The 57,671-nt window shown below is 43.2% G+C and carries 43 protein-coding genes and 7 pseudogenes; 29 read left to right on the top strand and 21 right to left on the bottom strand.

The window, feature by feature from the left end; translation table 11 throughout:
- The first annotated feature begins 59 nt into the window (after positions 1 to 59).
- The 12 genes and pseudogenes from JCM10512_RS15600 (at position 60) to JCM10512_RS15545 (ending at position 15,513) form a co-directional block, all read left to right on the top strand.
- On the top strand, positions 60 to 941 hold the full coding sequence (locus tag JCM10512_RS15600; protein WP_044164585.1) for a hypothetical protein: 882 nt from the start codon (positions 60 to 62) through the stop codon (positions 939 to 941).
- Between the two features lie 38 nt (positions 942 to 979).
- Entirely contained in the window at positions 980 to 2,041 is a 1,062-nt protein-coding gene (locus tag JCM10512_RS15595; protein WP_044164583.1) for a FimB/Mfa2 family fimbrial subunit, read from the top strand.
- A gap of 137 nt (positions 2,042 to 2,178) precedes the next feature.
- Positions 2,179 to 3,174, top strand: a complete 996-nt coding sequence (locus JCM10512_RS15590) for a hypothetical protein (RefSeq protein ID WP_052517249.1) — start codon at positions 2,179 to 2,181, stop codon at positions 3,172 to 3,174.
- Positions 3,175 to 3,201: 27 nt separating this feature from the next.
- Positions 3,202 to 4,797 carry a hypothetical protein gene (locus JCM10512_RS15585; protein WP_244437234.1) on the top strand — a complete coding sequence of 532 codons (1,596 nt, stop codon included), beginning with the start codon at positions 3,202 to 3,204 and terminating at the stop codon, positions 4,795 to 4,797.
- 349 nt (positions 4,798 to 5,146) lie between these two features.
- Complete coding sequence (gene susR / locus JCM10512_RS15580; protein WP_244437231.1) at positions 5,147 to 6,727, top strand: SusR family glycan utilization regulator; 1,581 nt, start codon at positions 5,147 to 5,149, stop codon at positions 6,725 to 6,727.
- 449 nt (positions 6,728 to 7,176) lie between these two features.
- Positions 7,177 to 8,250, top strand: a complete 1,074-nt coding sequence (locus tag JCM10512_RS15575; RefSeq protein WP_081741381.1) for a disaccharide 3-dehydrogenase — start codon at positions 7,177 to 7,179, stop codon at positions 8,248 to 8,250.
- A gap of 48 nt (positions 8,251 to 8,298) precedes the next feature.
- The gene (locus JCM10512_RS15570; RefSeq protein ID WP_044164577.1) at positions 8,299 to 9,768 is read left to right on the top strand and encodes a glycoside 3-dehydrogenase; all 1,470 of its coding nucleotides are present in this window, start codon (positions 8,299 to 8,301) and stop codon (positions 9,766 to 9,768) included.
- Between the two features lie 45 nt (positions 9,769 to 9,813).
- The gene (locus JCM10512_RS15565) at positions 9,814 to 10,686 is read left to right on the top strand and encodes a 3-keto-disaccharide hydrolase (protein WP_044164575.1); all 873 of its coding nucleotides are present in this window, start codon (positions 9,814 to 9,816) and stop codon (positions 10,684 to 10,686) included.
- A 133-nt stretch (positions 10,687 to 10,819) separates the two neighbouring features.
- Positions 10,820 to 11,728, top strand: a complete 909-nt coding sequence (locus JCM10512_RS15560; protein ID WP_044164638.1) for a sugar phosphate isomerase/epimerase family protein — start codon at positions 10,820 to 10,822, stop codon at positions 11,726 to 11,728.
- A gap of 189 nt (positions 11,729 to 11,917) precedes the next feature.
- Positions 11,918 to 12,616, top strand: a complete 699-nt coding sequence (locus JCM10512_RS15555) for an MIP family channel protein (protein WP_369346486.1) — start codon at positions 11,918 to 11,920, stop codon at positions 12,614 to 12,616.
- Positions 12,617 to 12,972: 356 nt separating this feature from the next.
- Positions 12,973 to 14,645, top strand: a pseudogene (locus tag JCM10512_RS15550) (nucleoside kinase).
- Positions 14,646 to 15,114: 469 nt separating this feature from the next.
- Positions 15,115 to 15,513: a hypothetical protein gene (locus JCM10512_RS15545; protein ID WP_044164636.1), complete on the top strand. Its 399-nt coding sequence runs from the start codon at positions 15,115 to 15,117 to the stop codon at positions 15,511 to 15,513.
- A gap of 110 nt (positions 15,514 to 15,623) precedes the next feature.
- Here the strand turns inward: JCM10512_RS15545 and JCM10512_RS15540 are convergent, their stop codons facing one another.
- From JCM10512_RS15540 to JCM10512_RS15530, 3 genes and pseudogenes are all read right to left on the bottom strand, one after another.
- Complete coding sequence (locus JCM10512_RS15540; protein ID WP_044164634.1) at positions 15,624 to 16,775, bottom strand: dienelactone hydrolase family protein; 1,152 nt, start codon at positions 16,773 to 16,775, stop codon at positions 15,624 to 15,626.
- 66 nt (positions 16,776 to 16,841) lie between these two features.
- Positions 16,842 to 18,160, bottom strand: a pseudogene (locus JCM10512_RS15535) (acetylxylan esterase).
- A 203-nt stretch (positions 18,161 to 18,363) separates the two neighbouring features.
- Positions 18,364 to 19,737 (bottom strand): aminopeptidase P family protein, encoded by a 1,374-nt coding sequence (locus JCM10512_RS15530; protein ID WP_044164570.1) that lies wholly within the window; start codon positions 19,735 to 19,737, stop codon positions 18,364 to 18,366.
- Between the two features lie 145 nt (positions 19,738 to 19,882).
- On the opposite strand from JCM10512_RS15530, the gene rpoN reads away from it, so the two are divergent.
- From rpoN to JCM10512_RS15490, 7 genes and pseudogenes are all read left to right on the top strand, one after another.
- The gene (gene rpoN / locus JCM10512_RS15525; protein ID WP_044164568.1) at positions 19,883 to 21,367 is read left to right on the top strand and encodes an RNA polymerase factor sigma-54; all 1,485 of its coding nucleotides are present in this window, start codon (positions 19,883 to 19,885) and stop codon (positions 21,365 to 21,367) included.
- Between the two features lie 53 nt (positions 21,368 to 21,420).
- Positions 21,421 to 22,092 carry a hypothetical protein gene (locus JCM10512_RS15520; protein ID WP_148298429.1) on the top strand — a complete coding sequence of 224 codons (672 nt, stop codon included), beginning with the start codon at positions 21,421 to 21,423 and terminating at the stop codon, positions 22,090 to 22,092.
- A gap of 32 nt (positions 22,093 to 22,124) precedes the next feature.
- A complete protein-coding gene (gene gcvH / locus JCM10512_RS15515) occupies positions 22,125 to 22,505 on the top strand; it encodes a glycine cleavage system protein GcvH (RefSeq protein WP_044164564.1) in 381 nt (126 codons plus the stop codon).
- Positions 22,506 to 22,573: 68 nt separating this feature from the next.
- On the top strand, positions 22,574 to 23,083 hold the full coding sequence (gene purE, locus JCM10512_RS15510; RefSeq protein ID WP_044164562.1) for a 5-(carboxyamino)imidazole ribonucleotide mutase: 510 nt from the start codon (positions 22,574 to 22,576) through the stop codon (positions 23,081 to 23,083).
- Between the two features lie 104 nt (positions 23,084 to 23,187).
- Positions 23,188 to 25,032: pseudogene (locus tag JCM10512_RS15505) on the top strand (4-hydroxy-3-methylbut-2-en-1-yl diphosphate synthase).
- 1,773 nt (positions 25,033 to 26,805) lie between these two features.
- Positions 26,806 to 27,423: a DNA-3-methyladenine glycosylase family protein gene (locus tag JCM10512_RS15495; protein WP_044164558.1), complete on the top strand. Its 618-nt coding sequence runs from the start codon at positions 26,806 to 26,808 to the stop codon at positions 27,421 to 27,423.
- 33 nt (positions 27,424 to 27,456) lie between these two features.
- Entirely contained in the window at positions 27,457 to 27,984 is a 528-nt protein-coding gene (locus tag JCM10512_RS15490) for a methylated-DNA--[protein]-cysteine S-methyltransferase (protein ID WP_044164556.1), read from the top strand.
- An 81-nt stretch (positions 27,985 to 28,065) separates the two neighbouring features.
- On the opposite strand, the gene arsA is transcribed toward JCM10512_RS15490, so the two are convergent.
- From arsA to JCM10512_RS15450, 8 genes are all read right to left on the bottom strand, one after another.
- Positions 28,066 to 29,784, bottom strand: coding sequence for an arsenical pump-driving ATPase (gene arsA / locus JCM10512_RS15485; protein WP_044164554.1), 1,719 nt, complete (start codon positions 29,782 to 29,784; stop codon positions 28,066 to 28,068).
- Positions 29,785 to 29,798: 14 nt separating this feature from the next.
- Positions 29,799 to 30,152 carry an arsenite efflux transporter metallochaperone ArsD gene (arsD, locus tag JCM10512_RS15480; RefSeq protein ID WP_044164552.1) on the bottom strand — a complete coding sequence of 118 codons (354 nt, stop codon included), beginning with the start codon at positions 30,150 to 30,152 and terminating at the stop codon, positions 29,799 to 29,801.
- A 4-nt stretch (positions 30,153 to 30,156) separates the two neighbouring features.
- Positions 30,157 to 30,390 carry a thioredoxin family protein gene (locus JCM10512_RS15475; RefSeq protein ID WP_044164550.1) on the bottom strand — a complete coding sequence of 78 codons (234 nt, stop codon included), beginning with the start codon at positions 30,388 to 30,390 and terminating at the stop codon, positions 30,157 to 30,159.
- A gap of 10 nt (positions 30,391 to 30,400) precedes the next feature.
- Positions 30,401 to 31,099 (bottom strand): aromatic aminobenezylarsenical efflux permease ArsG family transporter, encoded by a 699-nt coding sequence (locus tag JCM10512_RS15470; RefSeq protein WP_044164548.1) that lies wholly within the window; start codon positions 31,097 to 31,099, stop codon positions 30,401 to 30,403.
- Between the two features lie 4 nt (positions 31,100 to 31,103).
- Complete coding sequence (locus JCM10512_RS15465) at positions 31,104 to 31,535, bottom strand: nitrophenyl compound nitroreductase subunit ArsF family protein (protein ID WP_044164546.1); 432 nt, start codon at positions 31,533 to 31,535, stop codon at positions 31,104 to 31,106.
- A gap of 8 nt (positions 31,536 to 31,543) precedes the next feature.
- Complete coding sequence (arsB, locus tag JCM10512_RS15460) at positions 31,544 to 32,578, bottom strand: ACR3 family arsenite efflux transporter (protein WP_044164545.1); 1,035 nt, start codon at positions 32,576 to 32,578, stop codon at positions 31,544 to 31,546.
- A complete protein-coding gene (locus JCM10512_RS15455) occupies positions 32,571 to 33,077 on the bottom strand; it encodes an arsenate reductase ArsC (protein ID WP_081741379.1) in 507 nt (168 codons plus the stop codon). The genes arsB and JCM10512_RS15455 overlap by 8 nt, the downstream gene beginning before the upstream one ends.
- Before the next feature lie 82 nt (positions 33,078 to 33,159).
- On the bottom strand, positions 33,160 to 33,486 hold the full coding sequence (locus JCM10512_RS15450; RefSeq protein ID WP_044164543.1) for an ArsR/SmtB family transcription factor: 327 nt from the start codon (positions 33,484 to 33,486) through the stop codon (positions 33,160 to 33,162).
- 198 nt (positions 33,487 to 33,684) lie between these two features.
- Here JCM10512_RS15450 and JCM10512_RS15445 point away from each other — a divergent pair, with 198 nt between their 5' ends.
- From JCM10512_RS15445 to JCM10512_RS25145, 5 genes and pseudogenes are all read left to right on the top strand, one after another.
- Positions 33,685 to 34,194, top strand: a complete 510-nt coding sequence (locus JCM10512_RS15445; RefSeq protein WP_044164541.1) for a hypothetical protein — start codon at positions 33,685 to 33,687, stop codon at positions 34,192 to 34,194.
- A 109-nt stretch (positions 34,195 to 34,303) separates the two neighbouring features.
- The gene (locus JCM10512_RS15440) at positions 34,304 to 35,143 is read left to right on the top strand and encodes a CvfB family protein (RefSeq protein WP_044164537.1); all 840 of its coding nucleotides are present in this window, start codon (positions 34,304 to 34,306) and stop codon (positions 35,141 to 35,143) included.
- Positions 35,144 to 35,256: 113 nt separating this feature from the next.
- A complete protein-coding gene (locus JCM10512_RS15435) occupies positions 35,257 to 35,922 on the top strand; it encodes a proline and serine-rich protein 1 family protein (RefSeq protein ID WP_044164535.1) in 666 nt (221 codons plus the stop codon).
- A 24-nt stretch (positions 35,923 to 35,946) separates the two neighbouring features.
- Complete coding sequence (locus JCM10512_RS15430) at positions 35,947 to 36,633, top strand: proline and serine-rich protein 1 family protein (RefSeq protein WP_081741376.1); 687 nt, start codon at positions 35,947 to 35,949, stop codon at positions 36,631 to 36,633.
- 33 nt (positions 36,634 to 36,666) lie between these two features.
- Positions 36,667 to 37,885: pseudogene (locus JCM10512_RS25145) on the top strand (hypothetical protein).
- Positions 37,886 to 37,903: 18 nt separating this feature from the next.
- Here JCM10512_RS25145 and JCM10512_RS15420 read toward each other — a convergent pair.
- Positions 37,904 to 39,853 carry a biosynthetic peptidoglycan transglycosylase gene (locus JCM10512_RS15420; protein ID WP_044164628.1) on the bottom strand — a complete coding sequence of 650 codons (1,950 nt, stop codon included), beginning with the start codon at positions 39,851 to 39,853 and terminating at the stop codon, positions 37,904 to 37,906.
- A 258-nt stretch (positions 39,854 to 40,111) separates the two neighbouring features.
- Between JCM10512_RS15420 and JCM10512_RS15415 the strand changes: the two genes are divergently transcribed.
- Positions 40,112 to 40,624, top strand: a complete 513-nt coding sequence (locus tag JCM10512_RS15415) for a DUF3836 domain-containing protein (RefSeq protein ID WP_044164626.1) — start codon at positions 40,112 to 40,114, stop codon at positions 40,622 to 40,624.
- Between the two features lie 94 nt (positions 40,625 to 40,718).
- On the opposite strand, the gene msrB is transcribed toward JCM10512_RS15415, so the two are convergent.
- The 6 genes from msrB to JCM10512_RS15385 form a co-directional block, all read right to left on the bottom strand.
- Entirely contained in the window at positions 40,719 to 41,750 is a 1,032-nt protein-coding gene (gene msrB / locus JCM10512_RS15410) for a peptide-methionine (R)-S-oxide reductase MsrB (RefSeq protein ID WP_044164531.1), read from the bottom strand.
- 78 nt (positions 41,751 to 41,828) lie between these two features.
- Positions 41,829 to 43,166 (bottom strand): TolC family protein, encoded by a 1,338-nt coding sequence (locus tag JCM10512_RS15405; protein ID WP_044164623.1) that lies wholly within the window; start codon positions 43,164 to 43,166, stop codon positions 41,829 to 41,831.
- 9 nt (positions 43,167 to 43,175) lie between these two features.
- Positions 43,176 to 44,276 (bottom strand): efflux RND transporter periplasmic adaptor subunit, encoded by a 1,101-nt coding sequence (locus tag JCM10512_RS15400; protein ID WP_044164528.1) that lies wholly within the window; start codon positions 44,274 to 44,276, stop codon positions 43,176 to 43,178.
- A gap of 60 nt (positions 44,277 to 44,336) precedes the next feature.
- Positions 44,337 to 45,578 carry an ABC transporter permease gene (locus JCM10512_RS15395; protein ID WP_044164526.1) on the bottom strand — a complete coding sequence of 414 codons (1,242 nt, stop codon included), beginning with the start codon at positions 45,576 to 45,578 and terminating at the stop codon, positions 44,337 to 44,339.
- A gap of 4 nt (positions 45,579 to 45,582) precedes the next feature.
- Positions 45,583 to 46,842, bottom strand: coding sequence for an ABC transporter permease (locus JCM10512_RS15390; protein ID WP_044164524.1), 1,260 nt, complete (start codon positions 46,840 to 46,842; stop codon positions 45,583 to 45,585).
- A gap of 26 nt (positions 46,843 to 46,868) precedes the next feature.
- The gene (locus JCM10512_RS15385) at positions 46,869 to 47,585 is read right to left on the bottom strand and encodes an ABC transporter ATP-binding protein (RefSeq protein WP_044164522.1); all 717 of its coding nucleotides are present in this window, start codon (positions 47,583 to 47,585) and stop codon (positions 46,869 to 46,871) included.
- A gap of 178 nt (positions 47,586 to 47,763) precedes the next feature.
- Between JCM10512_RS15385 and JCM10512_RS15380 the strand changes: the two are divergent.
- Positions 47,764 to 48,743, top strand: a pseudogene (locus JCM10512_RS15380) (ROK family protein).
- A gap of 152 nt (positions 48,744 to 48,895) precedes the next feature.
- Here JCM10512_RS15380 and rplS read toward each other — a convergent pair.
- Positions 48,896 to 49,246 carry a 50S ribosomal protein L19 gene (rplS, locus tag JCM10512_RS15375; RefSeq protein WP_044164520.1) on the bottom strand — a complete coding sequence of 117 codons (351 nt, stop codon included), beginning with the start codon at positions 49,244 to 49,246 and terminating at the stop codon, positions 48,896 to 48,898.
- 297 nt (positions 49,247 to 49,543) lie between these two features.
- Between rplS and JCM10512_RS15370 the strand changes: the two genes are divergently transcribed.
- The 3 genes and pseudogenes from JCM10512_RS15370 (at position 49,544) to JCM10512_RS15360 (ending at position 54,235) form a co-directional block, all read left to right on the top strand.
- The gene (locus JCM10512_RS15370; RefSeq protein ID WP_044164621.1) at positions 49,544 to 50,350 is read left to right on the top strand and encodes a 5'-nucleotidase C-terminal domain-containing protein; all 807 of its coding nucleotides are present in this window, start codon (positions 49,544 to 49,546) and stop codon (positions 50,348 to 50,350) included.
- 76 nt (positions 50,351 to 50,426) lie between these two features.
- Entirely contained in the window at positions 50,427 to 51,239 is an 813-nt protein-coding gene (locus JCM10512_RS15365) for a bifunctional metallophosphatase/5'-nucleotidase (RefSeq protein ID WP_394354212.1), read from the top strand.
- Positions 51,236 to 54,235: pseudogene (locus tag JCM10512_RS15360) on the top strand (serine hydrolase domain-containing protein). Before JCM10512_RS15365 ends, JCM10512_RS15360 begins: the two are co-directional and overlap by 4 nt.
- A 129-nt stretch (positions 54,236 to 54,364) precedes the next feature.
- Here JCM10512_RS15360 and JCM10512_RS15355 read toward each other — a convergent pair.
- Positions 54,365 to 54,718: a transcriptional regulator, SarA/Rot family gene (locus JCM10512_RS15355; RefSeq protein ID WP_044164516.1), complete on the bottom strand. Its 354-nt coding sequence runs from the start codon at positions 54,716 to 54,718 to the stop codon at positions 54,365 to 54,367.
- 15 nt (positions 54,719 to 54,733) lie between these two features.
- A pseudogene (locus JCM10512_RS15350) lies at positions 54,734 to 57,179 on the bottom strand (FAD-dependent oxidoreductase).
- Positions 57,180 to 57,671 lie beyond the last annotated feature (492 nt).

Here is a 57,671-nt window from a genome sequence, read left to right as displayed (position 1 = left end):
CTGTTGTTTACAAGGTTGTTTACCTAGAAAAAAGATAATTACATTTAAATGATACCGGAATGAAAACGCCTCTATTAGTTATAGTATGTATTCTGACTTTTACATCTTGTATAAAGGACTCCTTGTCTGACTGTACATACCGGTATCAGATAAAACTTTTTGTTGAAGAAAAGAGATATTCAGGCGGATATCCAGATGGTGTCGAACCCATAAACGAAAACTTAGAATTTAAGGCTTATGTAGGGGACCTCTATTATACGTTGCAGTGTGTTGACGATGGAGCATTGGTTGCTTCTCAAGTTTTTGAGACAATCGACACGGATGAGAAAGAATTTACTTTGACCTTAGATAATATTCCTAATGGTAGATATGAGTTAACCGTATGGGGGAATGTAGATAATGTTGATTACTTAGCCAGATTGCCCTATACTTTGCACACCAATGAGGTAGAAGCATCTGATATTTATTTGGCTTCTAAAATAGTTGACTTGAATGAGGGGGAAATACAAGATATATCCATAGGGATGCGAAGATTGAAGGGTAAGCTTTATATTGAATTGGCTGATTTGCCACCTCATTTTGATAAAGTCACTAAAACGGTATCAAATATTCATTCGGTAGTTTCTGATGATGTTATCTACTCCGGTGAAACGAAGGTGAGCAAGTCTTTTCCTTTAGACGGGCAATATTCTACAGTTGCGATAGAAACTCTTCTGGCACCAACCGTTAGTGGTAAACGGTCCTTACTCTCGTTGTCATTTCATCATAAAGAAACGGGCCAGGAATTACAAATGGATTCTCCGCTGGAAGTTGTTGTGAAAAAGAATGAAATCACATATTTGAAAATTGGCTATAAATCTCCTGAAGGAAAGCTGGAGGTTTGGCTCTTTGTTGATGGCAAGTGGCAGTTAATTAATAAATTAGATATAAAGCGAATCTAAGAGTATAATGGTTTAATGTTTAACAAAAAGAGTGTATTATGAAAAGTAAGGTTATTTATTTGTTAGCCTGTTTGTTTGCATGGTCGTGTGCCGATGATGATCAAATTCAGGTAGTTGATGAGAGTGTAAAAGGTTTGAGCTTTGAACTCAATGCCGTGTCTGGAATGCAAATTGGTACAAGGGCCGGTTCCCCGATCTATAGCCAAGAAGCAAGTCAGAAGGTTACTCGAGTAAGTGTTTATGCATTTAAGAAAAGTGGAGATTCATTTTTATTCGCCAAATCGTTTACAGTTCCGGGTTGGACTTTAGGGACAACTACGCTAATTTATGCAGTAGCTGAGAATGACAAGTTGTCCCCCGGGGATTATAAGTTTTTGGCTATCGGGCGAGATGCTACGGATAATTTTGCATTAACAATACCTACAGCGGATACTACCACAATCGAAGAGATGTATGCGGCAATCACTAATTCCGGTGATGAATCTGAGATTTTCGCCGATGTGAAAGAAGCTATTGTCACAGATGCTGGTACGCGCGTGTCATTAAATATGACACGTAAAGTGGCTGGTTTACTGGGCTATTTTAAGAATGTCCCGCAAATATTGAATACGAAGACTGTTAAGTTTTTGCGTTTGTCGATAAGCGCTTCTGATAAGAGTGTTAATTTGGCTACCGGTGTAGGGGCTCAACCAAGTGCCGGATATAATATATTCAATATGGATTTGTCAGGACAAACTGTTTCAAATGGATATTATACGGGGAATGATTTGAGCGGTGCAGGGGTGATTAAGCTGACTAACTCTCAATTAATGGGATCGTATTTGATGCCGGTAAGTAGTGTTTCTATGACACTTGGACTTTATGATGACACTAACGCAGCACTCAAGGAATGGTCTGTTCGGAATTCGTCTGTCGCTTCTTTTGATGTACTTGCCAATCACTTTTATTCATTAGGTGTTAAGACTTCTACGACTTCTACCAATGGTGGAGGTGGAGAAGGGGCGACTCCGGATAATGCGATAGATCTTTCTGTGAATGATGAGATTACGATCTCTATAACGCCGGGTTGGGCTGTTATTCATAACTTGACAATTCAATAGGTCGACTAACGTGCAAGGTATTGTGGGCTACATAATACCTTGCTTACCTGTTCTAATAAGTTTAAATCAATAGTTGTTTGGAATGAGCTATGTATAACCGGAATCATACTATATCATCATTTGGGTGGAGCATAATTTTGTTATTTGCTTTCTTCACTTCATGTACAGACAATGAAGAAGATGGTGTAACGGCTGATCGGATCGCTGTAAAAGTCGAGATGGGTGCTGGTAATAGTATTATAAATCCCACAAGAGCATTGGGTGACCCGACTTATTCTGTCGATCGAGTTTGGATTTTGCCATTTAAGAAAATAGCTGAGAATCTAGATAACTCAGATGTTAATTTTGTACCGGAATATTCATCATCCTTACAAATTGATGTGAATTCTTTTCCGATAAAGTCAATGACAATGCTTCTTTCCTCTTCATCAACTTATAAGATTCTAGCTTTCGGGTTTAAACGAACGGATTACAGTTCTTCCGACCCGAATAATGTAAATTATAGTTTCTCTGTGGGTGCTGTAGCTACGCCGGTAACCTTGGCGAACTTCCACATGAAGATGGCGAAAACAACGGTTGTGCCTGAATTATTCACCTCGGTTTGTTACTGTTATAACAATGGTGTTTTGTACGGTACGGCTTTCAAACCCTCTTTGTTACAGGATATTAGCTTACGGGGTGAGTTGACGAGAATTGTAAGTGGGCTGACAGTTCAGGTGACGAATATACCCACCTACGTGACATTCGTGTCTTTAGTGGCGGAGCAATTAGCAAAAGCCATTCAACCTATTGGAGGGATTCCTACGGTATGGCAAACTTCCGGCGATGGTGACAATCGGGTTCTCAATAGCCAAATTCCCGCCAGCGGTACAGTTTCATTTAGCAATCTAATACTGCCGACAACGAGTAGCCGCTCGACGAAACTTTATTTAGATGTTAAGTATGGCACATTAACTGAGAGATACACCATAAAGGTACCGGACTTGGCCAATGTGTCCGTAGCAAATAGCATCACGTTTACGACTAATCAGGTTGTTAAGATAATCGGTAGCTATACCACGATCAATTTAGGCTTTGTGCTTACATCAACAATCAATCTGGATGATAATCAGTGGGATGGACTGCAAAATTGATAAGAAATTTGATAAAAAAGGGAAGATATGGCAATGACATTAAAGGCGATACGATTCGTATTTGGAGCTTGGATTATCTTTTTATTGGCAGGCTGTGAAAAAGATACAGACTTTGTGATCGATCCTACGGATACTCCTCCGGTGGATACGACCCCTGCGGGCGTACCGGAAGGGGCATTTGTGGTGAATTTCACCGCTTCGACTTTCGAGTTGGGAACCAGAGCTCCCGTTACAGGAACCGATACTAGAGTGAGGCATTTGCGATATGTAATCTACAAATCGACCGGTGAATATGTAAAGGAGAAAACGATTTTAATACCCTCACAGGGAGTTCCTACCTGGCCACTGACGGCCGTGCGAGACACTTTACCCAAGGGGAGTTATAAAGCTGTCTTTCTAGGGAATATAGAGAAAACATTATTTCCGTATGCCACAAGTGGCTCTTCTCAAAATTATGCGGATGTTTTAAGCACGTATACCTCTACGTATAGTGCTGCCCGCATCATTCTTCCACCGGTGGAGTTCGCGGACAATACAGAGTATTACTGGTCCAATGTTACGTTCTCGGACGCAACACCCAACCCCGCAGTCCTCATGCAGCGAATTATTGGTATGCTTCGGCTGCATCGAAATTTTGTGGATACCAACAATGCCTTGAATATATTGGTTCAGAATATCTTGACTCAAGTCGGCTATCGGAATATCATAAAAAATGCTCTTACTGGGTCATTGTCAGATAATTCGGATGGGATCTTGTACAAAACGATACGTCCAGTTCTTGTCAATCGATTGACTTTCCTACTGGCAGGTGTAGTTGATCCTTTGTTAAATCAGTTGGTACTTGATTTGGCAGAACCGATAACTACTGCTTTGTACAACCAATTGGGGCAGGCGCTTCTTACTCAAATAACTTTGGCGCTGGCAGCCAATGCAACAGGGAATGAAGGAGGGGTGGCATATTTGGGACGTATTTTAAACCCTTGGGCGTATGGCACGGAGTCTATTGTGACCATCGACAATTTTCCGAAGTCGATCGATTTTGACTTGAATGTCAAAGAGTCTTTTCCGGTAGGCCAACGATTTAGATATGGCTTAAAAACAGATACCGGGGGAACTGTAAATGACAGGTATGTTGCGATAAAAGGCTTTAATGCGAGTTATAACGTGAAGAAGATCGATATTCTTGCTAAAGGCTTGGTAGCGGGACTTGTGATCGATCAGGTTATAGGCAGTGATTATTTACTTCCGGGCGCTTTTATGGATATCACGGATCCCCTTACAGCAACCGGACCAAAATCTAATTTAAGATACAAGGCTGATTATTCTTTTCTAGACTTAGCGCTTAAATCTTATACTTTGCAGACAGATGGAGCTCATAGCTTAACATTATCTGTTCAAATAGGAAATGTGGCTAATATTGACAATATCTTATCAGGGACTATTGCTACCGTAAAAAAAATACCGGGTCTTGGACTCATTATAGGGGGGTTGACTGATGCACTTGTCAGTTTGATACTTGGTGACATTAAAAACCTGACAGTTTCTGTACCGGTGAATCTGCCTTTGCTGGGAGTTGAAAATATGAAAGTAAGCGGAAGTTGGAGTACGGTTGCTTCGTATTGATTAATTGATGTTGAACGTGGCGCTTTTTGCTACAGAGGATTGACCTTTTATTTGTTCAATAGAGCTCTACTCATACAAGAAGCGGATGAAAAACATTCGATCCGCTTCTTTGCTATCTGAAATATTTTTCATAAATTGCCGCCCGTTAATCAACTGGTCGGTCAAAACTGCTATGTTATAGTTCGTGTAAGATTACACAATGGTGAAGGATGTCAGTATATTGGTCGTTCGCTTGATAACATTCAGATGGAATTGAATGTTTTGGCATATAAATACCCTTTGCGAATTGAAAAATCTATGTCTAATATTATTGTGCTTTTTAAGCATACCTGTTTCGGGTAAGGAAGATTTGAAATCCTTATCTGAATATTTAGACCGTATCATAGATAATAAGCAGCAATTTGTTGGTCAGAAAGAGCAAAAGATAAATAGCCTGAAGAATCTATTAAATGAAAAAGACTATTCTCTGAAGTATGAGTATGAAATAAACCAGAAGCTGTACGCCGAGTACCAGAAGTTGAAAGTCGACTCGGCCATATACTATGCCGAACGCAATGTGCAAATTGCTGAAATGGTAGGAGAAGCCAACCTGAAGTACAGCGCCGATATAACTTTAGCTTCTTTCTATTCATATTCCGGAAAGTTTATCGAATCAGAAGCAATCCTCAAAAAGATCGACTCTCACGATCTGCCGCAATCGATTTTGGGCAATTATTACGAAGCATACTTACTCTTTTACGAACATTACTCAACGATGACTGGGCAAAGCAATTATTGGCAGTTGATAAATGCCTATCGTGATTCTTTGCTGAGTGTTCTGGATCATTCCTCCTTTGGTTACAAAATGAATATGGTACAAAAGTACATGTCTTCAAATGAGACGAAAAAGGCCGAAGACCTATTGTATAGCTTGCTGGATGCTGAAGAAGAGAATACACCCGAGTATGCCCGAATAACCCATTCATTAGCTGGAATTCATGGTGTGAATGGTAAATCCGAATTGGAAAAGATTTACTATATCAAGTCCGCTATAGCCGATGTTAAAAATTCGATTAAAGAGAACGCTTCGTTTCATAGGTTAGCTCTAATCTATTACAATTCAGGAGATATTACGAGGGCATTCAAATACACTCAGTCTGCTATCGAGGACGCAGTCTATTCCGGAGTACAATTTCGAACCGCAGAAATGTCTCGGTTTTATTCAATAATCAACGCCTCTTTTCAGGCTGATAAAGTGAAAAAGAATGGGGAATTGAAGAAATACCTTTTGCTGATAAGTGTCTTATCTCTCTTCCTTATATTACTAGTCGGCTATATTTATAGCCAGATGAAGAAGTTGTCTAAAATTAAGGAAGAGCTTTCGCTGACCAATGATAAGTTGGTTGAACTCAACAAAGAATTGAATGAAAAGAATGATTTGCTGCACGATAAGAATACGCAACTATGGGAATCTAACCGTGTGAAGGAACAATACATTGCCCAATTCTTTGATCTTTGCTCCACGTATATCGATAAGATGGAGGACTACCGAAAAACATTGTATAAGCTTGGCATAAACAGGCAATACGAAGAATTGATTAAAAAACTAAAGTCAACGACGGCCGTTGAGAATGAACTGGAAGAACTCTATTCGCATTTTGATCGGATCTTCTTGAATCTTTATCCCACATTTGTTTCTGATTTCAATTCCTTGTTGGCAAAGGATGAGCAAATTAACCTGAAAGCTGAAGACCTGCTGACTAAAGATTTACGTATCTATGCGCTCTTGCGCTTGGGAATCACCGATAGCCTAAAAATCGCAGGCTTTCTGCGTTGCTCCATGAGCACCATCTATAATTACCGCACGAAGATGAGAAATAAAGCAGCTTCAGACCGCGAAGAGTTTGAAGATCTGGTGATGAAGATTGGTATGACCCGGAAAATACACTAATTCCTATCTTAATAAGATAACACTGCTTTCCTGAAAGGCATTCGCTGAATCACCTTTGGTGCATATGTACTTATAAATCTCTTCAACTTATTTGTGAGGCCGAATCGATCTCGAAATAGAGAAAATAAAAGAATTTCGTCGGTTTAACAAATGTCTCAAAAACAATAAAAACAGGTCAATTGGGCTTGTTGAGCTTCCAATGTGCCTTTTAGATCTTCTACATCTTTAGATGTAGTTAGAAAGGTAATATATTAATATACAGTATGTTGCTTTTTCTGTAGTCTACATAATTGCCTCTAGGTCTAACCATTTGGCTAAATCGGATTAACTTTGTGATAAGAGAAAAATGGATCTATTTCCGGGGTGGAATATACGTGAATAGCGTTCATCTTTTCTTTTAAATGGACCTTGAAGAGAAATAGTATACTTAATAATCTTTTATCAAAAACATGAATAATCTAATTAAAGTTGGGATTATAGGTTTGGGCAGAATGGGACGGTTCTATCTGGAGGAGATGCAGAAGAGTGGACGATGGAACATTGCTTATATCTGTGATACTAATCCGAGATCTCGCGAATTTGCACGAAAGCACTCCCCTGAATCCAAAGTAACCAATAATGAACAAGAAATATTTGATGATGAGTCTGTACAGGTAGTTGGGCTTTTCGCTTTAGCCGATTCCCGAAAAGAACAAATCGAACGAGCAATCCGGAGTGGTAAACATATAATTTCCGAGAAACCGGTTGCTGATACGATCATGCGCGAATGGAGTGCTGTTCGCATAGCGGAAAATTCACCTTTATTCTCAACTGTAAATCTTTACTTGCGCAATTCCTGGTATCACAAACTAATCAAGAGTTATATCCGTCAGGGAGAGATCGGAGAACTGGCAATTATTCGGGTATGTCATCTCACACCGGGATTAGCTCCTGGGGAGGGACACGAATATGAAGGTCCGTCTTTTCATGACTGTGGCATGCACTATGTCGATATCGCACGGTGGTATACCGGATGCAACTTTAAAACATGGAATGCACAGGGAATGCGGATGTGGAACTATAAGGATCCTTGGTGGCTGCAATGCCACGGGACGTTTGAAAATGGCGTAGTCTTTGATATTACCCAAGGTCATGTATATGGTCAACTCTCTAAAAAACAAACACACAATTCATACATAGACATTATTGGGACAGAGGGCGTTGTGAGAATGACGCATGATTTTAAAACAGCTGTCGTAGAGCTGTACGGTGTGACACAGACAATTCGTGAAGAACGCCCGTTTGGCGGCAAAAATATAGATGAGTTATGTAATCTATTTGCTGATTCTATCCAGTCGGGTGTGCGACATCCCGATCTGCCTACTTTGCGCGACTCAGCCATTGCATCCGAATACGCTTGGAAATTCCTCGAAGATGCTAAAAACAAAGACTTACCCGCTATTGGCGAATTGCAAACGCTCGATCGTATTCTGGAAAGACGCCGAACGATGAAGAATGGCTATGGGTTATTGCAACAAGTGTAAACATTTCATTTACTAAGATCTAATATTTACTAAAATCTAATTTAAATTATGTCAGACTTTACAAGGAGAAAATTTCTCAAGACCGGAGCTGCTGCTTTAGCAGGTATCACCATTGCCCCCAGTAGCATTCTGGGAAAAAGCTTCGGGCATGTACCGCCAAGTGATAAGTTGAATATCATCGGTGTTGGTGTCGGTGGGCGAGGAGCTCACGTGCTTAGAAGCATGAATACGCATAACATTATCGGCCTTTGCGATGTTGACTGGAAATACTGCAGCAATGTGTTTAAGGAATATCCTAATGCCAAGAAGTATCACGATTTCCGGAAAATGTTTGCGGAATTGGGCAAATCAGCTGATGCGGTGATGGTGGCAACTGCCGATCATACACATGCTATTGTGGCTGGTGAAGCAATGACTATGGGAAAACACGTGTATGTGGAGAAACCTTTGACGCATACTGTGTACGAATCTCGTCTGCTGACTAAATTGGCCGCCAAGCATAAAGTTGCTACCCAGATGGGTAATCAGGGAGCCTCGGCTGAAGGCGTTCGGAAAATTTGTGAATGGATATGGAATGGAGAAATTGGTGAAATAACCAAGGTAGAAGCTTTCACCGATCGCCCGATATGGCCGCAGGGACTTAATCGCCCGGACAAAATAGAGAAGGTACCGAGCACATTAGACTGGGACTTGTTCTTAGGCCCGGCTAAGTTCCGTGAATACAATTCCATTTATACGCCATGGAACTGGCGTGGCTGGTGGGATTTCGGAACCGGTGCTTTGGGTGATATGGCTTGCCACATTCTTCATCCTGTATTTAAAGGATTGAAATTGGGTTATCCTACTAAAGTACAAGGAAACTCGACCCTGCTTCTTACCGATTGTGCACCTAATGCACAAACCGTGAAGTTTACTTTCCCTGCGCGTGATAATATGGCGAAAGTTGCAATGCCTGAGGTTGAAGTATTCTGGTACGATGGTGGAATTAAGCCGATGCGCCCAGCCGGATTCCCTGCTAATAAAGATATGAATGATCAGGGCGGAGGAGTAATCTTCTACGGTACAAAAGATACTTTGTTCTGCGGATGTTATGGTGCTAATCCATGGTTGTTGTCAGGTAGAACCCCGAATGCTCCTAAAGTACTTCGCGAAGTGAAGACTTCTCATGAGATGGACTGGGTAAGAGCTTGTCAGGAGCATGCCGATGACCGCGTACAGACCACATCTCCATTTAGTGAAGCAGGGCCGTTTAATGAAATGGTTGTAATGGGCGTGCTTGCAGTACGTTTACAAGCTCTCAACCAAGAGTTGCACTGGGACGGTGAAAATATGCAGTTTACCAATATCGATCCGAATGCAACGATCAGTACAGTCATAAAAGATGGATTCACGATTGCGGATGGACACCCATCCTTCAATAAAACATGGACTGATCCGGTGAATGCATTAGCTTATGCGCAGGAGTTAATCAAACACACGTATCGTGATGGATGGAAACTACCGGATATGCCGAGATAACCAATCGAAAAACAGATTATTAACAATTAGACGAATCGAAAAATCATGAAAAAATTAAATTATGTCGTTGGATGTATGCTGATAGCAGGTGCACTTGTTGCCTGTGGAAGTGGAAAAAAGAAAGCCGAAAAGGCAGATGATACTAAAACTGAAAATGCGATGCCGGAATATAAAGTATTAAATAATCCCCAAGTGGATCTATCGGAGTTCAAAACCGATAAGGACGGATTCATTGTGCTGTTCGACGGCAAAGATCTGAAAGGCTGGCGCGGATATGGCAAAGATAAGGTGCCTGGTAAATGGATTGTAGATGATGGCGCGATTAAGTTCAACGGCTCGGGCGGCGGTGAAGCTCAAGATGGTGACGGTGGCGATCTTATCTTCACGCATAAATTTAAGAACTTTGAATTGGAGTTCGAATACAAAGTGGCTAAAGGAAGCAACTCGGGTGTTTTCTACTTGGCTCAGGAAGTTGAATCCAAAGACCCGGCAACAGGTGAAATGAGAATGGAACCTATCTATATCTCTGCTCCCGAAGCTCAGGTACTTGACAATGCGAACCATCCGGACGCTAAACTGGGTAAAGACAATAATCGTCAGGCCATGTCTCTGTATGATATGATTCCGGCAGTTCCTCAAAATGCAAAACCTTTTGGCGAGTGGAACAAAGCGAAAGTAATGGTTTATAAAGGAACTGTTGTTCATGGACAAAATGGCGAGAATGTGGTTGAATATCACCTCTGGACAAAACAGTGGACTGATATGTTGCAAGCTAGCAAATTCAGCCAAGAAAAATGGCCTTTGGCTTTTGAACTGTTGAATAACGCTGGTGGTGCTGAACGTGAAGGTTACATTGGTTTGCAAGATCATGGAGATGATGTTTGGTTCCGCAACATTCGCATCAAAGTGATGGATTAAGGAAACCAAGACTCTTAATTATCTAATTTCACTTTTCATAGAATTACTACTACTCCATTGAAGGACTCCTTTTAGTTCTTCAATGGAGATAGTACTTTGTTTTACCTTTTATAAACTAATACCTCAATCAATCATGAAAATAAAATTGGCTTTTCCGGCATTATTGCTTTGCTTACTACTACTGCCTGCTACCACAAAGGCACAAAAGAAAACAGCACCGAAAAAAGATATCGCTATCCAACTGTATTCCGTGAGAGATCTTATCGGTGGTGATGTTTCTCAGCCTGAGAAATACAAAAAATACACAGACGTGTTGAAGCATCTGGGACAAATGGGATATACAGCTGTTGAAGCTGCGAACTATGGAAATAGAAAGTTCTACGGACGTACCCCTCAAGAGTTTAAAAAGGATGTGGAAGCTGCCGGTATGCGCGTCTTATCTTCGCATTGTACGAAATCATTGAGTCCGGAAGAATTAGCTTCGGGAGATTTTACCGAATCCTTAAAATGGTGGGATCAGTGTATTGCCGACCATAAGGCTGCCGGGATGAGCTACATTGTTACTCCGTCGTTAGGGGTGCCAAAAACAGTGAAGGATTTGCAAACTTATTGTGACTATTACAATGAAATAGGCAAAAGATGCAAAGCGAACGGATTGAAGTATGGCTACCACAATCATGCCCATGAATATCAAAAAGTAGAGGACAAAGTAATCATGATGGATTATATGATTGAAAATACGAATCCCGAATATGTCTGTTATGAAATGGATGTGTATTGGGTGGTAATGGGCAAAAATAGTCCGGTAGATTATTTTAATAAATATCCGGGCCGGTTTAGTCTCTTGCATATCAAAGACCATCGTGAGATTGGACAAAGTGGTATGGTTGGGTTTGATGCCATATTTAAGAATGCTAAAACAGCAGGAGTTGAACACATCGTTGTAGAAGTAGAAGGGTACAGTACGGGCGTTGAAGAAAGTGTGAAAACAAGTCTGGACTATTTGCTTCGGGCATCGTTTGTGCCGAGTACATATAAATAATAGCAGCCAATTAAAGAACTAGCCTTTGCCAGTGCGATCAGTTCTGTACTTTCTGTCCGCAGTCTAAAGACATAGCTCCTCTAGTTAGTTCGATACAAAAGCGATGGAAAATCGGATAAATGACGAACCATTTGTAACGTCAAATTGTTTATTATTACCGAAATATGTTTGTAAATTCAAATAAAAACAATCGTAATTATGAAGAAGTACATTGCGGAAATGGTCGGAACTATGGTTCTGGTTTTAATGGGCTGCGGTAGTGCAGTGTTTGCAGGAAGTGCAGCAGGCGAAGTTAGTGCAGGTGTAGGTACGCTAGGCGTTGCTTTTGCCTTTGGTTTGTCTGTTGTAGCTATGGCTTATACTATTGGTGGAATTTCAGGTTGCCACATTAACCCGGCCATTACACTAGGAGTTTTCCTATCCGGACGGATGAGTGGAAAAGACGCCTCCATGTATATGGTCTTTCAGGTGATCGGTGCTATCATTGGCTCAGCTATTTTGTTCGCATTAGTTTCTACAGGTTCCCATGGAGGTCCTACTGCTACCGGCTCGAACGGATTTGCTGACGGACAAATGGTGCATGCTTTCATTGCGGAAGCTGTCTTTACGTTTATATTTGTATTAGTAGTGTTGGGCTCTACCGATTCCAAAAAGGGTGCAGGTGCATTTGCCGGCTTGGCTATTGGTCTCTCACTGGTACTGATTCATATTGTATGTATTCCTATCACAGGAACATCTGTAAATCCTGCTCGTAGTATTGGCCCGGCTTTGTTCCAAGGTGGTGCGGCATTATCGCAATTGTGGCTCTTTATTCTCGCTCCCTTTGTAGGTGCGGCATTTAGTGCCATTGTATGGAAAACAATTGGTAGTGGCGAACAAACGGCATAACTAAGGTCTTCCGAAAAGAATAGAAAAGTACTGTCTGCGAACTTGCTTCCGGATAGTACTTTTTCTTTTTAAGCAACCATTGTGAGGTTTCGCTGTATCATCCGATATGGCTTGATTTCCGTCATCCGGCTATTATAGGCTAATCGCTGTTTTAGAATTGCGCATCTTCTTATATACCCTTTCGCTTCACCGCGTATGTGTGATAATGCGTACAGTAGGAAAACGCCTTTTTTGTAGCACAATGAGCCTTAAAAAATCACAAAAAGAATGTTCCATTTATAATAAAGCAAGGGGTTACTTGCCTCGGACTGATTAAATTGTCTATATTTAGTGCAGTTACTCACCTTCTAAAAATGATGAAGCGAATGATACAAGTCTATTGTAAGAATAATAATCTTTCTAAAGAGTTTCCTGTCGGTAGTTCACTTTTGAACATTTATCACGGTTTTAATCTCGATTTTCCTTATCAGGTAGTTAGCGCAAAAGTCAATAATCGTTCCGAAGGCTCAACTTCCGGGTTTATAATAATAAAGATATAGATTTCCTTGATGTAAGAGATTCTTCCGGTATGCGAACCTATGTTCGTTCGCTCTGTTTTGTTCTTTATAAAGCAGTTAGCGAGTTGTTTCCTGATGGCAAATTATATGTAGAACATCCGGTATCTAAAGGATACTTCTGTAACCTGCGCATTGGCAGAACCATTACGCTGGAAGATGTCGCACGTATCAAAAAGCGTATGAAGGAAATTGTAGCAGAGGACATTCCTTATCATCGCATTGAATGCCATACAACGGAAGCGGTACGCGTGTTTAGCGAACACGGAATGGAAGACAAGGTGCGTTTACTGGAAACGTCCGGATCACTTTATACCTATTACTATACGCTAGGCGATACGATCGATTACTATTATGGCAACCTATTGCCTAGCACCGGCTATCTCAAGCTTTTTGATATCGTGAAATATTACGATGGCCTGTTGCTTCGTATCCCGAGTCGCGGAAACCCTTCCGAGCTTGAAGAAGTGGTAAAGCAAGAGAAAATGCTCGATGTATTCAAGGAATATTTGAACTGGAGTAATATTACAGGGCTTAATAATGTGGGTGACTTTAACTTAGCTTGTGAAGCGGGGCATACCACTGATTTGATTAATGTTGCTGAGGCGTTGCAAGAAAAGAAAATCGCTCAGATAGCCGATACTATTTTTCATCGGGGTAACAATGGAAATCGCGCGCGCTTGGTGTTAATCGCCGGGCCTTCCTCTTCCGGGAAAACAACCTTTAGCAAACGGCTATCCATTCAGTTGATGACCAATGGATTGAAGCCATATCCCATCTCATTGGATAATTACTTCGTTGATCGCGAGGAAACGCCGTTGGATGAAAACGGGAACTATGATTATGAATCTCTCTACGCGCTAGATCTTGATCTGTTTAATCGACAACTTCAAGCCTTGTTGCGTGGTGAAGAGGTGGAACTTCCCCGTTTTAATTTCACGTTGGGTAAGAAAGAGTATACCGGTGACAAACTGAAAATTGACGATCATACCATTTTGATTCTGGAAGGTATTCATGCGTTGAATCCGGAACTGACTCCTCATATACCTGCTGCCAATAAGTTTAAAATATATGTTTCAGCTTTGACCACTATATCCTTGGACGATCATAACTGGATTCCAACAACGGACAACCGTTTATTACGCCGTATAATACGCGACTTTAATTATCGCGGCTATTCGGCACAGGAAACAATCTCACGTTGGCCGAGCGTACGTTCGGGTGAGGATAAATGGATCTTTCCGTATCAAGAGAATGCCGATGTCATGTTCAACTCTGCTTTGATCTTTGAGTTGGCTGTTCTCCGTATGCATGTAGAACCGATTTTGATGGGCGTTCCTCGCAATTCTCCGGAATATTGTGAAGCGTATCGATTGCTGAAATTTATTAAGTACTTCTTGCCTGTGCAGGATAAAGAGATCCCTCCGACTTCTTTGTTGCGAGAGTTCTTAGGTGGAAGTAGTTTCAAATATTAAGTTATTCCTTATATTGTACGGGGAGTCTCACTTCAGAATTGGAGTGAGACTCTTTTTTTGCAGGTTGTATCGTTGGATAGGGGTGCATAAATCAGCATACAGTTGCGAAATAAAACGATAGGAGATGAAGCCGGAGAGAGAAACTCCACACTTATCTGTCTAAACGAATAGTAAATTTCTTTAAATGAAATATTTCTTTAGGAAACAGAATAAACAAGGATGGAGTCATTTTGGGAAAAAATAGATCGATATGCTTATTGCTTTTGTTCTATTTTAATCTATTGTGTATTAGTTGTTTATCCCATGTTTGTGGACGTGGTTCCTTTAGAACCTATTTAAAATTTTAGAATAAAATAGGATGCTTTTGGGAGACTCGAGGAATAAAAAGATGTTATTTGTTTGTGCAGTATTTGAACATTCTTTGCATTTCAATGTTAAGGAGTCGAGATATTTAACGAAAAGAAGGATTATGATTTTTTACAACAATGTTTTAGCTAAATGGTTATTAGGGAATAACAAACAGTTTTTTATGTTAGGAGGATTATTTTTTACGAAGGATAGGAATCTGGAAGTCTGGGAAGATATGGAACTACGCATTCATGTGCGGCAATTTTGGGAGTGTCTGTCATTAACTTTACTTCCGGCACTCATTTTGTCTTTGTGGCTTTCGTGGTGGTGGATGATTCTTGCACTATCTACCTATCATATGCTGTATTGGTTTGAGAGAACGCTTCATTCTCACTCTGTATTCGATTGGGAAGCAACAGAGAATTGTGGCGATGCGCTATATCTTCGGAAAAGAAAATCTTATGCTTGGATGAAGTGGTATGGCCGGAAATCATTACCGTTGTCTGATTGGGACGAGTAAGACTTAACTTTTATATATGTGTAAAGCGACTTTAAGAAGGTTTGCTTTAAATTCTAAAGAGCCTATTGTTTGCGAACAATAGGCTCTTTAGAGTTTATGAGATTGTCTTTCTATTTCAGTCCCTGTTCAAAAAACGCTAAGATCTCTTTTTGCATATCCCGGTTGCATACATGCGGCAAATCCCAGAGTTTGGTCGTGAGCTTATTGCCTGCCGACCGACTATCCCAGACCTTGTGCATTTGGCGATACGCATCCTCGACCGAGGGGACGGGAAACAGTTTGTCTTGGCGTCCGTTGAAGAATAGCATGGGCTTGGGGCAAGCAATGGAAGCGATATGCGGATAATCCAGGTAACGGCGTAAGCCGGGAAGTACATTCGCATAATTGGAATCCCCTTTTCCGGAGCCTTGCTTTGAGGATAATTGAAAGTCGGTCGTTACCATCCAGCAAACAGAAGCTCCTGCCTTAATCCTGTCAGACAAAGCTGCTAGCATCCAGGAACGATAACCACCCATCGAGAATCCCATGCAACCGATCCTTGCCGGATCGACCTCTTTCAGTGAAGCGAGAAAATCGGTGGTGTACATATCTTCGTACGTAATAAAGCCACTCCAGCTTCGTCCCAACATTTCAAAGACACAGGCAACCGCCTGTTGTTTGTCGTATCGTACACCTTCTTTTCGTCCGCGCTCACCCCAGAATAACGCGTCTATCGAGATAACTACATAACCGTTCGCTGCCAGATAATCTCCGACATATTGGTCGTCATAACATTGGTGCGCCCATTGATCGGCATCTGCGGCAATCAGCGAATCAACACCGAATGGGCGGATCATCTTCTCTTTCCCAATGGAGAAATGTGCTCCGTGATCATGTAGCAGAACGACTGCCGGGAAAGGCCCTTTCCCCTCCGGAACAAGTAAGTATCCCGGTACACGAGAATAACCGGTGAGGTTGAATGCTATCTTCCGAGCTTCGTATCCGTTTCGTTGCTCCGTATCCAATACCTCCATTTCATACTTTTGGGTGCTGGGAGGAGGAGTTAGCATCGCATCCAATACGGTGGCACGCGCCTCTTTTCTCCACTTGCCGAAGTTCTTTTGCGGACTATTTCCCCAAGCCATCGGGTAAGTTAGTTCTGTTTTCAGTTGGTCGAGAAACAAAGGCAAGTCCCGCTCAAACTCATGCGAAAGTGGGGCTTGTGCGAAGGTTGATGCCAACCATAAGATGGCCGTGATACAAGAAAAGACTCTTTTCATCATCATTCAATCAATTTTTGAAGGATTCGGAATAGAAACTATGCGCTATTCCGAATATTGCAATCCATATTATTTCAAGTGTTTTTTAATCCAGAGAAGATGCCCGTATTCGGTATCGCTGGAAGTCCAATGCTCATTGATCGGTGTTATCAATGCTTCTTTGGGGCAATTCAGTGCGTTGTACACAATGTAGCTGGTTGTTGGCGGACAAACATCATCATTAAATCCCCAAGTGATAAAAGTGTCAGCCTGAATCTGTTTGGCAAAGTTTACGACATCGTAGTACGCCATTGTTTTCAGCTTTGCGGGCGAGTCCATATCTACCGAATTTCTGAAGAAGTGCGGATAGCCGCCTGCCCGTCCGGCTTTATAACCGGCCATATCACTCAGAGCGGGATGATTGGCAACGCAAGCCGTCACCCGTTGATCCAGTCCGGCAGTGATCAGCGCCAACGCTCCCCCCTGACTACCGCCTTGAACAATTACATTTTTGCCATCCATTCGGGAAGAGACGTTAGTAAATCAATGCTGCGCACGCAAGCCAGATACACCCGCTTCATATAGTAATTGTCGCGGCTGTCCAATCCGTTAGTCAGGTATCCGTTCTCTCCACCATTGAATGCGGTACTGATTTCTTTGAATTCCTCATCGCTCATCTCGGGATTTAGTCCGTGAATCTCGATCTCAAAACGGATAAAACCTTGTTCTGCATAGTACTTATGGCGTAAAGGTTCCTTGATCGTTTTGATTCCCGCTCCCGGAGGGCATAATACAACCGGATATTTTCCACCCCCTTTGGGATAGAACAAATAACCATAAATGCTCTGCCCACGGCGATTGAGTTGTAGCTTGATTAAATAGCAGTCGATTTTGTCCGTGGAATATTTGGCTACGTGCTCTTTGGTATACGACAATGGAAACGCTGCCTGTTCGGTTTTAGCTTTCTCCCAAAACTGGTTGAAGTCGGCAGGTAAGCTAGTGTAAGGTTGCAGTTTTTCGGGAGAGAAACCCACCTTCACATGATGCGCATACGTTTTTCCGTCTACCGTTGCTTTCACTCGACAGTCGCGGAAGCCGGGCTGTTTCATGGTACCGATTGGGATTACCGCTTTCCCGTTTTTGAGTGTAACATTACCTTGTGCGTCGGCTGGCATCATATCTCCACCGATCTCGTATGTCACCAATGCTTTGTCTACCGGAATGCCATATTTGTACATTTGTACCTCCACGGTGGCCTGTTCGCCGGTTTTATAAAGCCAGTCGGCATGGTTGGGCACGGTTGCCCAAAGCACATCGCTTCGGTAGGGATAATTTTCGGCTACTGCCCATAAAGAAGTAATTGATAAAATCCAGACGGATAGAAGTAGTTTTTTCAGGGTTCGATTCATTTTAGTATTCATTCTAATTTCAGGTTTGTTATATTGTAGGTGCAATATTACGGAAGATTCAGCAAAAGAGGGGCGAAAAAGTGTTATAATAGATGGAATATCTGGTAGGCTGACAAATATAGCGGAAGTTTTTCATCGTATTGAATAACTTCCGCTATATGTAAAAAGATAAAAATGGCAATCAGTGGCCAGATAATCTCTTCTTATCTCAATGCTTCCACTTCATCGGGTGTCAAAGGGATTTTCTTACCCAGGCGGCGTGAACCGGTTTCGGTAATCAGATAATCTTCTTCATTACGGATTCCGCCGAAGTCTTTATAGGTTTCCACTTTATCGTAGCAAATGAAGTCCGTAAAATTCTTTTCACTTCTCCATTTGTCGATCAGTTGGGGAATGAAGTAAATACCCGGTTCTACCGTATGCACGAAGCCCGGTTCCAATGGAATAGCCAAGCGTTGAGACTTACGGCCGAACTGTGTGCTCTTAGGTTGTCCGTTATAGCCAACCCAAACTTCTCCGAAGTTCTCCATATCGTGAACATCCAATCCCATCATATGTCCCAAACCATGTGGGTAAAACAGCGCATGGGCACCTTCACGGACAGCATCTTCGGCATTTCCTTTCATCAGGCCGACAGCTTTCAAACCTTCCACCATCACACGGGCAGACAAATCGTATACATCCATATACGGAATACCCGGGCGGAGAGCTTTTACCGATTCCAGATGCATCGCATTCTGGATTTCATAGATTTCGCGTTGGCGTGCAGTGAATGTTTTGTCGGCAGGCAGAGTAGACGACATATCGCCCGCATAACCCGACTCTACTTCGGCACCGGCATCAATCAGGAATAAATCTCCCGGTTTTACTTGATTGCCGTAATAGTGGTTGTGCAAGGTCTGTCCATTGATTGTGGCAATGGTAGGGAACGAAAGTTGGCAGTTGTTCGATTCTGCTACGCGGTTCATCTCCGCTACTACTTCATACTCATACATACCCGGGCGTAAAACCTTCATGGCGGCAATATGCATATCGGCTGTGACATTGCAGGCTTTTTCTATTTCGACAATCTCCTCTGCCGATTTATAGTTTCGTTGAGCCACAATGGCACGAATGAAAGGAACCGAACCCGCTTGTTGTGCCGGAGCTATTCCGAGCCAATCCATCAGTTTCAGTTTATGTTCAGGGCGATAGGGAGGCAAATAATGTACGCTTTTCCCTTTGGAAGTATATCGATGTAAATAACTTGTGATGTCGGCCGCAGGTATAACTTCGCTTATTCCTACTCGTTCACACTTTTCACGCAGCGTGGGTTGTGCGCCCATCCACACAATTGCATCGATTGATAATTCATCTCCAAAAATGATTTCCTTATCCTCACTGACATCGATGATGGCAGAAAGTCCGGGGGCGGAAATCCCGAAATAATAAAGGAATGTGGAATCCTGACGATAACGGAAAGCATTATCTTCATAATTCAGTCCACAGTCATCGTTTCCCAGAAATAACAAAATGCCAGATCCTATTTGCTTTTTCAGCAGGGCTCTGCGCTGCACATACGTCTCTTTTGCAAACATATTCTCTTTATTTTAAAGTTCGTGCAACAAAGATAAAGATTTTTGTGTTATAGGATTAAAAATCTTCCTACTAATCTGGGTAATCTCTCCGTAAAGAGTTACTTTTGTAGCGAGTATAAAGAAATAGTAGAAAGCTAAAACAGATATGGCACAAGGTTCCCGTCAAATACAAACGCAGGCGCAGCAACAGATACAGACGCTTTCGCCGCAGCAGATTCTGGTCGTGAAATTGTTGGAGCTTCCCGCAGTTGAATTGGAAGACCGTATTCATGCTGAACTATTAGAAAATCCCGCACTCGAAGAAGGAAAAGAGGAGAGTGTGACGGATGAGTACGCGGATGGCGATAGCTCCGAACCAGAAGGAGAGCATGAAGAAGCCACCGATTACGACTCGTTGGGTGATTACCTGACCGAGGACGATATACCCGATTATAAGTTGCAGGAAAACAACCGTTCGCGTGACGAACGTGTGGAAGAAATTCCTTTTTCTGATGCTACTTCTTTTTATGAAATCCTCAAAGAACAACTCCGTGAACGTAACCTGACCGATCATCAACGTGAATTGGTGGAATACTTGATCGGTTCGCTGGACGACGACGGCTTGCTACGTAAGTCGTTGGATAGTATTTGCGATGAATTGGCAATCTATGCCGGCGTGGAGTGTACCGAAGAAGAGCTTGAAGAGGCTCTATCCTGTTTGCAGGATTTTGATCCGGCAGGTATTGGTGCACGTTCCCTACAAGAATGTCTGCTGATACAGATCCGTCGGAAGAAAGAAGAGAATAGCCAAGACGCCCAGTTAGATCTCGAAGAGCGTATTATCAGCGATTGTTACGAAGAGTTCACCCGTAAGCATTGGGAGAAAATGGTTAAACGGTTGGATGTGACCGAGGAAAACTTCAATGAAGCCATTGCCGAAATAACGAAGCTTAATCCTCGTCCGGGTGCTTCGCTTGGAGAGGCAATTGGACGGAATTTCCAGCAGATCGTTCCCGATTTCATTATCGATACCTACGATGACGGTACTATAAATATCAGTCTGAACAACCGGAATGTGCCCGAGCTACGCATGAGCCGCGACTTTATGGATATGATAGAAGAGCATACCAAGAACAGAGCCAATCAGACGAAAGAGTCGAAAGAGGCCATGATGTTCCTCAAACAAAAGATGGATGCCGCACAAGGGTTCATTGATGCCGTTAAGCAACGTCAGAATACGCTATTGACCACAATGCGTGCTATAATTGATTTACAGCGTCCGTTCTTCCTTGAGGGAGACGAGTCCCTGCTCAAGCCGATGATCCTGAAAGATGTGGCGACACAGACCGGCTTGGATATATCGACTATCTCACGCGTAAGTAATAGCAAATACGCACAAACCAATTTTGGAATTTATCCGTTGAAGTACTTCTTCAGTGATGGCTATACAACGGAAGACGGTGAAGAAATGTCGGTGCGCGAAATACGGAGAATCCTCAAAGAATGTATTGATGCCGAAGACAAAAAGAAACCGCTAACGGATGATGAACTAGCCGACATCTTGAAAGAAAAAGGCTATCCCATTGCCCGTCGGACAGTCGCTAAATATCGCCAGCAATTGAATATTCCGGTAGCTCGGTTGAGAAAGTGAGCGATTAAGATGAATTTAAAACGTGTGTGTTAAAGTATAAACTTTTAATGTTGATGAATCGAGAGAAAGAACATATCGCAGCGGATAAGACATTGTTGCAAATCGCAAAGGTGACTTCAATCGTGTTTACCCCCTTTTCTATCCCTTTTCTGTCATTCTTGGTGTTATTCCTGTTTTCGTACCTCCGCATCATGCCGATACAGTATAAGCTGATCGTGTTGGGTATCGTCTACTGTTTCACCATTCTGACACCGACTATTACAATATTCCTATTCCGTAAAATCAACGGTTTCGCTTGGCAAGAGCTGAGTGAACGGAAAAAGCGGTATGTACCCATCCTGTTGACAATCATTTCGTATGTGTTCTGTCTGCTGATGATGCGAAAACTGAATATTCCTTGGTATATGACCGGTATTATACTGGCATCTCTGGTCGTATCCGTTATTTGCATTGTCGTCAATCTGAAATGGAAATTAAGCGAGCACATGGCTGGAATGGGAGGAATTATCGGTGGGCTGATTTCGTTCAGTGCGCTGTTCGGTTACAATCCGGTGGTTTGGCTTTGCCTGTTTATTCTATTGGCAGGGATATTGGGCTCGGCTCGTATTACGCTGGGGCATCATACACTCGGCGAAGTGATTTCCGGTTTTGCTGTGGGACTTGTTTGCGCTTTATTGGTGCTGCACCCTATCAGCAATGTATTATTCAGAGTATTTTTATTTTAAAACTATAGTATAAATCCTAAAAACTAATCATTATGAACTTTCCTCAAAACTTGAAGTACACAAATGAACACGAGTGGATCCGTGTAGAAGGAGACATCGCTTATGTCGGTATTACCGATTACGCACAGGAACAATTGGGCGATATCGTATTTGTCGATATTGTGGCGGTAGGTGAAACCCTGAACGCTAATGATGTCTTTGGGTCGATTGAAGTAGTAAAAACTGTATCCGATTTATTTTTGCCGGTAGCCGGTGAGGTATTGGAGCAGAATGACACTTTGGAAGACAATCCGGAACTGGTAAACCAGGATCCTTACGGTAAAGGTTGGTTGATCAAAATCAAACCGGCCGCTATAGCCGATGTGGAGGGTTTGCTTAGTGCCGATGCATATAAAGCGTTAATTAACGAATAGAAAACTGATTCCACTTTCCTCTTCGTGACAACGATCGGAGAGGGGAGTAGAACTTAAATTATTTATTTATGACTCCGATTGTAAGTATCATCATGGGCAGTACGTCCGACCTTCCGGTTATGGAGAAGGCGGCTCAACTGTTGAATGATATGCATGTGCCGTTCGAAATGAACGCTCTTTCTGCTCACCGTACGCCGGAAGCGGTAGAAGACTTTGCCAAAAATGCTCGTTCTCGCGGCATTAAAGTAATTATCGCTGCTGCCGGAATGGCTGCCGCCCTGCCGGGTGTCATTGCTGCAAATACTACTTTGCCGGTTATTGGCGTGCCTGTAAAGGGTTCCGTTCTCGATGGGGTAGATGCTCTTTATTCCATTATTCAAATGCCTCCGGGCATACCTGTCGCAACAGTTGCAATCAATGGAGCCATGAATGCGGCTATACTAGCCATTCAGATGTTGGCATTGAGTGATGCCGAACTGGCTGAGGCTTTTGCCGCTTATAAAGAAGGCTTGAAGAAGAAAATCGTAAAAGCCAACGAAGAACTGAAAGACGTTAAGTTCGAGTACAAAACCAATTAGTCACAACTGGCTGTCGATAATTGTTAGTCAGGCTGTACGCATACTTATGCGATGAGGCTTGACTACGTTGTGAATTGTCAATGGCTTCCTGTTAGTTGAAAAAGATGGATTTATTTAATTACTTTCGAAGAGAAACGACCGAGGTAAATATCGGAGCAGTACCCTTGGGTGCTTCCCATCCGATTCGTCTCCAATCGATGACCAATACCTCTACGATGGATACAAACGCTTGTGTGGAACAAGCCAAGCGAATAGTGGATGCCGGTGGCGAGTATGTGCGACTGACTACACAGGGCGTTAAAGAGGCGGAAAACCTGATGCATATCAATATCGGTTTACGCAGCCAGGGATACATGGTGCCGTTGGTTGCCGATGTCCACTTCAATCCCAAAGTGGCTGATGTTGCCGCACAGTACGCCGAAAAGGTACGTATCAATCCGGGTAATTATGTAGATGCACCCCGCACTTTCAAGAAACTCGAATATACCGACGAAGAGTATGCGCTCGAGACAGAGCGTATCCGTGCCCGTTTGGTTCCCTTTCTGAATATCTGTAAGGAGAATCATACGGCTATCCGTATCGGTGTCAATCACGGCTCCTTGTCCGATCGGATCATGTCTCGCTACGGCGACACCCCCGAAGGCATGGTTGAGTCGTGTATGGAGTTTCTGCGTATCTGTGTCGATGAACAGTTTACCGATGTGGTAATTTCCATCAAAGCCTCCAATACAGTGGTGATGGTGAAGACAGTCCGGTTGCTTGTCGTCGTCATGGAACAGGCCGGAATGGCTTTCCCATTACATCTCGGTGTGACCGAAGCCGGAGACGGAGAAGACGGACGCATCAAATCGGCGCTAGGCATTGGCGCATTACTTAGTGACGGATTGGGAGATACCATTCGCGTGTCGTTGAGTGAAGCACCCGAAGCTGAGATTCCCGTTGCCCGTAAGCTAGTCGATTACATACTGCTTCGTCAGGATCATCCTTTCATTCCCGGAGCGGATGCACCGGAGTTCAACTATCTCTCGCCTTCGCGACGGACTACCCAGGCTGTACGCAATATCGGTGGCGAACACTTGCCGGTTGTCATAGCCGACCGCATGGATGGTCGGACCGAAGTAAATCCGCAATTTAAACCTGATTACATTTACGCAGGCAGAACCTTGCCCGAACAGCGAGAAGAAGGGGTAGCCTATATTCTCGATGCCGATGTCTGGCAGAAGGAGCCCGGTACCTGGCCTGCTTTCAATCATGAACAATTGCCGTTGATGGGTGGCTGCGATGCCGAACTGAAATTCTTATTCATACCCTTTATGGCGCAAACAGACGAAGTGATAGCTGCTTGAAGGCACATCCGGAAGTTGTGATTGTTTCGCAAAGCAATCACCCCAACCGTTTGGGTGAACATCGTGGTTGGTGCATCAGCTGATGACGGAAGGACTGCGGAATCCCGTTGTCTTCTTCCAACATTACGCCGAAGACAATGCCGAAGACCTGCAAATCAAATCGGCTGCGATATGGGCGCTTTGATTCTCGACGGATTCTGCGATGGAATTTTCCTCTTCAATCAAGGTAGCCTGAGCCATGCTACAGTAGATGCTACGGCTTTCGGTATTCTGCAAGCCGGACGAATCCGTACTTCTAAGACCGAGTACATTTCCTGTCCCGGTTGTGGGCGTACGCTCTATGATCTGGAAAAGACGATAGCCCGTGTGAAAGCGGCTACTTCGCACCTGACCGGTTTGAAGATCGGTATCATGGGATGTATCGTCAATGGCCCCGGCGAAATGGCGGATGCTGATTATGGTTATGTAGGAGCCGGACGCGGTAAAATTAGCTTGTATAAAGGCAAAGTCTGTATAGATAAAAACATTCCTGAAGAAGAAGCGGTGGAACGCTTGCTTGAATTCATACGGAATGATCTTAAAAAGAAATCGGATATTGGCTGATGGGTTAAATCATCCGTCCAATTCCTTCCTCTTCCTTTGGGCTTTTCGTTGATTTAGGTGTCGCAAACGGAATGTAACTTGACTTGTCGTCATAGTCACTTTTTTGCGTATCTACCAATATATCAGCTACTTATTTTGCGTCTTCTTTTTTAGGTTGCTTCATTCCAATGCGTGATGCGCATGGCTTGCACCTAAAAAAGATAATTCATTCAGTAAATCAACCTCCAAAGAGTTCCCGCATTGTATGAATCTGATTATCAGACAAATACGTCAAAAAGTGATTATGACATGATTAGTTTGCACTTACACGCTTGAATAAGGTTTTGCAGGTGATCCTGATTCAATATCGCTCGTTTTTATTAAAGCTTGTACATGAATGAAGCAAACCTTGTACATGAATGAGGTAAACCTTGTACATGGTTCGGGTAACTCTAGTACTAGGTTCGGGTGACTCTAGTACTTGGTTTGGGTAACTCTTGTACAAGGTTCAGGTTACTTGAGTACTAGGTTATTAATACCCAAGCGATAGGCTATTAACACATCAGCCTTAGTCTATTAATACCTGAAAGCTTAACTAAAATACGCCAACTTCCTGATTCTATAGGACTAAGGAAACGAAAAAAAAGAGCCTGATGTTTTTAAAAAAGATCAGGCTCTTTCAACCAAAAGATCAGGTTCTTTTTTGAAAACGTCTAGATCTTTTTGAGAAAGAAATCCATGCAAAATCCAGCTTCGTTTGTAGTTTAAATCCTACTTTCCACTCCCCTACAAGAAAGAAAAAATATTTTATCTCTCATGGTCTCATTGTTTTGTGTTTAACTGTCAGTCAATCAGTTCTATATGCAATGAGAGATGTTTTCTGAAAGTGGTATCTCTCATCATTTTCCCGCATTTTCTCCCCTTTTTGAGCGGATCTCTCATACATTTTGGGGGATCTCTCATACTTTTTAGGTCTATTTGTGTTCCTAATTTCATCATCGGGGCTTGACAAAAGCACTTTGTAGAATGATACAGTACGCTCATCTCTTTGTCTTTTATTCGCATATTGTTCAGTATATCAGCCGCTTATTTTGCGTCTTCTTCTCTTAGATCACTTTCTTCTGAGGAGCGATAGCCATTGCTTGTTTTCTCAAGAAACAGAGTTTTCAATCCATTAAACAAGACTTTTCTTAAACCATATCGTGCGCAACTATTCGTAGATTTAAGCTGTCTTTTTTATGTTTATTCCCTTTTATTTCCTGTTGTACATATAGTGCGACGGCTGTTCCATAATATGTGCGACACTTGTTCCACAATATGTGAGTCAGCTGTTCCACATTATGTGGAACAGGAAATGTAATGGCAAAAAATGCCTTTTGCTAGTTGTTTACTACTAGCTGGCGGGAGATTTTGCCAAGTAGATAGCCTTTGGAAGTCGGTATTATCTATTGAATAGATGCAGGCTATCTCCCTCTATTTCATGCGGATCTCAGTTAAAGAAAGTAATGAATATCCTCTTCTTCTTGCTTTTATATAACGAGAAATATAGAGTCGCAATAAGGTAAACGAAACAAACTTTTGTTTCCATTGCCCCAACGGGATTGATCACTGATTTAGCTTTACTGTGTTATAAACCGGCTATTTATTCGTGCAAAAACGACGTTTAGGGTTAAGAAAGCGTAATGTTTACCCGGTTGCGTGCGATAAAATGATTGTATTCTCTACTTTCAGCAACGAGAGTTGCGGTAGCTCTCAGGTGAAAATGTGTTTAATACAATAATATAAGCTGTCTATATGGATACTTATTTTCAATACGATGAAATAGCAATCGAATATTTGAAGAAACGAGATAAACGATTGGCCGAGGTTATCGAAAAGATAGGCAAAGTAAAAAGACCGGTTATTACGGATTTATTTACTGCACTCATCCACTCGATTGTTGGACAGCAGATTTCTACGAAGGCACATCAAACTGTTTGGGCAAGGATGCAAAATGAACTAGGCGAAATTACGCCCGTTATTATGTATGATTTGCCCTTGAATGATTTACAAAGATTCGGCATTACCTTCAAGAAAGCTACGTATATCAAATCGGTGGCGCAGAAAATAATAGCCAAAGAATTAGATATAAATGCACTGCATACGATGTCCGATGAAGAAGTTTGTGCCAAGCTCTCCGAGTTGGACGGTGTCGGTACGTGGACAGCCGAAATGTTGATGCTTCACTCCATGCAAAGGCCGGATATCTTGAGTTATGGCGATTTGGCTATTCTTCGAGGGCTGCGGATGGTGCATCATCACCGAACCATTGACAAAGCCAGGTTCGAACGTTACAGAAAACGTTATGCTCCTTATGGATCGGTTGCCAGTATTTACCTTTGGGCTGTCTCAGGCGGAGCATCGAAGAGATGAAAGATTACGGTATTCAAAAAACAAAGATCAAAAGTGGAAAATAAAATAGTTCAGATACAATATTATCAATCCCCTTTTGGGGAACTGGTAGTCGGTTCTTTTGAAGATAAACTCTGTATGTGTGATTGGACGGATGAAAAACGGCGAATAACAATCGATCGACGCATACAAAAGATGTTGCATGCTGGTTATGAAGTATCAAGCTCGGATGTGATTGCGAAAACGATCACTCAGTTGGATGAGTATTTCGCACGCAAACGAACGGTATTCGATATTCCGTTGCTCTTTGTCGGGACGGACTTTCAAAAAACAGTGTGGCAAGAATTACTGAACATTCCGTATGGAAAGACTTTGTCGTACGGTGCCTTATCGCAAAAACTAAATAATCCGAAAGCGATTCGTGCTGTGGCCAGCGCTAACGGGGCCAATCCGATTTCGATACTTGTTCCCTGCCATCGTGTAATTGGTAGCGACCGCAAGCTGACCGGCTACGCAGGTGGGTTAGCCGCTAAAAGAGGACTGTTAGAATTGGAGTCGAATATTCAGATGGTGTTGTTTTAGTCAGATAAACAACTTTAGGCGAACTATCCACGGAGTGTTCACCTAAAGTCTGAGTCTGCGAATCCGGACGAATACTAATCGTTAGGCTTTCTGCTTCCATCCGATAACGGCAAAGTTACCGTTTGAAATCTCATCCACCTTTTCAATCCACCCGATTTCACTTTCCGCTTTTGCTTTTAGAAACGGGCTTTTGGTTGGCGTAAGCAACAAACTTGAATTAACTACCCACCATTTGTTCTTGATGCCGGCGCGTTGTAAATCCAATTGTAAGCGTTGTGCCTCAAATACAGGAGTAGCCTCGGGTAAAGTGATGATGACTACTTCGGTCTCTTCTTCATTGCGTAAGCGTGGCAGTAAGTTCTGAACGGCAGGCGTGATGTTTCCCTGTGTGCGTTCTACTTCTTTATGGTAACTTTGGGTGGAATCTAGTAGCAACAGGGTATGTCCGGTTGGAGCAGTGTCAATAACTACAACTTCGTTGTCCGCTTTGGCTACAATTTCGGCAAAGGCATTGAATACGGCAATTTCTTGGGTGCACGGTGAACGTAGATCTTCCTCGATGTAGCTTAGATCGGCATCACCCATTGCCTCTCTGGCCTTCTGCAATATATTTTTCTGATAGATGGCAAGTACTTCTTTTTCGTCGATATGACTAACGGTGATACCCTCGACCCTTGTTTCAATGAACGATAAGTGATTGGCCGGATCGGTTGTTGTCAGGTGTACTTTCACCCCTTTGCTTGCCAGGCCTCTTGCGATATGGCCTGCAATGGTCGTTTTGCCCACGCCGCCTTTTCCCATGGTGAAAATAACACGCTTACCCGACTGGTACAAGTCATCTATGAGGTTATCAATCGGTTGAAAAACATTGGTGTCGATCTCTTTTCGCATCACGCTAGCCTGTGCATCGTTGTTTAGCATCTTGCGAATGTTGTCAATGCCGGTCATGCTATAAGAGCGGAGCGGAATCATGCTGGTATTTAGCTTTCGCAAGGCTTTGGGGCGATTGTTTAGCGCATTTTGTTGCTGTTGGTAGATCTGTACGGATATTGCGTCGTCTTTATCATACTCTTCCAGTACTCCGTTGATAATCAGGTGTTGTGAAGTAATATGCAAATCCAGCAATTCATGCGACGAACGCTCCACCTCTTTCAGAGGGCTTTCGTCCGGGCGGCTTATCAAGATCAACGTAGTTTGTTTGCTGTCCGACAAGGTGCTTACCGCTTGCTTGTATACGTCTTTTCGATCTTCCAAACCGGAAAGTTGCCCCAGACAAGATGCTCCCGTTGTATTTTCCGCAATAAAGGTATTCCATGCAGACGGTAGTTGAAGCATCCGTAAAGTATGCCCGGTCGGTGCGGTGTCGAAGATTATAAAGTCGTATTCCCTCCTTTTGTCTTCATTGGTAATAAAATCTGAGAACTCGTTAAACGCAGCAATTTCGACGGTACACGAACCTGAGAGTTGCTCCTCCATGTTATTGATGACACTTTCGGGTAGTTTGCCTCTAAAGGGAGTGATCACCGTTTCCCGGTATTCAGCTGCTGCCTGTTCAGGATTAAGGTTGACAACGGTCAGGTTGGGTACTTCCTTGATCGATGTTCCTTTATTGTTTAGCTCCATTTCAAAGACATCTTGTAAGTTAGATGCGGGGTCTGTGCTGATTAGTAATACCTTTTTGCCATTGTCGGCAAGGCTGGTAGCCGTGGCGCATGCAATTGATGTTTTGCCTACACCGCCTTTCCCCGTGAAGAATATATATTTCGTCAGGGCTATTTCGGATGGGTTATATTTTTTCATATCTTTCTGCTAGTTTATTTTCTCACAGTTAGTTCTTCCTCGCTGACGTGTAGCCATGCGGCTATCTGTTTGTTGGAAGGGTATTGTTTGGTTAGCACAACTTTATCGTTCAAAGTGGTAATAGGCAATACTTCGGCCGATTCCTCCATCAAGAATGCATTGATCACTTTGTTCTCAACATAGACCTGCGGATGATCACGCAAATTAAATCTTTCTATCACTACGCCTTTCTTTTTCAGGCTCTCGATAACGACCGCTATACGCATCAGTTCAGGGTCGATATTCACACCACACAGTCCGGTGGGGCAACATAGCACCGGGTCGTATATCTTAACCGTTGGGCGGGTGTCTAATTTTAAATTCAACATAGCTTTATGATTTTATTAATTGTTTTATTTCTTCCTCAGTCGGAACGTAGCCTTTTATCTTCACCTCGCCGTTCACCACAATAGCGGGCAACGACATAATTTGGTATTTGACTATTTCCAGTATATCTTCCTCTTTCCTTAAGGTAGCCTCCCGGTTAGTCTCAGCAAGTACTTTAGCTACCTTCTCATAAACGGATTTACATTTGGCACATCCTGTACCTAATACGATTATTTCCATATTTTTATTGTTATAAACTGGTTACTATATAATAGATGCCCACTGCGATAAAAACTGCCGATACAATACGCCTGAACCAAACCTCAAAACTCTTCACCTTGTTGTAGAATTTACCCACGTTCGACAGGCTGTATGCCAGCAAGTAGGCGATAATGATAACTGGCAATCCGGTTGCTATGGCAAAGACCGGGGGCAAGAGTAAGCCCGATGCACTGCTAATGGTCAGAGGTATCAGCACACCAAAATAGAGCACCCCGCTGTAAGGACAAAATGCTAAGGCGAATAATACGCCTAAGAGAAAGGCATTCAGGTAGTTTGGCTTCATCTTCTTTTCGCTAACTTTCGACATGAGCCGGCTCAATGCGGGAATGTTGAATCTGATTACATCCAACATGAATAGGCCGATAACAACTAATGCAATACCGAGGTAAACTCCGCCGATGTTTTGCAGCATTTGTGCCGCATGAAACTTACTTGCGCCCAGATAGAACGCTAGCCCTAAAAGTGTATAACTGAAAATGCGGCCTAACGTATAAAAAACACCATTGAAGAGCACACGCTTCTTGTTGGTTATCTCTTTGCTCAGGTAGGCTGTTGCCGTTATGTTGGTGGCTAACGGGCACGGGCTTATAGCTGTCATTAACCCCAATACGAAGGCAGTCAGTACAGGAATATCCGAATTGTCTACTATCTGTTGAAGAACGTCCATATGTTTATGAGATTCGTTGGTTTACTTCTTTTTTTATTAGCGCGCTTAATGCTGCCGGATTGCTTATGGCGTTGGCGAAAGCTTGTTCGGTTATATCTACGAAGTTCTCGCCTTTGACAATAATCAAAGCATTCCACGAAACTTCGTATTTGTTAACCAGACTTTTATATTGCTTCTCGCTCGTGTCTATTTCGATGAATCTCACCTTGGCGTTGCCTGCATAGGTTTCTTTGATGGTTTCTTCGGTCAGTTCTCCCACGGCTATGCAAGTCTTGCAGCGTTGCTTACCGTGAAAATAGTAGATGGTTACAGTCGAGGAGTCGCCTGCTGAAACGATTTGTTCTTCTGCCTGCTTTTCTGCTTGTTGGACTCCTGCCTTATTACCGCACGATACGAGGAACAGGGTAATAAATGCGATAAAGATATTTTTGCTCATACGCTGATTTATTTATAGTATTTCTTTCTCAGCCGGAAGGCTATATTTACCAAAAAGATAAGTACCGGTACTTCAACGAGGGGACCGATCACACCTGCAAAGGCTTGTCCGCTATGAATGCCAAATACACCGATAGCAACTGCAATGGCCAGCTCAAAATTGTTGCCCGTGGCTGTGAACGAAATCGAAGCGTTCTGATCGTAAGGCGCTCCCATCAGTTTACTTGCGTAGAAGCTCAGAAAGAACATGGCAACGAAATAAATTAATAGCGGGATGGCAATGCGTACTACATCCAGTGGTATCTGTACAATCAGTTCCCCTTTCAAACTGAACATTACGACAATTGTAAGCAATAAGGCGATCAAGGTTATCGGAGAGATTGCGGGGATGAATTTGCTTTTATACCATTCTTCTCCTTTGAGTCTGACTAATATCAGGCGGCTGAGAATACCCATTAGAAATGGAATGCCCAAATAGATGGCAACTGTTTGTGCAATAGTGCCGATAGATATATTCACTAGCGCACCTTCAAAACCGAATAAGACAGGTAGCTTGGTTACGAATATCCATGCGTAGAAACTATAGAAGAATACCTGAAATATACTATTCAGGGCAACCAGTCCTGCTCCGTATTCGGTATTACCCTCCGCTAAGTCGTTCCATACAAGTACCATCGCGATGCAGCGGGCTAACCCGATGAGGATAACACCAACCATGTATTCGGGATAGTCGTGCAAAAAGAGGATGGCAAGTACGAACATTAGTATCGGACCGATAATCCAATTCAGCACTAACGATACGGTTAGTATTCTTACATTTGAAAAGACTTTCGGTAGTTGCTTATAATCGACTTTCGCCAGTGGAGGATACATCATCAGGATGAGGCCGATTGCCAAAGGAATGTTGGTGGTTCCACTCGACATCGAATTAATAGAATAGCTGAACGATGGGAACAAATATCCCAACCCTACACCGATAGCCATTGCCAGAAAAATCCATAGGGTCAGATTCTTATCCAGAAAACTCATTCTCTTTTTATTCATAGTCTTTTATTCTGTTTGTATATAGTGCGAGAAATTTGACTTTGATTTCATCTCTTACCCGGATGTATTCGGATTGTATAAAATCGGGTGTGCCTGTTGCTTCAGACGGATCATCAAACCCAATGTGCAGGCGATTCTTTACTTTACCCGAAAATGTCGGGCAACTTTCGTTGGCACCGCCGCAAACGGTAATCACGTAATCCCATTCATCGGCTAAATATAGTTCTACACTGTTGGAGGTATGATGCGAAATATCGACTCCTGCCTGTCGCATAACTTCTATCGCTTGCGGATTAACTTGTCCGCTGGCCTTTGTTCCTGCGGAATAAACGAGCAATCGCGGATCAAAGGATTGTAAGAAACCGTGTGCCATCTGGCTGCGACAGCTATTTCCTGTGCAAAGGATTAGGATCTTAGGCAGTGGCTGGTTTGTTGTAAGTTGTCGATTATCATCATCCTTGCATGGATCGGGTTGAAAGTTGGAAATTACGTCTTGCATATCTGTATTTATTTGAAATATGTTTCGTATTTATACATACTATTCGTGATTCGTAGAACTACGAACAACTGAAGCAAATTTTTTATATGTCGCCGCAACTCTCTTCATTATTAACTTCAACGAATAGAGCAGCAAATAGGCTCTTTGCCTTTTCCCAGTTCTCTTTGTGGATGCAATATTTAACTGTCGGCAATGTAATTGTACCTTTTATTAGTTCGGCATCTTTAAGTTCGTTCAAGTGTTGTGAGAGTGTGCTTTTGGCGATGGGAAGCACTTCAGACATATCGCCGTGATAACAACAGGATTGGTTAGCAAGCATTTCTAATATGGCTACTCGGATGGGGTGTCCCAATGCTTTGGCGAAGCGCGCCAATTGCTCTTGTTCGGCTGTTAATTCTTTCTTAGACATCTCTTATGACTTTTCTTGTTCGCAAATATACGAATGCTTTTCTTGTTCGCAATTATACGAACTCTTTTTTAAGGAATTATGTGCTATCTTTTGCATTTATACGCATTCTTCTAATCAAAAGCATGCAGTATTTTGTTCTTTTAGTTGTTTATAGCCATAACTTAGAAAATAGTATGTTTAACTTAAAAGAATAAAGGTATGAGTAGAAAGAATTTAAAAGCCCTGATCGTTTTGGCGATGGGAGGCGGATTACTGTTCGCATGTCAGAGTGGAGCTAAACAAGCTCAGGCTGATGCATCCAGTGTAGATAGTGTCAAAGTAGAATCAGCTGTTGGTACTGCGGATATTCCGTATAGTTTGGTCGAGCGTTACTTCGTGAAAAATACGGTGAAGAGTCTCGAAAGCCCGAAGATCACCACGCCGGAGGCATTTGACAATGTGTTTGGAGCCGCTGCGGTAATGGGCGAAGGTGGGAGACCGACTGTGATTGATTTCTCGAAACAATATGTGATAGCTGTCGTGCTGCCGGAAACTGAATATGCTACGACACTTTCACCGGTCAGCTTGCAGAAGAACGAGAACGGCGAGGTGCAGTTTACTTATAAGGTAGCGAAAGGAGAGAAGCAGACTTATACCCAACGCCCTTGCCTGGCTATTTTGGTAGACAACAGCCAAGAGGGAAATGTAGTTTTGAAGGAAGTAGAGTGACAGATCGTGTGGAGTAAAAACACGTGAAAGTTGAAACTAAACCGGTTCACTTGAAAAGATGTGTTCAAAATAGCTTATCTTTGTTCTCTATATAGTAAATGGAAACAATATGAGTATCGAATTAGGAAAATTCAATCAGCTGGAGGTAGTTAAGGAAGTCGATTTTGGCATGTATCTGGATGGGGAAGAAGAAGGAGAAATCCTTTTACCCACTCGTTACGTACCCGAAGATTGTAAGATAGGCGACTTCTTGAATGTATTCCTTTATCTGGATATGGACGAGAGACTGATTGCCACTACGCTGACACCGTTGGTACAAGTGGGACAGTTTGCCTGCTTGGAAGTCGCTTGGGTCAATCAGTTTGGAGCTTTTCTGAATTGGGGACTGATGAAAGACTTGTTTGTGCCTTTTAGTGAGCAAAAGATGAAGATGCAGGTGGGACGAAATTATGTTGTTCATGTGCATCTGGATGAAGAAAGCTACCGGATTGTGGCCTCGGCAAAGGTTGAACGCTACCTGTCGAAAGATGTGCCGGAGTATTCGCCGGATGAAGAAGTGAATATCCTTATCTGGCAGAAAACTGATTTAGGATTTAAGGCGATTATTGATAATAAATACAGCGGCTTGCTGTATGAGAATGAAATATTCCGTCCCCTTGAAACAGGCGTACAGACCACAGCTTTTGTAAAGCAGGTGCGCGAGGATGGAAAAGTGGACCTGATGCTCCAAAAAGCAGGATTCGCTAAAGTCGATGATTTTGCGAAAACCTTATTGGAGTATATCAAAGAACATGGCGGACGGATTTCCCTGACCGATAAAAGCCCGGCGGATGAAATCTACGATGTGTTTGAGGTAAGCAAGAAGACATTCAAAAAAGGGGTGGGCGACTTGTATAAAAAACGCTTGATAACATTGGAAGAGCATGGTATTAAGCTGGCAGGTTCCTAAACAGAATAGGGAAATCCCTACACATGAATAGAGAGAATCATTAGGGTGGGGAGTTTCCTCACCCTATTTTTGTAACATCACTAAAAGATCATAATAACTAAAAACGTAGAGTTATGCGTAAGATTATAGTAAGCCTCTGTATCCTGTTTGCAGCCCTAACATTGAAAGCTCAAACAATTAGCGGTATCCGTGTAGACGGTGGCAATATCCCGGTTCTTGTTTATATCAGTGGAAATCAGATGTGCTTGCCGACTACTACTTGTTTTGTAGCCAACCTTCGGCCGGATTATTATCGCATCGAGGTGTATGCCACTCGAAACACTCGTCCGGGCGAGCGGGTTTGGAGAGGTGATAAATTGTTTGATGAACGTATGTACTTCAATGGAAATGAGTTGAAAGAGATCTACGTAGGACGAAACAATGATCGACCGGACCGCCCGGGAACAGGAGATTATCGTCCGGGGCGCGACCGCTATGATCGAGTGATGGATGATCGGCTTTTCAGCGACTTTCTAACCCGAGTGAAAAAAGAACCTTTCTCGGATAATCGAATGAAACTGATTGAAACAGCGTTGGTCAACTCCTATTTCACCTGTGGACAATGTCTTAGCTTGGTAAAGCTCTATACGTTCGATGATGATAAGATGAAAATCATGAAGATGATCTACCCCCGGATCGTAGACCGGGAAGGCTTTTTTACACTGATCGATTCATTGACATTCTCATCGAATAAGGATGAAATGAACGACTTCGTAAAGAGTCAAGGGAATCGAAGATAAATTATTCACTTAAAACGTACGATTATGAAAAGGATACACATTATTCTGCTGTCAGTACTACTAATTCTCATTAGCAGCTGTAGTACTACTTATACTTCGATGAAGCGCGTGATGCAAGTACAAGAGGGTATGAGCCAACGAGAGGTACAAGGATTATTGGGTACTCCCGACTATCGACGTTTTGACGGATATCTGGAAGAGTGGGAGTTCTATCGCGAGAATGGCAACGTCTTAATTTCAGCTCCAATGACCATTCTCATACAGTTTGTGGATGGAGAAGTCACTCGGATGAATACATATGCCGGATACGGCAGTACACCCGTTCCCTCTTCGGTAGTTGTCTCTCCGGCCGTGGTTCCCGGTATAGAACCGCTTGGTATATCTCCGTATGAAGATCGTTATTCGGCAAACGTGGGGCGTATCGATTTTAGGGCACTTCCTCCTGCTGATTTTGATTTGTTTTTCAGAGAATATAGAAACGAACCTTTTGATTCGGGAAGAGTCCGGATGCTGGACAACTTAACGTCCTCTTCCAACCTAACCTGTCGACAATGTTGCGATCTGATCGATCTATGCACCTACGATAGTGAGAAGAAGAAACTCATCAAACGGCTCTACCCGGCAATTGCTGATAAGAAGAATTTCCAGATCGTATTGGATAAACTCACTTTTGAGTCGGACAAGCGCGAAATAAGGCAGTCTGTGAAATAGTTGAACTCCATGTGTAACTAAAAAAAGAAAATTATGAAAAAATATCTGTTTATACTGTTTATGGCTGTCACCACCACTGCAATGGCTGGTATGAGTACGAGTAAAGTACGCAAGGAAACACGTTTCCTTACCGATAAGATGGCCTATGAATTGGACTTAAATACTTCGCAATATAATGATGCTTATGAGATAAATTATGATTTCATCTACTCGATCCGTAACATTATGGATTATGTAGTGCGAGGTGAAGAATGGGCGATGAACGACTATTACGAAGCGTTGGATATTCGCAACGATGACCTTCGTTGGGTATTCAGTGAATCGCAATACCGTAGATTCTTGGGTGCTGATTATTTCTACCGACCGCTGTATATCAATGGAGGACGCTGGAACTTCCGGGTTTATATCAATTATCCGAATACCCGCTTGTTCTACTTCGGCATACCTTATCATTACCGGACATATAGTGGCGCACACTATCGTCCTCACTACCATCATGTAAGCTATTATCGGGGAAGATATAATCAGTTTGGCCATTATTCCCGTCCGTATCGGATTCGCGATGAGAGAGTTTTTCATTCGTATCGCCGCTCGGATTTCGGATCGGTCAATATGCGCCCGAACACATCCAACCGTCCAAGTAATGCACCTACGTCCGGGAGTTTCGAATCGTCCGGGCAACTCAGGTAGACCGGGTAACGTTTCTCGTCCGGGCAATACTAACCGTCCCGAAAATTCAAACCGTCCGGGTAGTACAACTCGTCCCGGTAATACAACAAGACCGGGAAGCGGCAATACAATCCGTCCTGAAAACTCAAATCGACCGGGGAATACAAGCCGTCCGGAAAGTACCAATCGTCCGGAGTCAACAACTAGGCCTCGTCCGGAAACAGGAACTACTCCTTCGAGAGAGACTAGGCCCGGAAGAGAAATTACCCCGGATAGAAATGGAAGTTCTACCGGCAACCGAGGTGAAGGAAGCACAAGTAGCGGACGTCGCCCGTCGACTTCCGGTTCTTCGACCACCACTCGCCCATCCAGTACTAATTCTGGAAGTAGCCGAGAGAGTGGACGCTCTACCGGCAGTAGCAACCGGACGACAACGAACCGGAGCAATAGCAGTAGTTCGACTCGCAGCAATGTTTCGAGCCAACCGTCCGAAAGGCGGTCGTCTACCGAAAGCACGAGAAGTAGCAGCAGCAGAGGTAGTAGCTCTCGCTCTTCCGAACGTGAAACGAATTCAAGAAGATAACTTAGACCTTTATAATTATCACTCCTCCTTCGATACAGGAGAATTAGACTCTGGTTTTGGACCAGCTAAACTGTTTCGGGCATCGCCCGTAATTTGGATGTCGGGGCGGATACTATCTGCTTCGACATCACTTATTAAACCTTTCTTTGCTAAACGTCCGGCAAGCAGTTTATAATACCCCTCCATATTCTCTTTCAGTTGTCCGCCTTCGGCAAAAGAGCGGCGGTAATGTTTGGGCTTCGGTATGATAGAGGCCAAGAAAATACTTTCCTCCGTGCTCAGTTGAGACGGACGTTTGTTGAAGTAATAGGTAGAAGCCTCCTGAATGCCATAGACTAGCGGTCCCCATTCGGCTATATTCAGATACACCTCGTACATCCGATCTTTCGAAGTCAGTCGTTCCGTTTCTATCAGCCATACGATTAACGCCTCTTCCAGCTTGCGCGCAAAGTTCTTACTTCGATTCAGAAATACATTCTTGACCAGTTGCATGGTAATGGTACTTCCTCCACGTGCAAAACGCTTCACTTGCAAGTCGTAAATCAGTGCTTCGCGCAAAGCATCCGGTAAGAATCCCCGGTGGTAGAAGAACGCTCCGTCCTCGCTTTGAAGAACAGACATCCGCAGAATCGGTGAGATACTGTCTAACGGGGTGAAGTGTTCCCAAGAAGGTCCTATGGGAAATGATCGTACCGGCATCCCGTTCTCATAAGCAGTGTACATAAACTCACCATTCATTTTGGCAAGTGATGTTTTTCCGTAGGCGGTAATCTTGAATTCTTTTTCTTTCAGTTCCGATTCCAACTTGAGGCTGTCGAGTCGGGCGAAGTCAACGTCTAAAAATAGATGATAGGCTAGTGAGCCACTAGTCTTTATTCCTTCCAGATTACTGAATAATCCTTTAGGTAAGGAGCTAAACAGGTCATCAGCCGGAAACCAAGGTTTATCGATTGAAGCTGTTAAATGCCATTTACCCGCATTCTTTTCCGCGCGTAAATAAGGTTGGAACTGAAGCTTATTGAATAAAACAGTGGTAGCACTATCTATTTCGATAGCTTGTTCGCTCAGATTCACCCGATAATTTAGTTGTCCTCGGTCAAGGTAGATTGCTTCAGGGGATAGAGCTTTATGGAATACATCTAATCCGTTGATCCTCGCTTTTCCTGTCAGGCAGATCCGGTTGCCCGATAATACCTCCTTCGTCAGGCTATAAGATAAGGTGTCGAAAGTTACTTTGGCACCGAAACGACGTGTTATATAAGGTAAAGTAATCTTTCGGGAGTCGGCAGCGTATAGGTTTGCTTTCAGAGTACTGGCATGTTGCCGAAGTTCTCCGGTCATAATCCAATGCTGAGATAAGGTGTCTTCCTGAATATCGACAGCGGACCGGAAACGGTTCTCTTTAACTAAAAGAGACGGAATATGAATGGCTACAAAGTTACTATCCTTCCGCTCCGTGATTCGTATATGTTCCAATCGACCGTTTTCGGGCAAAAGACCATAACATAGGTCTAGCACCTTATTGACCTTTTCGGCATAGCTTGTTCGGGAAGATGTTTCCTGTGTCCGATCTTGCTCATCCTTTTTGAAAAGAAAATCATAATTGGCAATGGAATCGTGCTTGACAAGTGCCAGTGTGAGTCCGTCTACGGTTACATGATTCACCTCGATTCTGCGGGTAAGAAGTTTCCAAAAGTTGAGCTTAATGTTGACCGACTGGAGAGTCAGCAATGTGTCTCGTTGGTTGGGCACCATGGAGAGACGCTGAAGAATCACTTCATTCAGGCCATGCATCTCTAACTTATCATAATGGATGTGCAACCCATTGGTTGCTTCAAGACGAGCAGTACGTTTATTAACGATACTCCGTAGAAGGGCATTCCGCCCTAGATATATGCTGATAAGGCAGATGAGGAATAATCCGCCGGCAGATAACAACAGTATTCTCTTTAGACTGTTTCTTTTCATCATTTGTTTTGATCATTATCAGTTGCAAAGGTAGGCATAATTCTGGTTGTTGTCGGAGATGGTCGGGTATTTTTGGAATGATTCCGACTAAATCGTTTTTCTGTGTGCTGTTTTTTGAGGAGGTATTACGCTTAAAAGTAGACACTTAGAAAATAAACGAGAAAAAAGTTTAGTTCGTTGCAACTATTTGAGTCGGGACTTCCGTCTAATATACAGAATAACAAAAATAGTATGTTAAACAATTTAAAGAATATAATTATGAAAGCTACCGTATTATTCCGCGTTATAGTTTTAGCGATAGTTGCATTGGTTGGTGTAAACAACGTAAATGCTCAGGATGAAAATTTTGTTACTAATGAAGAGAAGGTAGATGGCCTTGTAGTATCAAAAACAGTCTATCGATTGGAAGGCTCTTTGCATCGGCACATGAAGTATGACTTTACGTATGACGATCAGAATCGCATGACTGTCAAAGAAGCTTTTAAATGGAACGCCAGCCGCGAGAAATGGATGCCGTATTTCAAAGTGAACTATTCCTATTCAATTTCGGAGATCACGATGTTGTATGCACGTTGGAATGAGCTGCACAAGGCTTATGACGCTGGTATAGAGAAAAGTGTTTATGAGCTGAACGAGGCCAATATGCCAGTAGCCTGTTTGACTTATAAATTGAATAAGGGCCAGTGGTTGGAAAGACAACCTGAAAACTGGGTTATGAATATACAAACTCCAACGGTAAACCGAAATGATAGCCTGTTGGTAGTCAGATAAAACAATTAGGAGTTGTGAAACTCCTATTCTCTCTCTTTCTTTAACACTAGATTGCGGTGGATGGTCCAAAGTAAAGGATCTCCACCGTTCTTCTTTATTTGATTAAAGGCAGTAGGTCACCATATCCTTCTGTCTGCATTTTTTCTTTAGGTATAAAGCGGATTGAAGCACTGTTGATGCAGTAACGAAGTCCGCCTTTTTCTTTGGGGCCATCTGTAAATACATGACCTAAATGAGCGTCTCCGGATTTACTGCGTACTTCTACCCGAGTCATGCCGTGAGAAGAATCTTTCTTCTCTTCAAGCAAATCTTTTTGGATCGGTTTGGAAAAGCTAGGCCATCCGCAACTGGACTCAAATTTGTCGGTCGAAATGAATAGAGGTTCCCCCGTAGTAATATCGACATAGATACCCGCCCTGTATTCGTTCCAGTATTCGTTCTGAAAAGCAGGTTCCGTAGCATTTCTCTGTGTTACGGCATATTGTTGAGCTGATAGTTTCTGGCGCAGCGTAGCATCATCCGGCTTTGAGTAAGCCCCTTTAGCGATTTCGGCATTCGCCTTGCGAGCCATATCGAATAAGGCAGGATTGATGTGGCAATATCCACCCGGATTCTTGTCCAGATAATCTTGATGATAGGTTTCTGCGGGATAAAAGTTTGCTAGCGGTTCTACTTCAATAACAATTGGGTGCTTATATTGAGGTGACAACACTAGAATAGCTTGTTTGATGATCGAAAGATCATTTGCGTGCGTATAGTAAATACCGGTTCGGTACTGGGTTCCATGATCGTGCCCCTGTTGGTTGAGGCTGGTAGGGTCGATGGTTTGGAAATAGAGATTGAGTAGCAAGTTCAGTCCTACGATTTCGGGATTATATACGACTTTCACCGTCTCGGCCGCTAAGGTGTTGCCCGTACAAACTTGTTCATAACTGGGATTAGCCACAAGACTGTTGGCATATCCTACTTCCGTGCTCTCTACACCCCGTATCTGTTTGAGGAAGTGTTCGGTACCCCAGAAGCAACCTCCTGCCAGATAGATTTCAGCTTTATTTTTCATTGGTTTCGCTATTCCTAAAAATACATTATTGATCACTAGAATCGCGATGATAATAAAATGTTTCATATCCGTTGATTCTTTCATCTAATAACGAATGAACCAACGGATATGTTCTGGAATAACTACTCAAAAGTTCTGCGTGCCTTATTCAATAATCTGGCCTTTGTAAAAGTCCAGTATCTTGCTGCGGAATAAGTAATCGTATTTAGCTTGTATCCGGTCGGATAAAGCTTTGGTTAAATTCAATTTAGCTTCATTGTATTCCACGAAAGTGGACTTGCCGTTATTGAACTTTTCGCTCATCAACTGAAAAGAGGCTTCGTTGGCACTAACGGCTGCTTCGCTGGAGTTGTATTTGCTTTCAGCGGCTACAGCATTATACCAAGCTTGTTGAATTTCTTTATATAGCGTTTTCTTAGCGTCGTCCAGTTGCAGAGATAAACTGGTTTGTTGCAGACGAGCTGTGCGTATTTGATTGCGAGTAGAAAAACGGTTGAATATGGGGACATTTAAGCTGAGTCCTACATATTTGTTTAAGTTGTTTTTTAATTGGCTACTGAAACTTTTTTCCGATTTACCATTCACCGTGTAGTAGCTACTTCCAAGTCCGGCACTAAATGATAATTGCGGATAAAGTGCACTTTGAGCAATACGAATCGAATTGCTACTACCCTTCAATCTATACTCTGCCGCTTTGATACTCGGCTTATAGGCTAAAGCCTGTGTGTAAATATCATCAGGAGGGGTAAGTGCCGCAAACTCAATGTCTTCTTTGGGACTTTCAAGGGTGAAGCCTTCCGGTGTAGGTAGCTCTAATAGCTGGCTTAAGTCCAGCAGCGATAATTTATAATTATTATCTGCTTGTACCGCACTCATCTGATCCTGAGCAACACGGGCTTGCGCCTCCGCAACTTCGGCAGGGGAGGCTTTACCTACTTCGAAAAGTCCGTTCAGGCGCTTTAGTTGATCCTGACTCAATGCTATTTGGTTTTGAGCCACCTTGCTTAATTCCAAGTTGAAGAGTACTTGTAGGTAAGAAGAGGTAACATTGATAGCTATGTCTTCTTTGGCTTTATTCAAATCTTCAATAGCTGCTTTCAGGTTTAGTTTAGCTAATGAGTATTGGTTAGGCAATTGAAAACCTGTGAAGAGTGGAACATTAGTGCCTAGACTTAAGCTAGTATTCGCACTATTGATGTCATTGTATGAGTTGTCCACAGGAGATGCAGAACGTCCCCAACTCCAGTTCTGACCGGCGCTACCGTTTAAGTTAGGTAGGCGCGACCATTTATTGGTGTTTACGTTTATCTCGTTTTGGGCAGCTGCATTAGCGGTTTGGCGAATGTTAATGTTGTGCTCAATCGCATAGTCGATGCACTGCCGCAAAGACCAGGGCTGCGAAGAGGCGTTTTGTGCTTGTACGGAACCGAGTTGAGTTCCGTATAGCAAGATGGTTACTAGTGTTGTATAGATTGTTTTCATTTGCATCTGTTATTTAGCTTTTTTCTCAGCACCGCGAATCTTGTCTTTAGCGGTTAATCCTTTTTTAATCTCGATCTTGATGCCGTCGCTCATACCGGTCTTTATCTGAGTACGTTTGAACTTCTGTTGCGGGATGGAATCCGTCATAATATATACGAAAGTTGAATCACCGCTGAATTCGATGGCACTCTCCGGAACTGACAATACCTTCTTGGCATGCTGCAAAACGATCTCAGCATTGGCCGAATAACCCGAACGAATCTTAACGGTGTCGGGAACGGTGATAGCCGCTTTAATCTCAAATTGATTGGCACCGTTGTTTTCTACCCCTTTGGGAGATATATATTCCAGGATAGCATTGAAAGTCAGGTTCTGCAACGCACCAATGGTTAGTTTAACCGACATTCCTTCATGGATTCGGCCGACCTCTGTTTCGTCAATGTTACCTCGGAAGATCAAGTCGTTCATGTTGGCTACGGTAGCAATGGTAGTACCGTCGTTGAATGTATTACTCATAATAACAGAGTTACCCATCTTAACCGGGATGTCCAGAATCAAACCATCAATCGTAGACCGGATCATCGTGCTACTGAAAGAAGCACTGTTTTTGGTGATACCCTCTTTGATAATTTCGAGGTTATCTTTAGCGGTCTCTTTCTCTTCACGCGCCTGCTTAACTGCTACTTCACCTTTTTCATACTCTTCCCGGCTGATCAGTTTGTCCGCATATAACTTTTTGACGCGGGCGAAATCTGTTTCGGCTTGTGCGGCGTTGATCCCTGCTAAGCGGACACGGCTCTCTGCCGAGTTTAGTTGACCGAGTTCAGGAATAACCTTCACTTTCGCGAGAACTTCTCCCTTTTTGACGCTTTGTCCGGCTTCTTTATACACTTCATCGATAATTCCTGAGATCTGAGGCTTTATTAAAATTTCGTCTCTAGGTTCTACCTTTCCGGTGGCTACTGTCGACTTTTCGAGGTCAGTTACTTCCGGAGTGATTGTTTCGTAAACAGCCACTTTAGGTTGGGACTTCTGATACAGGAATACAAATGTTCCCACAAGAATTATGGCTATAATTACCAATAGCGCGATTTTCAGATACTTTTTCATCTTGAATATATGTGTTTAATTTTTGATTCTTCGTTTTTCACTCTTTGTTCTCTTCTCTATTTACTCATCTCGGATGGCTTCAATCGGTTTAATAGCCATTGCCCGATAGGCCGGAGCCAGACCCGCTAACATGCCTAATCCGATGAGTAGTGCACAAGTTCCTATAGCCAAACCGAAGCTGACTTGAAAGTGAGCCGTTCCGCCGCTAGAGTTTGCTCCCATCTCTACCAATTGAAGTATCATTACTCCAAAAGAGATGCCGCACATACCGGCAACGGTGGTCAATACCATACTTTCCGATAATATCTGTTGCAGAATATCTCTGGGACGAGCACCGATTGCCCGACGGATTCCAATCTCAGTCGTACGTTCTTTTACCGTTACCATCATGATATTCGATACACCGATAGCACCCGCCAGCAATGTGCCTAAGCCAACCATCCAGATCAGGATGTTGATTCCGGTAAACAGATTGTCGACCATTGAGAACATAGCTTCGGCATTCAGATACATCAGGGCCTGTTTGTCATTCGGAGCAATGTAGTGAGCCGCTTTGATTATCTGTTCCATTTGCGGTTGAATATCCGACACTTTAACCCCGCGTTTGACGGTAAAGCAAACTACGTCAATTCTTCCGCCCAGATTATAGGCCTGTTGCATTGTGGTAAAAGGAAGCGTGACTGCTTCTGAGGCACGTCCCTGTATATTCATATCACCTTCGGAAGACGACATACCGACGATTCGGTAGTAGATTCCATCCACTCGTACATACTTGCCGCATGGATTTTCTCCCGGTTTGAAAAGACTCTCGTATACCCGTTTGCCAATCACGCAAACTTTACGGGCTTCACGTATGTCCACATCGTTGATAAACCTTCCGTAGGCCATATCTTGTGATTCAATATGTAGATAATCGGGGTATAAGCCTTTTACACTGCAATCATATTTTTTATCTCCATATACGGCATGCGATCCCCAGCGTGCTATAGAGGGCGTGACAACATCCAACTCTTTCACTTGCGAGCGGAGGCGTTCAATATCGACAGCTTCTAACTCCCACGCGCGTCCCTTGCGGAATCCCTTGTAAGCTTCTCCTGTCCTTTGAGAAGCTAAGAATCCGGAGTTCGTGGCAAACCCTTCAAAGTTCTTTTTCATCATATCCTGCAGACCTTGGCCTCCACCTATCAGAGCTATGAGCATAAAGATTCCCCAGAAGACTCCGAAAGCTGTAAGTAAGCTTCGCGTTTTGTTTCTTGTGATGGTGATGAGGATTTCCTCACACGTATCTATATCTATTCTCATAATCTTAATCTGCTCTAAGTGCTTCGATTGGCCGAATGCTGACGGCTTTGCGTGCGGGGACTAATCCGGCCAATGTTCCTGCGATTATTAATGTAACTGTGGCTTGTATGGCTATTCGAATGTCGACGGTGGGGTTTAGAAATACGACTTCCGACCATATCCCGTTGTCCATAGTTTGATTTCCGAACGCATTGTTCATCCATTCGGTAACTCCGATGCCGGCTACCATCCCTATATAACCGAATATGGTAGTGATAGTCACACTTTCTACAATGATTAGCCAGAGGATAGACAAGGGTTTGGCACCTAAAGCTTTCCGGATACCGAATTCGCGCGTACGCTCTTTAACGGTAATAAGCATGATGTTGGAAACTCCCACTATTCCGCTTAGTAAGGTAAATATACCGATAACCCAAATAGCAGTTCGCAGCAGGCCTGTTCCCTTTTGTTGCTGCAGATAGTTGGTGAAGCGATTCCATATCCAAATGGCACTATCGTCAGTTGGGTCGAAGCGGTGGTTGGCACCTATAACCCTGCGGTAGCGTGCTTCAAAGGCCTCATTAGATTCGATGTTATCAAGATTCTTGGTTGTCATCACCAAGTTATTCAGTTTGTCCCCTTTGTTGTAAATCGTTTGTAGGGTAGTGAACGGGAGGAATGCATCGCTATCTCCGCTATCCCCTTTATCGTTGTATATCCCTACTACCTGATAAACCACATTACCCGCATTGACTACCTGTCCGATAGGCTCGGTATGTGTTTTGTCGAACAGCACCTCCGCTGTTTTCTTATGAAGAACAATCACCTTGCGGCGTTCTTTAATGTCGATCTCATTAATGAAGCGTCCTTTGAAGAGTTTGACAACTTCTACTTTCGTGTGATTGGGATATACCCCCGTCAGACTTAGGTTCACATATTCTGCTCCAAAGCTCACGTTTACGGCGCTTTGCCGTACGGTTGCCCCGGCTTCAATTACGTTATCCGGAAAATACCGTTCGGTAGCATCGAAGTCTTTGTTGTCTAACTGTACCCGTCGTCCTTCCTTCAGGCCGTCGTATGACTTGGTAGTCCATCCCGGAAAGATCTTGATAGAGTTCATTGCACGCTCGGAGGCTGATTGCTCGAATGCGTGAATCAGGCCATTGCCCGCACCTAACAGTACAATAAGCATGAAAATGCCCCACGCTACAGCAAAGCCGGTGAGGAATGTTCGCAACTTATTGCGCTTGATGGTGCTATATATTTCTTGCCAAATATCAAACATAATAACTTATTGAATAAGATGGGAGATTATTTCATATATCCGTTTTGACCGAAAGGCGAAGAATCGTGATCAGAGTTGTCTTCGATCCGTTCGATTGTCCCGTCTTTTATATGGATAATTTTATCAGTCTGGTTGGCAACTCCACTTTCGTGAGTTACTACAATAATAGTCATCCCCGTTTTATGAAGATCTTTTAGAATCTGCATTACTTCTACCGAAGTCTTGCTATCCAATGCACCGGTTGGTTCATCGGCAAGAATGATTTGAGGTTGGGTTATCAGAGCACGTGCGATAGCTACACGCTGTTTTTGTCCACCGCTCATCTCGTTAGGCATATGATGTGCCCAATCTTTCAGTCCGAGCCGGTCGAGATACTCCAAAGCGAGTGCATTTCGCTTTTTACGATTCATTCCTTGATAGAATAGAGGAAGTGCAACATTCTCCACCGCATTTTTAAAAGAGATGAGGTTGAACGACTGGAATATGAAACCGATCATGCGATTTCTGTATTCGGCGGCTTTGGTTTCGCTCAGATTCTTGATAAGCACGTTGTTTAGATAATAGTCGCCGGTATCGTAATTGTCCAATATACCTAATATATTCAATAATGTCGATTTTCCCGATCCCGATACTCCCATAATAGATACGAACTCTCCCCGTTCGATAGTAAGATTGATGCCTTTAAGCACATGGAGAGGGGCCCCATTATGGTAAGTTTTGTTAATGTCTGTAAGATGTATCACACTTTTAATTGATTTGGTTTCAAATTTCTATCATTCTTCTGCTATTAGACGACTGCAAGATACGAAAAGTTGCAAATGAAGTGAACTTTTTTTTAAAAACATTTTGTAGACTCAATCTTCTTTGCGTAATTTGTGTGCACTAATTGAATAATTAACTAACCCTATTAAATAAAGTATCATGAATTCAAACCTGGAAAAGACCTACGTTGTGGGTATTGACATTGGCGGAACAAACACAGTCTTCGGAATTGTAGACGCACGAGGAACTATTATTGCGAGCAGTTCGATTAAAACTGCCGGTTGTCCGACAGCCGAAGAATATGCGGACGAAGTATGTAAAAACTTACTTCCCCTCATTATTGCTAACGGTGGTGTAGATAAGATTAGAGGTATCGGTGTAGGCGCTCCGAATGGTAACTATTATACAGGTACTATCGAATTTGCTCCCAATCTTCCGTGGAAAGGTATTATTCCGTTGGCTGCCATGTTTGAAGAAAGACTTGGTATTCCCACTGCCTTAACGAATGACGCCAATGCAGCTGCTATCGGTGAAATGACGTATGGTGCAGCTCGTGGAATGAAAGATTTCATTATGATTACACTCGGTACCGGTGTAGGAAGCGGAATTGTGATTAACGGACAGATGGTCTACGGTCATGATGGCTTTGCCGGTGAGTTGGGACACGTCATTGCACGTCGCGGAGGCCGTTTGTGCGGTTGCGGACGTAAAGGTTGTCTCGAAACTTACTGTTCGGCTACCGGAGTTGCCCGTACAGCGCGTGAACTTTTGGCTGCTCGTACAGAGCCTAGCTTGCTTCGCAATATCTCGGCTGAGAGCATCACTTCGAAGGATGTGTATGATGCAGCTGTACAGGGAGACAAACTGGCACAAGAAATCTTTGAGACTACCGGAACTATTCTGGGAGAATCTTTAGCAGACGCTATTGCTTTCTCAAGCCCGGAAGCAATTGTTCTATTCGGTGGTTTGGCCAAATCGGGCGACTATATCATGAAGCTATTCAGAAATCAATCGATGATAATGTGTTGAACATCTACAAGGGCAAAACCAAACTATTGGTGTCCGAGTTGAAAGACTCCGATGCGGCCGTGTTGGGTGCTAGCGCATTGGCTTGGGAATTGAAGGTTCTAAAAGACTAACTTTAGTCCTTATTATAATAAAGGTAATGAAATCCTCGGGCTCTTGTAGCTCGGGGATTTTTTTTGTTCGCCCAACATCGCACGGTATACCTAATAAAAAAGAGGATGTCTTTTGGGACATCCTCTTTTTATCTCGAATCGAGTGAGTTGGATTAGTTAACTCTTTTTTCTTTGATTCTAGCCTTTTTGCCGGTAAGAGCACGCAGGTAGTACAATTTAGCACGACGAACTTTACCAACTTTGTTCACTTCGATGTTATCGATAGCCGGTGATTCGATTGGGAAAATTCTTTCTACGCCAATTGTTCCTGACATTTTACGTACAGTAAAACGTTTTTTGTCTCCGTGGCCAGAGATTTTGATAACAACGCCGCGGTACAACTGTACACGCTCCTTGGTACCCTCGATAATACGATATGCTACTGTTACAGTATCACCTGCTTTGAAGCTAGGGTGCTTTTTGCCGGTAGCAAATGCTTCTTCTGCAATTTTAATTAAATCCATTTTTTTATTATTAAATTGTTTTATCGTTACAACGCAACATACCAAGTATCTCTTGTCTTGACAGCGATTGCGCGAAAGCGGTGCAAAGTAACAAATTAATAGTTAGATAGCCAAATGATTTTAGAGTTTTCCTTTATAAACTTTATGATTAGAAGTGAGTTATATGATTGGGTGGTGAGAGCCAAATGCTTGAAATTCTAGTTTTATTAGCAGTTGGGATTCCCTTTTATTTAGCTATTCGAATATCTATAAAGAAAGAAAATTAGTACATTTGTCGAATTAAATAAAATAATGAAGATGAAATCAAATTACGCGAAAATTATTCCAAGTACTATTCTTACAGGAATGTTGCTGTTTACCTCCTGTCACTCTACTCGTGAGGTTTCTAATTATGAAATAACGCAGTCAGGAGGAAGCAGAATTTGTATGGACTCTACTTGGGACAATGCCCCTGATGAAAAAGTGGCTAACATTCTGATGCCTTACAAGGCCGACGTCGACAAAAAGATGTATCAGGTTATTGGAGTTAGTGCCATGAAAATGGAGCAGAAACGTCCCGAGAGCCTACTTTCCAACCTAGTCGCTGAAGTTTTGAGGTGTGCTGCTGAATGTGTGCTGAAGCATCCGGCTGATATTGGACTGATGAATATGGGCGGTTTGCGAAACATTCTTCCCGAAGGAGATATTACAGTAAGTACCGTATATGAGATACTCCCTTTTGAAAACTCCCTTTGCGTGCTCACTCTCAAAGGAACAGAAGTGAAACAGTTGATGGAAGTTATTGCTTCTTTAAAAGGAGAGGGGATTAGTGGCGCTTGTGTGCAAATGACTGCTGATGGAAAGCTAGTCAGTGCTACCGTACAGGGACAACCGATCGTAGATGATAAAGAATATACAGTTGCCACGATTGATTACCTCGCTGATGGAAACGATGGTTTGCTTCCCCTGGTCCAATCAATTCAACGCGAATGTCCGGATGAAATGACCTTGAGAGGTATATTTCTCGACTATGTGAAGGACCAGACTGCAGCCGGAAAGAGTATTACCTCTAAATTGGATGGCCGTATAACTATCGTACCGGCAGTTACCTCGGATAAGAAATGAGTATTAATAACAAATGAAAGATTGTCATATGAATCAATATAAAAAGAGTCATTCCGGTTTTAATGGAAAAATGGGAATGACATTACTACTTCTGTTTTTGTTAGTCCCCGCATTTGCGTTGGCACAAGAGTTTAAGAAAATAACACTGTTGCAAACCAGCGATGTACATAGCCGCATAGAACCGGTCCTTCAGAAGGGAGACCCCAACTATGGACAAGGAGGATTCTCACGGCGTGTCACTTTCTTGAAAGAGTTTCGCAAAGACAATCCGAATGTATTTCTATTTGATTGCGGCGACTTTTCGCAAGGAACACCTTATTATAATGTATTCCAAGGTGAAGTCGAAATCAAGTTAATGAATGAAATGCACTATGATGCCGTAGCGATAGGCAACCACGAGTTCGATTTTGGAATTGACAATATGGTACGTTTATTCAAAATGGCTAACTTCCCCGTGGTGTGTGCCAACTATAATGTCGAGGCAACTGCCTTAAAAGACCTTGTGAAGCCGTTTATTATCATCGAACGCTCGGGTTTGAAGATCGGTGTCTTTGGCTTGGGTGCTAAATTAGAAGGATTGGTACAAGCCAGCAAATGTGCAGGCGTGGTATACGAAGATCCCGTAACCGTGTCCAATGCGATCGCTGCCCAACTGAAGAAAAAAGGATGCGACGTCGTAGTCTGCTTGTCGCATTTGGGTGTTCAAGACGATGAAGTCTTGGTTACAAAGACTCGGAATATTGATGTTATACTCGGTGGACATTCCCATACATTTTGGGATGCACCTAAGGCATATCTGAATATGGATGGGAAAAGCGTCTCAATCATGCATAGCGGAAAAAATGGAGTTTACGTTGGACGCACCGATTTGACTTTGAAAAAGAAATGAGAATAATTACATTCCTACTGGTTATATGGTTGATTTTCCCCTGTCATCTTCAAGGAAAAGGTTGGTGCGACGGTTGAACCTTTGTTGCTTTATAAGGCTAATCAAGATAAACACTGTCACCAGTGGTAGATTCGGTTATGTACAAACTGTCGCTCAAAGAGAAAGTTGCTCAATTATTCATTTATACCATTGCGCCGGTCGATACGAAGCGGAACCAACTTTTGTTGCGTGAGGCAGTTGATACTTACAAAGTAGGAGGATTATTGTTTTCTGGTGGAAAAATGCAGAATCAGGCGGAACTAACTAACCGGGCGCAACGCATGGCTAAGGTTCCGTTGATGATTACTTTTGATGGAGAGTGGGGGCTTGCCATGAGATTGCGTGGTACGCCCGTCTTTCCGAAGAACATGGTCTTGGGATGTATCCAAGACGATCGCCTGATCTATGAATATGGGCGTGAAATGGCTCGGCAATGCAAGCTGCTGGGCGTACAAGTCAATTTCGCTCCGGTAGCTGACGTTAATATAAATCCGCACAACCCGGTAATAAACAATCGCTCGTTTGGTGAAGATCCCGTCCGAGTATCCGAAAAGGTGATCGCCTACGCCTCCGGTCTGGAAGGTGGAGGCGTCTTATCTGTAAGTAAACACTTTCCGGGGCATGGCGACACAGATGTGGATTCGCACAAGGCCCTTCCTGTTTTACCCTTTACCCGGGAACGGCTGGATAGTGTCGAACTCTCGCCATTCAAAGCCGCTATTCGAGCCGGTGTGAGTGGAATAATGGTTGGGCATCTCCAAGTACCGGTCATTGAACCGGTAGGTGGGTTGCCCTCTTCGCTTTCGCGCAACATTGTATATGACTTGCTGACCGATGAACTAGCCTTTAAAGGATTAATATTTACCGACGCACTGGCTATGCGAGGTGTGTCGAACAACAAAAGTGTCTGCTTGCAAGCACTCAGAGCCGGAAATGATATGGTACTGGCTCCCCGTAATATCAAAGAAGAGATAGCGTCGGTGCTCGAAGGAATCGAAAAAGGAGAACTGACCGTAGAAGAAATAGAGGCCAAATGCCGCAAGGTGTTGACCTATAAATATATACTAGGCCTGCGGCGCAAACCAATGGTTCAGCTTTCGGGGCTGGGACTTCGGGTCAATACACCTCAAACACGTGACTTGATTCGGCGGTTAAACCTGGCTGCCATCACAGTAGTGAACAATAAACAGCATATTCTGCCATTACATGCCGGAGAAAAGCAAGAGATCGCTTTGTTGGAAGTTGGCGAGCCCGAGGGTACGAATGTATTGGCTGCCCAATTGTCTCGTTATGTTTCGGTGGTGCGTTATCGGTTGCGTCCGAATCTCTCCGAAGAGCAGGCCGTGTTGTTGCGTGACTCTTTATCCGCATACAAACGAGTTATCGTTGCCGTCAGTGAGCAGCGGTTGGCTCCTTATCAACCATTCTTTGCCAAGTTCGTTCCCAAGAATCCGGCCGTTTACCTGTTCTTTACACCCGGCAAGATGATGTTGCAGATTCAAAGAGCGGTGAAAGCAGCTTCAGCTGTTGTGTTGGCACATAGCTACGGTGATGATGTACAACGTCAAGTGGCGGATGTACTGTTTGCTAAGGCGGTAGCCGACGGGCGGTTGTCTGCTAGTTTGGGCGGTTTGTTCCGTTCCGGCGATGGAGTGACCATTACGCCGAAGACCCCTCTGCATTTTATACCCGAAGAGTACGGCTTGTCTTCCACCGTTTTGCAACAGATCGATTCGATTGCCCTGGAAGGTATTTGGCAAGGAGCCTATCCCGGCTGTCAGGTTGTTGTGATGAAAGACGGTCATGTGATGGTTAACCTGAATCTGGGCAGACATACCGACGCGAAAAGCGCCCGTGTGCAGGGGACCGATATGTACGACCTGGCTTCCTTGTCCAAAACAACAGGTACTCTGCTTGCTTTGATGAAACTGTATGATAAAGGGCGATTTAACCTGACCGACCGCATTGCCGACTATTTGCCTTTCCTGCAACGGACCAATAAAAAAGACATAACGATTCAGGATATCCTTTATCATCAGTCCGGTTTGCCTTCAAGCATCAGTTTCTATCTCGAGACAATCGACAAAGATAGTTATAAAGGCCACCTCTTTATGAATCGGCGAGATGCGACGCATCCCGTGCAACTGGGAGCAACGACCTGGGCGAATCCGAACTTCGCTTTCAAAAAGGGTTATTTTTCTTCGGTTGGTAAAGACGATTATACGCTTCAGGTGTGCGATAGCCTTTGGCTGAATCGTAGTTTCCGGAAAGAAATAGAAAAGAAAATTGCGGAAGCTCCTTTGGGGGTGAAGAAGTATGTATATAGCGATGTCGGTTTTGTCCTTCTGGGTATGTTGGTAGAACAGCTTGCCGGAATGCCGATGGATGCTTATCTGCAACGTGAACTGTATGAACCGATGGGATTGGAGCGTACCGGCTATCTGCCTTTGCGTCGTTTCCCGCTGACAGAAGTCGTACCTTCCTCTATCGATCATTTCTTGAGAAAAACCACACTTTGCGGTTTTGTACACGATGAGGCTTCTGCCTTCTTGGGTGGAGTTGCCGGTAATGCCGGTCTATTCTCTACCGCTCTTGAGGTGGCTCAGGTTTATCAGATGCTTCTCAATGGAGGCGAATTGAATGGACAGCGGTATTTGAGTGTGGAGACTTGCCAACTGTTTACCCGGGAAATGTCGAAAATCAGTCGCCGCGGACTAGGGTTTGATAAGCCCGATCCCGATAATCCGAGTAAGAGTCCTTGTGGAAGTAAGGCGTCTGCTGCTGTATACGGACATACCGGATTTACCGGAACTTGCGCTTGGGTTGACCCCGATACAGGTTTAGTCTATGTATTCCTGAGTAATCGGATCTATCCGAATGTGTTCAATCGGGAATTGAGTAAACTCGAAATCAGGGAACGTATACAAAATGTGATTTATGAAGCTTTGAAGAAATAAAAAGCATATAAAAAAGGCAAGCCGCTCTCTTTACTGAATGTATCGAGAGCGGTTTTTTGTTTCTGTTCGTAAAAACTCTGAAGACTTTGCAATTGCCTGGTGCCTCCAAGGAAGATGTTATCCTGTTGGTTACTTAAACAAAGGGCTTAGTAACTCCGGAATCATCGTTTCTTCGATTTGAAGATGAGCAACGACTCGATCTCCCTGTTCTGTCAGATGGAAATACATCAAGCGTCGGTCCACGCGTCCCAGTTTTCTTTGAATAAGTTTTTTCTCTTCTAATATTCGAATCACTTTCGACGTATGCGAAGTGCTTAAATCGGTCGATTTAGCCAGATTCGTCGGAGTCATCTCTTTTTCGGATTCATGGAGTACGCATAAAAGCAGAGCCTCATTGAGTGATATCTGATGTGTCTTTTCAAACCGCTCCTCAAATGTGGCCAAGGCTTTTATGATATCTTTCATTTTGCATAATGTCTTCATACCTCTTCTCGTTTTTTAAATAAATAAATTAATGTTAGCGTTGTCCGCCCGTTCCATGTAAGTTGCTACACCGCCCACGGTTACTTCATCTAAAAGTTCTTCCTGCTTAACCCCCATAACATCCATAGACATTTGGCAGGCTATAAATTCGGCGCCGCTTCAATGGCTTGTTGACGTAAGGACTCTAGCGAATCGATCCCCTTTTGCTTCATGATGTGGCGCATCATTCTGCTTCCGATTCCTCCCATATGCATTTTAGATAACTTCAATTTGAGCGAGCTCGACGGTAGCATCATGCCGAACATCTTTCCGAAGATATCTTTTTCAACCTTCGGCTTATGTTGTTTCTTAATCACATTCAGCCCCCAGAAGGTGAAGAATATGGTTACTTTTTGTCCCGTGGCAGCCGCTCCATTAGCCAATACAAATGTAGCTAATGCTTTGTCCAAATCATCGCTAAACATGATAAAGGTTTTCCCTTTCGCATTGCCCGATGTTGTAACCTCGCTCGAAGCAGGCTCGCCTTTGGCGATACGAACAATCGATTTACCTCCTTCCGTCTCTTTGGTTATGAGTTGGTTACCTGTCGAGTTACACCATGCAGTGGCATCTCGTACAAACCCCGGATCGGTAGCTGTAATTTCAATTTGTTCACCCGGCAATAAAGTATCCATGGTTTTTTTCATTTTCAAGATCGGTCCGGGACATTGAAGTCCGCAAGCGTCTACCCGCAGTAAATTAGCTGTGGCGGCAATCGGAGCAATAGCTTCGGATTGGATCGGCTGTTCCGCGCCTTGCTTCTCATCGTGTAAAACGATGGGCGCTGTAGCAGCGCGGTATGTTTTCAGCCCACCTACTAAATTGCGTACGCGCTCGAATCCGTGTTGAACCAGAATGCGATAGGCAAGATAACCTCTTAGACCGACGGCGCAGAATGTGTAGATCATTTTATCTTTCGGCAGCTCTTCTAACCTGTCTCGCAGTTCGTCCAATGGAATGTTTACGGCTCCCGGCAATGTATCGAGTTCAAATTCATCCGGTGTCCGTACATCCAGCAGGAAGTTATTCTCCATTTCCAAGTCTCTTAGCTCTCTCCAATACACAGGTTTCACCTTTTCAGATAGAATGTTTTCGGCCACATAGCCGGCCACAGCTACCGGATCTTTCGCCGAAGAGAATGGAGGCGCGTAAGCTTGTTCCAGTTGAGTCAGATCATATATAGTGCCTTATGCTTGATAACCAAGGCTAGCTCGTCAATGCGTTTGTCCACCCCATCGTAGCCAACGATCTGTCCGCCATACAACTTGCCGGTGGCTTTATCGAATGTAATCTTGATGCTCATCGGCATGGCATTGGGGTAATAACCGGCATGTGAAGCCGGGTGAATGGTGGTCGACATATAATTCACGCCCGCTTGGCGAAGTCGCTTGCCCGGCAATCCGGCAGAAGCCACAGTCAGGTCGAACACTTTAGCTATTGATGTGCCGATTGAACCTTCGTAAGCAATAGTGGCTCCTAACAGATTGTCGGCCACGATGCGTCCCTGACGGTTGGCTGGTCCGGCAAGGTAATTCAACCACGGGTTACCATTGAGGGGATGCGGATATTCGATTGCATCGCCAATCGCATAGATCGATTCATCCGATGTTTGCAAATATTCATTCACTGCTATACCTCCGGCGGCTCCGATCGTTAATTCCGCAGCACGCGCTAAAGTTGTTTCCGGGCGTACTCCAATGGATAAGATAACGATATCAGCCTCGATCGATTGCCCGTTTTTAAAGATAACTTTAATTTCTTTCCCGTTCCGTTCGAATGCGCTCACCGCTTGTTCCAGGTGTAAGTTTACCCCTTTTTCCATCAAGTGTTGATGTACGAGAGCAGCCATCGAGAAGTCGATGGGAGCCATAACCTGGTTGCCCATTTCCACAATAGAGACTTTTGCACCCCGATGATGGAGATTTTCAGCCATCTCCAGACCGATAAAACCGGCTCCGATCACAACCGCTTTTCGAGGTGATACCCTGTCGATATATGCTTTGATACGATCGGTGTCGGTTACATTTCTCAGCGTAAAGATTCCGTCCAGCTCAATACCCGGTAGGGGAGGGCGTACGGGTGAAGAACCTGTAGAGATCACTAGCTTATCATAGCTTTCCTCATACGTATCTTGACTACTTTGGCGTATGGTGACTGACTTTTTCTTTCTGTTAATGAAAATAACTTCATTCTCAGTGCGCACATCTATCCGGAAGCGATTAGAGAAAGCCTTTGGCGTTTGCACAAAAAGCTTCTCCCTTTCTTCAATAACTCCGCCTATATAATAAGGTAGTCCACAGTTCGCATAAGAAATGTATTTTCCCTTTTCAACTAAAATAATCTCTGCTTTTTCATCAGCTCGTCTGATTCGTGCAGCAGTGGTTGCCCCACCGGCAACTCCTCCAATAATAATGATTTTCATATGGTATTTTTGAATAAATAGTTTCCTATGGAAATAACGAACGGCGGACGCAAAATGTTTAATGCATTCAAATATAAGTTGTTGATTTACTGTTTGATGTCTTCGTTTTTCATCTTTCTCTTTTCTCCTTTTTACTTGCTAACTTTCGCTCTTTGCTGCATTTTACTTGGATAAGAAAGCCTGTAATACCCAATCTTTTCGATCTGTTTGCCCTTGCGAAGCGAGCCAATCGTTTTAAGTGCCATTCTAAAATTTTGTATACCTTCTAGTTGTTATTTTTAACTTTCTAAAATATGATGTAGCCCTAAAAGGATGAGAGATCCCACTTTTCAAAAACATCTCTCATGATATAAGGTATTGATTTGTCGATTTTTAATTGAATAATGATAAGATTATGAGAGATCAACTATTTTTTCTTTCTTGTAGGGGAGTGGGAAGTAGGATTTAAACTACAAACGAAGCCGGATTTTGCATGGATTTCTTTCTCAAAAA

The sequence above is a fragment of the Bacteroides reticulotermitis JCM 10512 genome, assembly GCF_000517545.1.
Lineage (GTDB): Bacteria > Bacteroidota > Bacteroidia > Bacteroidales > Bacteroidaceae > Bacteroides > Bacteroides reticulotermitis.
This window is presented reverse-complemented; position numbering and strand designations above follow the sequence as displayed.

What these genes read in the sequence shown, in the direction of transcription:
- JCM10512_RS15390 (WP_044164524.1), bottom strand. Translation starts at nt 46,842, where the DNA reads ATGTTTGATATTTGGCAAGAAATATATAGCACCATCAAGCGCAATAAG.
- JCM10512_RS15415 (WP_044164626.1), top strand. Translation starts at nt 40,112, where the DNA reads ATGAAAGCTACCGTATTATTCCGCGTTATAGTTTTAGCGATAGTTGCA.
- JCM10512_RS15565 (WP_044164575.1), top strand. Translation starts at nt 9,814, where the DNA reads ATGAAAAAATTAAATTATGTCGTTGGATGTATGCTGATAGCAGGTGCA.
- JCM10512_RS15570 (WP_044164577.1), top strand. Translation starts at nt 8,299, where the DNA reads ATGTCAGACTTTACAAGGAGAAAATTTCTCAAGACCGGAGCTGCTGCT.
- msrB (WP_044164531.1), bottom strand. Translation starts at nt 41,750, where the DNA reads ATGAAACATTTTATTATCATCGCGATTCTAGTGATCAATAATGTATTT.
- JCM10512_RS15450 (WP_044164543.1), bottom strand. Translation starts at nt 33,486, where the DNA reads ATGTCTAAGAAAGAATTAACAGCCGAACAAGAGCAATTGGCGCGCTTC.
- JCM10512_RS15435 (WP_044164535.1), top strand. Translation starts at nt 35,257, where the DNA reads ATGCGTAAGATTATAGTAAGCCTCTGTATCCTGTTTGCAGCCCTAACA.
- JCM10512_RS15445 (WP_044164541.1), top strand. Translation starts at nt 33,685, where the DNA reads ATGAGTAGAAAGAATTTAAAAGCCCTGATCGTTTTGGCGATGGGAGGC.
- JCM10512_RS15455 (WP_081741379.1), bottom strand. Translation starts at nt 33,077, where the DNA reads ATGCAAGACGTAATTTCCAACTTTCAACCCGATCCATGCAAGGATGAT.
- JCM10512_RS15475 (WP_044164550.1), bottom strand. Translation starts at nt 30,390, where the DNA reads ATGGAAATAATCGTATTAGGTACAGGATGTGCCAAATGTAAATCCGTT.
- JCM10512_RS15520 (WP_148298429.1), top strand. Translation starts at nt 21,421, where the DNA reads ATGAATCGAGAGAAAGAACATATCGCAGCGGATAAGACATTGTTGCAA.
- JCM10512_RS15575 (WP_081741381.1), top strand. Translation starts at nt 7,177, where the DNA reads ATGAATAATCTAATTAAAGTTGGGATTATAGGTTTGGGCAGAATGGGA.
- JCM10512_RS15370 (WP_044164621.1), top strand. Translation starts at nt 49,544, where the DNA reads ATGAAATCAAATTACGCGAAAATTATTCCAAGTACTATTCTTACAGGA.
- JCM10512_RS15430 (WP_081741376.1), top strand. Translation starts at nt 35,947, where the DNA reads ATGAAAAGGATACACATTATTCTGCTGTCAGTACTACTAATTCTCATT.
- JCM10512_RS15545 (WP_044164636.1), top strand. Translation starts at nt 15,115, where the DNA reads ATGATTTTTTACAACAATGTTTTAGCTAAATGGTTATTAGGGAATAAC.
- arsA (WP_044164554.1), bottom strand. Translation starts at nt 29,784, where the DNA reads ATGAAAAAATATAACCCATCCGAAATAGCCCTGACGAAATATATATTC.
- JCM10512_RS15540 (WP_044164634.1), bottom strand. Translation starts at nt 16,775, where the DNA reads ATGATGAAAAGAGTCTTTTCTTGTATCACGGCCATCTTATGGTTGGCA.
- JCM10512_RS15405 (WP_044164623.1), bottom strand. Translation starts at nt 43,166, where the DNA reads ATGAAAACAATCTATACAACACTAGTAACCATCTTGCTATACGGAACT.
- JCM10512_RS15465 (WP_044164546.1), bottom strand. Translation starts at nt 31,535, where the DNA reads ATGAGCAAAAATATCTTTATCGCATTTATTACCCTGTTCCTCGTATCG.
- arsD (WP_044164552.1), bottom strand. Translation starts at nt 30,152, where the DNA reads ATGTTGAATTTAAAATTAGACACCCGCCCAACGGTTAAGATATACGAC.
- JCM10512_RS15585 (WP_244437234.1), top strand. Translation starts at nt 3,202, where the DNA reads ATGGCAATGACATTAAAGGCGATACGATTCGTATTTGGAGCTTGGATT.
- rpoN (WP_044164568.1), top strand. Translation starts at nt 19,883, where the DNA reads ATGGCACAAGGTTCCCGTCAAATACAAACGCAGGCGCAGCAACAGATA.
- gcvH (WP_044164564.1), top strand. Translation starts at nt 22,125, where the DNA reads ATGAACTTTCCTCAAAACTTGAAGTACACAAATGAACACGAGTGGATC.
- rplS (WP_044164520.1), bottom strand. Translation starts at nt 49,246, where the DNA reads ATGGATTTAATTAAAATTGCAGAAGAAGCATTTGCTACCGGCAAAAAG.
- purE (WP_044164562.1), top strand. Translation starts at nt 22,574, where the DNA reads ATGACTCCGATTGTAAGTATCATCATGGGCAGTACGTCCGACCTTCCG.
- JCM10512_RS15495 (WP_044164558.1), top strand. Translation starts at nt 26,806, where the DNA reads ATGGATACTTATTTTCAATACGATGAAATAGCAATCGAATATTTGAAG.
- JCM10512_RS15595 (WP_044164583.1), top strand. Translation starts at nt 980, where the DNA reads ATGAAAAGTAAGGTTATTTATTTGTTAGCCTGTTTGTTTGCATGGTCG.
- JCM10512_RS15530 (WP_044164570.1), bottom strand. Translation starts at nt 19,737, where the DNA reads ATGTTTGCAAAAGAGACGTATGTGCAGCGCAGAGCCCTGCTGAAAAAG.
- JCM10512_RS15600 (WP_044164585.1), top strand. Translation starts at nt 60, where the DNA reads ATGAAAACGCCTCTATTAGTTATAGTATGTATTCTGACTTTTACATCT.
- JCM10512_RS15420 (WP_044164628.1), bottom strand. Translation starts at nt 39,853, where the DNA reads ATGAAAAGAAACAGTCTAAAGAGAATACTGTTGTTATCTGCCGGCGGA.
- JCM10512_RS15440 (WP_044164537.1), top strand. Translation starts at nt 34,304, where the DNA reads ATGAGTATCGAATTAGGAAAATTCAATCAGCTGGAGGTAGTTAAGGAA.
- JCM10512_RS15560 (WP_044164638.1), top strand. Translation starts at nt 10,820, where the DNA reads ATGAAAATAAAATTGGCTTTTCCGGCATTATTGCTTTGCTTACTACTA.
- arsB (WP_044164545.1), bottom strand. Translation starts at nt 32,578, where the DNA reads ATGAATAAAAAGAGAATGAGTTTTCTGGATAAGAATCTGACCCTATGG.
- JCM10512_RS15355 (WP_044164516.1), bottom strand. Translation starts at nt 54,718, where the DNA reads ATGAAGACATTATGCAAAATGAAAGATATCATAAAAGCCTTGGCCACA.
- JCM10512_RS15395 (WP_044164526.1), bottom strand. Translation starts at nt 45,578, where the DNA reads ATGAGAATAGATATAGATACGTGTGAGGAAATCCTCATCACCATCACA.
- JCM10512_RS15470 (WP_044164548.1), bottom strand. Translation starts at nt 31,099, where the DNA reads ATGGACGTTCTTCAACAGATAGTAGACAATTCGGATATTCCTGTACTG.
- JCM10512_RS15365 (WP_394354212.1), top strand. Translation starts at nt 50,427, where the DNA reads ATGACATTACTACTTCTGTTTTTGTTAGTCCCCGCATTTGCGTTGGCA.
- JCM10512_RS15400 (WP_044164528.1), bottom strand. Translation starts at nt 44,276, where the DNA reads ATGAAAAAGTATCTGAAAATCGCGCTATTGGTAATTATAGCCATAATT.